This is a genomic window from Rhodococcus sp. AC861 (assembly GCF_979256035.1).
The window spans coordinates 512859-570350 of the sequence record NZ_CEEDMW010000002.1 but is presented as its reverse complement, the minus strand read 5'-3'; the positions used below and the strand labels follow the sequence as shown (position 1 = coordinate 570350).

The window sequence follows — 57492 nt, the reverse complement described above, 5'->3', positions numbered from 1 at the left end:
CGCTGGAACCCCTGTTGGACCTGTGGAACACGTTGCCCGGAGGGGAACTCAACTTCCCGCCCGACTACCCGAAGATGCCGGGCGAACCACCGCGCGTCCAACCGTCCAAGAAGGTTGCGGCGCACTGGGACGAGGACGGGAACAAGGCCGAGCAGTAGGTCCGCTCAGTCGCGAACGGACGCGGCGCGCATCGATTCGAGCGTTCGGATGATGGTCGCCGCGTCGTGCTGGCCGGTGTGCCGCTGGGGAGCGCTGCCCTGCACGCCCAGGTAGAAGGTGGGGGTGCCCGGCAGTTCGCTGGTCAGCGCATCGATCTCGTCGTCTTCGACGCGGGTGACGAAGTCGCCGGTGCGCAGGTCGTCCTCGAACTTGTCCAGGTCGAGTCCGAGCTCCGCCGCGTAGACGTCGATGTCGTCGCGCTCGAGCGCATCACTGTGCAGGAACAGCGTGTCGTGCATCTCCCAGAACTTGCCCTGCGCCGCAGCAGCTTCCGATGCCTCGGACGCGTACCGCGCGTGGGGGTGATAGTCGTCGAGGGGGTAGTGGCGGAAGATGTAGCGCACGTCGTCGCCGAAGTGCGCACGGACCTCCCGCGTACTTCCGGTGGCCTTGCTGCAGAACGGGCACTCGAAATCGCCGTACTCGACGATCGTCAGGGGAGCGTCGACCGGTCCGCGAATGTGATCGCGCTTGGCGGTGACCGGGCGCAGCAGGTCGAGCGACGGCTCGGCCGGCGGCGGCGCGAACCGGTTGCCCAGCGAGAAGACCAGCCACCCGAGAAGGGCGGCGATGACGGACGCACTGAGCACACCCACTCGTGCCTGGTCGGCCAGCGCCTGATCGTCCAGAGCCAGATCGACGATGAACAGGGAGATAGTGAAGCCGACGCCGGATAGCGCTGCGCCACCGGCGATCTGAGGGAACGTGAGGCCGGGGGTCATCGATCCGGGGCGCAGTTTCGCGAACAGCGCGCTCGCGCCGGTGATGCCCACGAACTTGCCGCCGACGAGTCCGAGGACGATGCCCCACGTCAACGACGACGTGGCCGCGGCCTTCAGCGTCTCCGAACTCAGGACGACACCCGCGTTGGCCAACGCGAAGATCGGCACGATGATGAACGCCGTGTACGGCTGATACAACCGCATCAACCGCTCGTTCACCGAGACGGCCCGCTCGAGGCCCAGACGCGCCGCGCGGGCGTACTCGGGATTGGGTGATTGGCGGAACGCGCGCGTGAGGGCTGCCGCGTGCTCGACCTCGCTGCGTCGCGGCGGATAGACGGGCAGGATCAACGCGATCATGACGCCTGCCAGCGTGGGGTGGACCCCCGACTCGTACATGGCGACCCACGTGACCACCGAGACGACGAGGTAACCGGCACCACGCCACACCCTCAGTCGTCGCAGGGACGCGATCAACGCCAGGCCCACGAGGGAGACGATCAGCGGGCCGATCTTCAACTCGTCGGTGTAGAAGACGGCGATGATGGCCAGGGCGCCCACGTCGTCGGCGACCGCGAGGGTCAACAGGAAGATGCGGAGCCGGACGGCGCGGGCCGGGCCGACGACGGCGAGCAGACCGACGACGAACGCGGTGTCCGTCGAGATGACGACGCCCCAGGCGGCCGCCTCCGGACCGGACGGATTGAGCGCCAGGAACAGCAGGGCAGGGAGTGCGAGACCGGCTATCGCGGCGACGATGGGGACCGCGGCGCGAGAACGGTCGCGCAGCTCACCCATCGCGAACTCTCGCTTGACCTCCAGGCCGACGACGAAGAAGAACAGCGCCATCAGACCGTCGTTGACCCAGTGCTGCAGGTCTAGTTCGATGCCGTGGTCGCCGAGTGTGATGGACAGAGGGGTGTGCCAGAAACTCTGGTACGTCTCACCCCACGGCGAGTTCGCCCAGATCAGAGCCGCCACGGTTGCGACGAGGAGGAATGCTGCAGCGATGGTCTCGCTGCTGTCGCCGCGCCGCGCTTCGGCGATCTTGTCGATCAGGCTCTGCATACGCGTCGGGCGCGCGGTGATCGAATCTGACACGTCGATGAAACTACAACAGCGCCGCACCCGTGACCGGGTGCGGCGCTGTGAGATGTGACGGGTGACTAGCCCGCGTCGCGTGCTGCTTGCTTCTCCGAAGTTGCATCCGCGGTGGAGAGCTGTCCGCCGGAGTTCTCGAGGTGCGCGCGCACGAACCAGTGGAACAGCTCGAGCTGGCCGCTGTGCCCGATGAGCAGATCCTCGGTGACGGGATCGACCTTGCCGACCTCTTCGATCGCGGCGCGGTAGTCCGAGATCACGCCGGTGTAGACCAGGTCCAGAGCGCCGAGGTGCTCGATGGCCAGTGCGCGACCGATGCTGTAGTCGTCCCACTTGCGCTGGGAAACGATCGTTCCGGGCGTTCCCAGAGCGGACGAGCCGAGCGTCGCGATGCGCTCCGCGACGTCATCGGCGAAGCCGCGAACGGCCTCGACCTGGGGGTCCAGCATCTCGTGGACAGAGATGAAGTTGGGTCCGACGACGTTCCAATGAACGTGCTTGAGCGTCAGGTGCAGGTCGTTGAGCGCATTCAATCGATCCTGGAGAACCGCGGCGACGTTTGCGCCGTCCGAGGTGCTCATGCCGGGAACGGTGTACGAGGCCGCCTTCTGCGTCGTGTCAGTCATGTCGGACTGATTGCCCATCGGCCCCGCCGTTCAAACACTGGTGAGAGGTGTCACCCGGGCTGCGTAGGCTTCGGTTCGAAGGGTTTGTCCGAGAAGGGTGTTCTGACTAGTCATGCGTGTTTTCTTCTGCCGTAAGTGCGGCCAACAGCTGTCGTTCGAGAATTCGATCTGCCTCAGTTGCGACAGCCGACTCGGATTCCACCTCCCCAGTCGCAGCATGATGGTCCTGGACGAGGACCTGTCCGTCACCGTCGACGGTGACGTCTGGCGGCGCTGCGCCAACATCAAGCGAGCGCAGTGCAACTGGCTCGTCGACTCCAGCGACGGCGCGACACTGTGTCTGTCGTGCTCGTTGACGCGCACGCGCCCGGCGGACACCGACATCGAGGCCATCGCGGAGTTCGCCTCCGCCGAGACCGCCAAGCGTCGGGTGGTCCTCGAGCTGGACGAGCTGCACCTGCCCATCATCGGCCGGGACGAGAATCCGGAGGGCGGTCTGGCCTTCGATCTGCTCTCCAGCGCGAACCGGAACGTCATCACCGGTCATGCGAACGGGCTCATCACGCTCGACCTCGCCGAGAGCGACGACGTCCATCGCGAGCAGCTCCGTGTGTCGATGGACGAGCCGTACCGCACCCTCGTCGGACACTTCCGCCACGAGATCGGTCACTTCTATCAGATGGTGCTGATCGGTGACGGCGAGCACCGCGCCCGCTTCGAGGAGCTGTTCGGCAACCCGGACGACGACTACAAAGCCGCGCTCGACCGTCACTACAGCGAGGGTGCGCCGGAGGGCTGGAAGAAGAACTACGTCTCCTCCTACGCCACGATGCACCCCGCGGAGGACTGGGCGGAGACGTTCGCGCACTACCTGCACATCCGCGACACGCTCGACACGGCCGCGGCCTACGCATTCGCTCCCGCGGGATCGACCTTCGACGCACCGCTGGCCGGCGACGTCGGATTCGCGCGCATCATCGACTGGTGGCTGCCGCTCACCTGGTCGCTGAACCAGTTGAACCGGTCGATGGGGCATCAGGATCTGTACCCCTTCGTCCTGCCCGCCAAGGTCCTGGAGAAGATGCGCTTCGTCCACAACGTGATCGTTCCGGACGAGGTATAGAGGTCAGGCACGTTGTGGACGGTGCGGCGATCCCACGCTGACGCCTGACAGTTCCGGGTCGGAGCCTGCCGGTAGGCGCTCCCGCTGACACTCCAGGTTCCCGGAGGAGTTGCAGCATCAGCGGGAACGTGGAACGTCCGCGAGAAGCTGGGCGCCGTCGGTTCGAACGTGCGTTCGAGTTTCTGTCGGTGGTGTGGGTTACTGTGTGGTCAGGTCGTCGGGGGGCGGCTTGATCGGGCATCACCGGGGGGTGAATTCGTGTACGACGCAACAGTTTCCGTCGATGTGCTGGTGTCGGCGAAGGTCGACGCCCAGGCTTCGTTCGCCCGCACCGTGGCCGCGTCGTGCTCCTACGTTCACGAGGAATCGCGTCGTCCCGCGGTGCTCGGTCCGGGTGGGGTGTTCGACGCCGATGCCGCCGAAGCGTGTGCGGTGGCGGAGGTCGCGTCAGCATTGTCGGTGTCCACGGGCACGGTCACCGAGTGGCTGTTCTTGATTCGTACGGCCCGGCCGGCGGTGCGGGAAGCGTTCGCTGCGGGCCGGTTGGCGTATGCGGCGTTCCGCACGGTGTGCCGATCCCTTGCCGGGGTTCCGAATGCAACCGAAGCGTTGCTGCAGCGGGTGATTGCTGCCGCATCGAGGTGCACCCCGGGTGCGGTCGCGGCGGCGATCGACCGGATCCTCGCCGACTTCGACGCGGAGTGGCACAGGGTCGTCCGGGAGCGTGCGGCGCTAAAGCGTGCCGCGACCGTGCGGAAACTGCCGCGCGTCAAGCGGAGCTGAAGATTCGTGGCCCGGCGGAGCAGATCGCCGAAATTGTGGCGGAACATCGTTGCCGCCGCGCGTGGGGTGACCGATCCGACGTCACTGTCGGCGCGACTGTTCGACGCCGCGCACGCACTCCTGACCGGGGCCGTGTCGAATGAACCGGCCAACCATGCGGTGATCGTTCTCGATGCTGCCACCGCAGCGGGGTTGGCGGGGGAACCCGGTCACCTCGTCGGCTGGGGACCGGTCCCGGCGGATGTGGCCCGCACGATCGCCGAGGATGCGACGTGGCAAGCACTCATCACCGCAGCCCGCGGCGCGGAATCCGAACACCACCCACCCGACCCGGAACCCGATCCACCGGTTCCGGTCGACGGGCGGGAAGTTCGCCGCACCCGCCGTATGCCACCGGGCTGGACGCCTACTTCCGGGGACGTCCGCAGCGCGAGAGCCAGAAAAGTCAGGGAGCAGGTCGAGTACCTCCGCACGCTCCCACCGTCCGCGTTGGACCGTGCCGTCGAGAATCCCGACGGCCACGGCGGTTTCGTCGTGCCTCCGGACGGGGCACTGACCTACCGCCCATCCGAGGCGGTCGCGGCGCTGGTGACAGCGCTGTATCCGACGTGCGTCCATCCGGGGTGCGCGGTGCCGAGTGAGGACTGCGACCTCGACCACGTAGTCCCGTTCGATCACACCGACCCCCGGAGGGGCGGCTGGACCGTCACCGGCAACCTCGAACCGCTGTGTCGCCGGCACCATGGACTGAAGACCCGCCGGCAGTGGCACTACCGCATGCTCCGGGACGGCATCGTCCACATCCGCGACTCCCACGGCAACGACTACCTCACCGCACCCGGCGAATGACGGGCGTCAGTTTCCTGAACGCTCCGGGGGCAGGCGAGCGATGAGGGAACGGGCGCACTCGACGGTCAACGTCGTGTCATGTGACAGGACGTAGTCGTAGCGACGCTCCATGTCCGGTCCGGTGTCGCCGAGGTCCCGTGCTGCCAGGACGGCCGAGAAGTGTGGCGTCAGCACCACCACGTCCCATTCCTCCCGCAGCGCATCCGACGCGGCCAGGTTCGCCCCGCGGATCTTGGGTGCGGGTTCCGTGCCGATGTTCTCGGCGAGGGCGCCGACGAGAGTGGCGTTCATGGCCATCAACTCCCAGCGCCGACCGGTGATCGGCGTGAAGTGATCCACGTGCTGGAACGCGCCGAGCATGAGTGCGGTCTGCTGGCTGTCCGTGGCCATGGCCTCGAGGTTCTTGCTGATCTCGATCAGCAGACGCTTGCTCGCGCGCCGCACATCGCGTCCGCCTGCTGCGAGGTTGTACGGCGTCGACATGGGCGTGAATCCGCGATCACGAGCGATCTGGAACTCGAGCGGCGAGCCGACGGGTGCGTCGATGGTGAGGTCGGTGGTCGATCCGTACAGCGAGCCTTCCCCGACCCGCGCACCCATGGCCTGCGCAGTGAGCGCAGCGCGGGGGGTGTCGATGCCTTCGGCCATCACGACCGCGCCCGTACGTTCCACCTGGGCTGCCACGGCGTTGACCACACGAGCACTGAAACGATTGGGACGCGTCGAGAGGAGAGTCCGGTCCAGCTTGATGACGTCCGGCTCGAGCAGGGGAAGCAATGCGAGGGATTCCGGGCGGACGCCGACATGATCGACGGCGATGGCCCAGCCGAGACGCCGGACCTCGGCGACGACGCGCATGAGGTGGGCGGGCCTGCGGATGAGAGCAGTCTCGTCGAACTGCAGTACTGCGCCGCCCATGTCGTGATCGCGCAGGTTGGGCAAATCGACGAGAGAATCGGGATCGACGGCGATGAAGAGGGGAAGTCCGCGAGGGAGGTCGGCGCGTGCGGCTTCGCTGAGTGCACCGTTCCAGCGAGCAGCATCGAGGTCGGGTGTCATTCCCATGGACTTCGCCGTCGCGGCGAGGGTCGCGGGGTCCTGGAACGACGAACCCTCGGGGCCGCATACGACCGCCTCGTAGCCGACGATGGCGTCGGTCTGCAGGTCGATGATGCGTTGGAACGACGTGTGCAGGCTGCCGGGGCCGAGCAGATCGCTCAGGGCTCCACCGTCGCGGCCGTCGGAGAACAACACAGGGCTTGCGCGGCGGGAATTCACATCGCCGGTCCGATTTTCGACCACCACGGCATCGATCCTTTCGTCACGTCGCACGCGTCGTCCGTACGCACATGCCACTCGACCGCCGCCGTGGTTTGACAGGAGTCCTGCTTCGTCCGGCCACAATACCCGATTAGCCATGTCAACCGCTGGTGTGTGTTAATTGCGGTGCGATCAGGTTCAGCGACTCCGCTAGGGATGGTTCACAAGCATGGGTGCTCGACGTTCGACTCGTTTCCTCACTCGTTCCGCAGCAGGCGCTGTGTTGGCTGCAGCCGTCGCACTCGGCGTCGCTGCGCCGGCAGGAGCTGCACCGCTGTGGCCCGGCGGCCCGGACATCTCTCTCCCGCCCATCCCCGGTGTGACCGCTCCGGCGCCGGGTGTGCCCACCGCGCCGATCGAAGCGCCCCGGGCGCCCGCCAACTTCTCGGCTCCCGCCCTGAACCCGTCGGCAGGCGAGGTCGTGGGTGTCGCGCAGCCGATCATCATCCGGTTCGACTCGGCGATCGGTGATCGCGCCGTCGCCGAGCGCGCCATCGACGTGACCACGTCCGCCGGTGACGTCCCCGGCCGCTTCTACTGGTTCTCCGACAGCCAGGTCCGCTGGCGTCCGGACGCGTTCTGGCCGTCGAACACGACCGTGACCGTGAACGCAGGCGATGCCTCGTCGACCTTCACCGTCGGCGACGCGATCATCACCACGGCCGACGACAACACCAAGACGATCACCGTCACCCGCAACGGTGCAGTCGTGAAGACGATGCCCACCTCGATGGGCAAGGTCGGGCACGAGACGCCGAACGGCACCTACATCGTCGGTGAGCGCTTCCGCGACATGTACATGGACTCGTCCACGTACGGAGTCCCGGTGGATGCGCCCGAGGGTTACCGCACCTACGTCGAGTACGCGACCAGGATGTCCAACAGCGGCATCTTCGTGCACGCGGCGCCGTGGTCGGTGGACAGTCAGGGCGTCGAGAACGTCAGCCACGGCTGCCTCAACGTCAGCACGGAGGACGCCAAGTGGTTCTTCGAGACGGCGCAGAAGGGTGATCCCGTGATCGTGCAGAACACGAACGGCGGCATTCTGAACGGCCGCGACGGTCTGGGCGACTGGCAACTCTGAACCATCACATCTCGGACCGATTCTGATCGGTCCATGTTCACCATTCGTTCGCTTTACCTAGGCTAATGTCCCATCGGTGAGAGCAAGTCGGCCTGTAGTTCAACGCACGTTGCCGGAACTGCCACCGGCGCAACGGTCTTTCCTCCGTCGGCCGTGGCGTGACTATGCACTGTTCCTGGTGCTGGTCGGTCCCAATCTGATCCTGCTGGGCGTCTTCACCTACCGCCCGCTGCTGGACAACATCAGGCTGTCGTTCTTCGACTGGAACATCTCCTCGCCGACGTCGACGTTCATCGGAACCGCCAATTATCGGGAATGGTGGGGCCGCAGCGACACGTGGCAGATCGTGTCGAACACCGTCATCTTCACCATCGCCGCGGTGGCCGGCAGCATGCTGCTGGGGCTGGTCCTGGCGATGCTCCTGGACCGGAAGCTACGCGGTCGCAACATCGTCCGGTCGGCGGTGTTCGCTCCGTTCGTCATCTCCGGCGCGGCCATCGGCGTCGCGTTCCAGTTCGTCTTCGACCCGAACTTCGGCCTGATCCAGGACATCATGCGTCGGATCGGCTTCGGCGAGGTCCCGGATTTCTACCAGAGCCCCGGCTGGGCCCTGTTCATGATCACGGTGACGTATCTGTGGAAGAACCTCGGCTACGCCTTCGTCATCTATCTGGCTGCTCTGCAGGGGCTTCGCCAGGATCTGACCGAGGCAGCGCAGATCGACGGTGCGAGCAGATGGACGACGTTCCGCAAGGTGACGCTTCCCCAGCTGCGTCCGACCACGTTCTTCCTGTCCATCACCGTCATGCTGAACTCGCTGCAGGTCTTCGACATCATCAACGTGATGACACGAGGCGGACCGCTGGGCACCGGCACGACGACGATGGTCTACCAGGTCTACGAAGAATCGTTCCGCAACTTCCGCGCCGGGTACGGCGCAACGGTCGCCACCATCATGTTCCTTGTTCTGCTCGTCATCACCGTGCTTCAGGTGCGGGTCATGGATAGAGGTGACGCGCGATGAGCGTGATCGACAGGATGCCCGACACCGCCACCGACGACGCTCGTCCCGCCCGGGATGCCGCCCGTCGCCGAAGGCTGTCGACGCTGTTCGGCTATGCCGCGATGGTGGTCGTCATCATCATCATCGGGCTCCCGCTTTTCTGGATTCTGATCACCTCGTTCAAGGAGCGCGGCGAGATCTACGTCCAGCCGTCCGTGTGGTGGCCGTCGGTGTTCCGACCGGAGAACTATGACGACGCGACGTCGACGGTCCCGTTCTTCACGTTCCTGAAGAACTCGCTGATCATCACGAGCATCCTCGCCGTCGTGAAGTTCACGCTCGGGGTCCTGAGCGCCTACGGCCTGGTCTTCCTCCGTTTCCCCGGCAAGACCATCGTCTTCCTGGTCATCATCGCCGCACTGATGGTGCCGAACCAGATCACCGTCATCTCGAACTACGCGTTGGTGGCACAGCTGGGGTGGCGCAACACCTTTCAGGGCATCATCGTGCCGCTTGCGGGCGTCGCGTTCGGCACCTTCCTGATGCGCAACCACTTCCTGTCGATACCGCAGGAAATCATCGAGGCCGCCCGGATGGACGCCGCCGGTCCGGTGCGACTGCTGTTCCGTGTCGTTCTTCCTCTGTCCGGCCCGACGATGGTCGCCTTCGCCACCATCACCGTGGTCAACGAGTGGAACGAGTACCTGTGGCCGTTCCTGATGTCGGACGACTCGTCCGTGGCGCCGCTGCCGGTGGGTCTCACCCAGTTGCAGAACAACGACGGTGTGACCAACTGGGGTCCCGTCATGGCCGGCACCGTCCTGACGATGCTCCCCATTCTGATCGTCTTCCTGGCCCTCCAGCGTCACATGATCAAGGGCCTCACTTCCGGCGCCGTCAAGGGCTGACCAACCTATGAACAAGGAGCACATGATGCAGCCATTCTCTCGCCGCGGATTCCTCGGACTGTCCGGTGCCGTCGCCGCGGGCGCCGCTCTCACCGCCTGCGCCGGTACGAGTTCGACCAGCGGATCGTCGTCCTCCGGTGGAGGCGACGCCAACACCATCACGTTCTGGTCGTCGCATCCCGGCAGCTCGAAGGACGTCGAGAACGAACTCATCTCGCGGTTCCAGGCAGCCAATCCGGACCTGACCGTGCAGATGATCGACGGCGGAAAGAACTACGAGGAGATCGCGCAGAAGTTCAACGCGGCACTGTCCGGCGGTTCGCTGCCCGACGTCGTGCTGCTGTCGGACGTCTGGTGGTTCAACTTCGCTCTGCTGGGCGCGATCTCGCCGCTCGACGATCTGTTCTCCCAGGCAGGTGTCTCCACCACCGACTATGTCGATTCCCTGGTGGCGGACTACAACTGGAACGACAAGACGTGGGCGCTCCCGTACGCCCGTTCGACGCCGCTGTTCTACTACAACCGCGAGGTCTGGACGGCCGCAGGACTGCCCGACCGCGGGCCCGCCACCTGGCAGGAGTTCGACCAGTGGGGTCCGGAGATCCAGCGCGCCATCGGATCCGGCAAGCTCGCCCACGGATGGGGCAACGCCGAGGACTACCTCGGGTGGACCTTCGAGGGGCCGATCTGGACGTTCGGCGGAAGCTACTCGGACCAGTTCGACCTGAAGTTCACCGACGAGCGCACCATCGCCGCCGGCAACTTCCTCAAGGACATGATCCACACCAAGAAGTACGCGGCCGTCTCGAACGACATCGCCAACGACTTCTCGGCGGGCCTGCTGGGGTCGACCATCGCCTCCACCGGCGACCTCTCGGGTATCACGCAGGACTCCAAGTTCGACTTCGGCACCGCCTTCCTCCCCGCCGAGGCGGGTACCCCCGGCTGCCCGACCGGTGGAGCCGGTCTGGCTATCCCGGCCAACATCCCGGACGAGCGGAAGATCAACGCGCTCAAGTTCATCGAGTTCGTCACCAACGCGGAGAACACGGCGTACTTCTCGCAGAACGTCGGCTACATGCCTGTGCGTAAGTCCGCTGCGACCGATCCCAGTGAGGTCGCGTTCCTGGAGAAGAACCCGCGGTCGCGCACCGCCGTCGACCAGCTCGCTCGGACGCGCTCGCAGGATTACGCCCGCGTCTTCGTTCCCGGCGGGGACCAGATCATCGGTGCGGGTCTCGAGCAGATCGCCCTGCAGAATGCCGACGTCGCCACGACGTTCGCCGGAGTGCAGGACCAGTTGCAGCAGATCATCGACCGGCAGATCACCCCCAAGCTGCCCAAGTAGAAGTGGATCACCTCACGCCATGGCTTCGGTAAATTTCGCTCGGACCACTCACCGCTACCCGGGTGCCCCGACACCCTCGGTGGACGCGCTCGATCTCGAGATCGCGGACGGCGAGTTCCTCGTGCTCGTCGGTCCGTCGGGGTGCGGGAAGTCGACCAGCCTGCGCATGCTGGCCGGGCTCGAGGCGATCGAGAGCGGTCGCATCGAGATCGGTGGCAAGGACGTCAGCGGCCTTGCCCCGAAGGAGCGCGACGTGGCGATGGTGTTCCAGAACTACGCGCTGTATCCCAACATGACGGTGGCCGAGAACATGGGCTTCGCACTGCGCAACGCGGGAATGTCGAAGTCGGACACCGCGGTCCGCGTCGAGGAGGCGGCTCGGATGCTCGAGCTCGAGCCGCTCCTCGGCCGGCGCCCCGGCAAGTTGTCGGGTGGTCAGCGCCAGCGTGTGGCCATGGGACGCGCCATCGTGCGTCGTCCCGAAGTGTTCTGCATGGACGAGCCGCTGTCGAACCTGGACGCGAAGCTGCGTGTCAGCACCCGGTCGCAGATCGCCTCGCTGCAGCGGCGTCTGGGTACCACCACCGTCTACGTCACCCACGATCAGGTCGAGGCCATGACGATGGGAGACCGGGTCGCTGTCCTGAAAGGCGGACTGCTGCAACAGGTCGCGAGTCCGCGTGAGCTGTACGCGAATCCGGTCAACGACTTCGTCGCCTCGTTCATCGGCTCGCCGGCGATGAATCTGATCGAGGCCGACGTCGTGGACGGCAATGCCGTCCTGGGCGGAGCCCGCGTGCCGGTGCCGTCCGCGCACACGGGGAAGATCGTCGTCGGTGTCCGTCCGGAGTCCTGGGAACTGGTGGGCGAGTCCGACACCGGTGCCCTGGAGTTGACGACCGAGCTGGTCGAGGAGCTCGGCGCGGAGTCCTTCGCCTACTCGGTAGGACCGGCCGACGCCGGATGGACGGCGCGCGGCGGACGCGTGGTGGTGCGGGTGGATCGACGTGTCGTGGTCGGTGCGGGCGAACGCCTGCGGGTGAGGCCGGACTCGGGCGAGCTGTTCTTCTTCGATCCCGAGTCCGGCCTACGCCTGCGCTAGATCACCAGATACTCACGCGCGCATCCGGATCGAGGTACAGAGCGTCGTTCTCCGTCACCTCGAACGCCTCGTGAAAACTGTCCAGGTTCCGCACGACACCGTTGCACCGGAACTCGGGCGGGGAGTGCGGGTCGATCGACAGACGGCGCAGCGCCTCGGCGTCGCGCGCCTTCGTACGCCACACCTGCGCCCAGCCGAAGAAGACCCGTTGCAAGCCGGTGAGGCCGTCGATCTCGGGAGCGTCCGCTCCGCCGCGCGAGATCTTGTAGGCCTCGACGGCGATGGACAGTCCGCCGAGGTCGCCGATGTTCTCGCCGATGGTGAACTTGCCGTTGACGTGATGGCCGGGGAGAGCTTTCGGCTCGAACTCGTCGTACTGCTCGATCAACGCGGTGGTGCGCTTGCCGAATTCGGTACGGTCGCTGTCGGTCCACCAGTCGACCAGGTTGCCGTCGCCGTCGTACTTGGCGCCCTGATCGTCGAATCCGTGGCCGATCTCGTGACCGATGACCGCGCCGATACCGCCGTAGTTGGCTGCATCGTCCGCCTCGGGATCGAAGAACGGCGGTTGCAGAATCGCTGCCGGGAAGACGATCTCGTTCATGCCGGGGTTGTAGTAGGCGTTGACGGTCTGCGGCGTCATGAACCACTCGCCGCGGTCGACCGGGCCGCCGAGTTTGTCCAGGTCACGCTGGTACTCGGCCTCGTATCCGCGGCGGTAGTTGCCCACCACGTCGGCGGCGTCGATCTCGAGCGTCGAGTAGTCGCGCCACGTGTCCGGGTAGCCGATCTTGGGCGTGAACTTGTCAAGCTTAGTCAACGCGGCGGTACGCGTCTGGGGACTCATCCATTCGAGGTCGGTGATGTTGCGGCGGTAGGCCTCCACCAGATTGGCAACCAGTTCCTGCATCCGTGCCCGTGAGTCGGCCGGGAAGTGCTGGTCCACGTACAGCTTTCCGACGGCCTCGCCCATGAGGTCCTGGACGAGGGAGACGCCGCGCTTCCACCGCTCGCGGTTGCTCTCGGTGCCGGTGAGGGTGCGGCCGTAGAAGTCGAAGTTCTCGTCGACGATGTCGGATGTCAGGTAGGGCGCCCGTGAATGGAGGATCCGCCAGGTCGCCCAGGCCTTCCACTCGTCGAGGCTGCGCTCCGACCACAGGCCGGCGAACGTTGTCAGGAAGTCCGGTTGCCGCACCACGATCTCGTCGAAGTGTCCTTCTGCGCCGAGGCCGTCGATCCAGGATTCCCAGTCGAAGCCCGCAGCGTCGGACGTCAGTGCAGGCAACGTCGTCAGGTTGTACGTCAGGTCGGCGTCGCGTCGCTTGACCACGTCCCAGTGGCCGGCCGCGATCGCGGTCTCGAGATCCAGCACGGTGGCCGCGGAGAAGCCGACGCCGGCGAGGCTGAACATCTTCTCGATGTGCGCGAGGTACTTCGTGCGGATCTCCGCGTGCTCGTCCTCGCGATAGTACGACTCGTCCGGCAGTCCCAGACCTGACTGCGAGACGTGCATGACGTAGCGGTCCGACTGCTTGGAATCGGTGTCGACGTAGTGCGCGACGGCGCCGCCGACGCCCGTCCGCTGCAACGATCCGAGAACCCGCGCCAGTGCTGCGGAGTCGGCAGCGTCGGCGACCGCGGACAGTTCGTCCGCGATGGGTGTCGTTCCCGCCGCCTCGATGACGTCGGCGTTCATGAAGCTGCTGTAGAGGTCACCGATCTTGGCGGCGTCGGTGCCGGCGGCCGGGTCGGATTCGGCAGCGACCTGGATGATGTCGCGCACGTGCTCCTCGGCGCGGTCGTACAGGGTGCGGAAGGCACCGTCGACGGCGCGGTCGGCGGGAATGTCGTACTCGGCGAGCCACCGTCCGTTGACGTGCTCGAAGAGGTCGTCCTGTGCGCGGGTCGAGGCATCGACGAACGAGAGGTCGAGCCCGGATCGGGGGGACCGGTCTGCGGCGGTTGTCATGTCTCCATCCTTACACCGGGGCACATAGGGTGGGTTCCGGCCGCGAGAAGTTGTCGACGAGAGAATTCGGGGTATCCGGTACTCATGTCCACCGAAGAGCACAGCATCGACGAGCCCGTCGCCCCGCCGCCTCTCGACGACGACGCGTTGACCAGCGCTCTCGTCGCCTGGCTGCCGGACCAGCGGTGGTTCTCGGCCAAGGGGCACACCGTCACCGCCGTCCGTGTGCTCACACGCGAAACGCTCGCCACCACCGCGGAGCTGACCGTCGAGCATCTTCTCGCGAAGGTGGACCTCGACGGCGCGGAGTCGCAGATCTTCCAGATCCCTCTCGGAATCCGCTCGTCCGTGTCCGAGGACCTCGACCCGTGGGTGATCACGCGCGCCCCGGGCGCGATCGTGTTCGACGCACTGCGTGATCCCGATGCCATCTCGGTCTACTCGGATCTGTTGGCCACCGGCGGCACGGGCGACGTCCGGTTCCTCGCGATGCCGGGAAGTGATCTGCAGACAGGTCTGCGCGGTCGCGTGCTCGGAGCGGAACAGTCGAACACGTCGGTCATCCTGGGCGACCACTACTTGCTCAAGATCTTCCGCCGGGTGACCGTCGGCATCAATCCGGATGTGGAGCTCCACCGGGCCCTGGGGCAGGCGGGTTGCGAGAACGTCGCGCCGCTACGCGGATGGATGGAAGCGGACATCGAACACTCCGAGACGACGTTGGCGATGGCGCAGGACTTCGTCGCAGGGTCGACCGAGGGCTGGACGACCGCGCAGGCCACCGTGCAGGACGTTCTCGCCACCGGCGACGTCGCCGCGTCCGACTTCACGGCGGAAGCGCGCGAGCTGGGCAAGGCCGTCGCGTCGGTGCACGCCGATCTGGCCAGGGTGCTCGGCACGTCCCTCGCACCCGCTCCGGACACCACCGCCGACATCTCCGCCCGCGTGCAGTCCGCTCTTCCGGTGGTGGCCGAACTCGAGGACCACCTGCCACGCATCCAGGCCCTGATCGAGGAGGCGGCCGGCGCGGGCGGGATCGATACCCAACGCATTCACGGCGACCTGCACCTCGGTCAAGTTCTGCGGACACCGGAACGCTGGGTCCTGATCGACTTCGAGGGCGAGCCGTCGAAGTCGTTCGAGGAGCGTCGGACACCCGACAGTCCACTCCGCGACGTCGCGGGCATGATCCGCTCGTTCGACTACGCCGCGATGAGTCGCATCGTGGAGCTAGAGGATGCGCAGGAGCGGGAGCGTCTCGAACCGGTGGCGCGAGAATGGGTGGAGCGCAACGTGTCCGCGTTCTGCGACGGCTACACCGAGGTGTCGGGGAACGACCCGCGGTCCTCGTGGGCGTTGCTGCGGGCGTACGAACTGGACAAGGCCGTGTACGAAGCGGTGTACGAAGCCCGGAACCGCCCGACCTGGCTGTCGATCCCGATGCACGCCGTCGCGCGGCTCGTCTCCGAGTGACGCTGTCCCGGACGGTCGCCGTACTGCGGTCGGCCGGGTGCGTGTTCGCCGAGGACGAGGCGCGATTGTTGACCGACGAGGCGCCGGACGAGGAGACGTTGTCGGCATGGATCACACGGCGTGTCGACGGTGAACCGCTCGAGTACATCGTGGGGTGGGCCGAGTTCCACGGATTGAGGATCCGGGTCAGCCGCGGAATCTTCGTGCCCCGCAGACGAACCGAGGCCATGGTCGACGCTGCACTCGACAGGGTGGGCGACGACGGCGTCCTGCTCGACCTCTGCTGCGGATCGGGCGCGGTCGCGGCCGCCGTCGTCCACGAGAGGCCCTCGGTGACGGTGTTCGCCTCCGACATCGACCCGGCCGCCGTGGAGTGTGCGCGACGGAACCTGCCGGGACGCACGGTGTCCGAGGGCGACGGCTTCTCAGGAGTGCCCGGTCATCTCCGCGGTGCAGTCACCGTCGTCACGGCGAACACGCCCTACGTACCGACGGCCGCCATCGACACGATGCCGCCGGAGGCGCGCGATCATGAGCCCCGCGGGACGCTGGACGGCGGCGCCGACGGGCTCGACATCCAACGTCGACTCGCGGCGGAGGCTCCCGACTGGCTGGCGCCCGGGGGCTCATTGATCGTGGAAACATCTGTCGCGCAGGCGGATACCGCCTCGGCAATCATGCTCGCCGCCGGTCTGACCCCTCGGGTCCGACACGACGACGAGCGTGACGCCACGATCGTGATCGGGACAGCCGGTCAGGGCTGACCGAAGCGACCGGACTGGTAGTCGTCGAAGGCCTGCATCACTTCGGCTTTCGTGTTCATGACGAACGGGCCGGCCATCGCGACGGGCTCGCGGATGGGTTCGCCGCCGAGGACGAACATCTCCAACGGCTCGGACCCGTCGGCGGACGAGAACGTCAGCGAATCTCCCGATCCGTACACGGTCATCTGGCCCTTGCGCACGGGACGCCGTTCGGCCCCGACCGTGCCTGCTCCCGCCAGGACGTAGGCCATCGCGTTGTACGCGGGATTCCACGGCACCGTGACCGAGGCGCCCGGTGCCACCGTGACGTGGGAGAGCGTGATGGGGGTGTACGTCGACCCCGGACCCTGGTGCCCGGCGATCTCACCGGCGATGATCCGCACGAGTGCGCCACCGTCGGGGCTCGACAGCAGAGCGACCTGCCCTCCCGTGATGTCCTGGTAGCGAGGCGCTGCCATCTTGTTGCTGCGCGGGAGATTGACCCACAGTTGGACTCCGTGGAACATCCCGCCCGACACCACGAGATGCTCCGGCGGCGCCTCGATGTGCAGGATGCCTGCTCCGGCCGTCATCCACTGGGTGTCGCCGCCGGTGATGGAGCCGCCGCCGCCGTGCGAGTCCTGGTGGTCCATGATCCCGTCGATCATGTAGGTGACGGTCTCGAAGCCGCGGTGGGGATGCCACGGCGTTCCCTTGGGCTCGCCGGGCGCGTAGTTCACCTCGCCCATCTGATCCATGTGGATGAACGGGTCCAGGTACTTCATGTCGATGCCTGCGAAGGCGCGCCGCACCGGGAAGCCCTCACCCTCGTATCCCGTGGGAGCGGTGGTGACGGACCGGACCGACCTGTCCACCGATCCCGGTTCGGACGACGGGATGCGGGGGAGAGCGAGAACGTTGTCGACGGTCACTGCGGGCATCGGAACCTCCAGGGGAGAAAGTTGACGGATCAACTACTTGGTCCGCTCAACCTGCCTCCCCCCTCGTTCATTCCCTACACGGCCTCGACATGCTCGTCGAACCAGTCGAGGGTCCGCGACCAGGCGTCGTGGGCGGCGCGCTCGTTGTAGACGGCGGGGCGGTCGTTGCAGTGGAAACCGTGCTCCGCATCGGGGTATCGCGCGATCCGGGTGTCCACCGGTGCATCGGCGATCGCGGCGTTCAGCGCGTCGACGTCGTCCACCGGGATGCCGGTGTCGAGATCGCCGAAGAAGCCGTGCCACGGCGTACGGAGCGAAGTTGCTCCGTCGAGGAGAGCCGGATATCCGAAGCGGCCTTCACGGATTCCGCCGCCGTAGAACGTCGCCGCGCCGCCGAGGGGCCTGCGCACCGCCGTCTCGTACGCGACGGTCCCGCCCATACAGAATCCGACGATCGCGCACCCGCTCGGACCGAACCCGTAGCCGGCGAGCTCGTCGATCGCCGCGTCGACGTCCTGATCGATCTCCTCGGCCTTCAGCTGTCCGATCAGGTTCATCGCCGTCGGCATGTCGTCGTACGCCAGGACGGCGTCACCGGTGCGGTGGAAGAGGTGGGGAGCGACCGCGACCCACCCTGCCGAGGCGAAACGACCGCACACCTCGGCGATGTGGTCGGTGACCCCGAACGCTTCCTGGATGACGACGACGCCGCCACGGATCGGACCTTCGGGGACGCGAGTGGTGAAAGTGATTGCCATGGTTCCACTACATCACGACTGCATGAGGGAGAGATGTGTGAAACATGCGTGACGGGGAATACCGGGCTGCCGGGGGATCACGCGCAGGAGGCGGTCATGACATCGACACTGAAGAAGACGGAGACGTCGGAGATCTCGGTGGGATCGAGGGTGCGGACACGGCATTCCGTGGACCGCTCGGGAGATCGTGAGACCTGGCCTCTCGAGGGCGGGGTGATCGTCGAGGACTTCGCGGCCTACGTGGAGCCGGCATCGGTGAACCGCGACTGGGCCGTCGCGCACCGGTGGGCCGTCGCTCTGGACAACGGATGCCTGGTCTTCCGCGACACGGCGGAACTGGAGACCGAGAACTCCGAGAAATCAACGGGGAAGCAGTAGCACCAACACGTCCACGCCGGCGATCATGATCGCCGCGCGGAACGGGGTGCGGCCGTGCCCCGTCGTCGCCACGGCGGCCAGACCCAGGACGAGAATCAGCGCGACCGTTCCGATCGCCGCATGGGCGCCTCCTCGTGCGAAGATCCCGCTTCCCCAAAGCCCGACGACCGACGCCACCAGCAGAACCGCAGCGGCGAGGGGTGCGACCGCGCGCTCGGGCAACCGATGAGCCAGCCCGCGGACACCCGTGGCGGTGTCGTCGGCGATGTCGGGAAGAACGTTCACCAGATGGGCGCCGAAACCCAGCAGCGCGCCGACCGCCACCATCCAGGCCGGCGGCATCGCGTCGGACACCGCCAGCCCGACGACGACGGGAACCGAGCCGAACGCCACCGTGTACGGCAGCCACGACACCGGAGTCGACTTGAGACCCATGTTGTAGGCGATCGCCGACCCCACGCCCACCACCAGGTGGACGATGCCGGGGACCACCCCGAGCAGCAGTGAGAACGCAACACAGACGATTCCGGAAACGGCCACGCATCGGCGGACGGCGGTCGTCGCCACGACGCCCTGCGCCACCGGCTTGTCGACGCGACCCGACGCCGAGTCCCGCGGTGCGTCGATGAGGTCGTTGGTCCACCCGACGATCAACTGTCCGCTGAGAACGGCGACGAGTATCGCGAGGAACAGACCCGGCGACGGCGGCCCGAGGCTCAGTGCCAGGAGGCCGACGAACACCGTCACCGAAGCACCGGGACCCGGATGCGAGGCGACGATCAGTGCAGAGAGACGACCCATCTCCGGCTTGTACCCGTTTCGGGCACTCAACTTGCGCGGGCGTCCTCGAGCTCGGCGGTGCGGTGTCGTCGAGCGTCCTCCAGCACGGTCAGCCGACCGAACGCGGTGCGTGCCTGCATCTGCTGGTGTGTGACGGTCAGCTGGGTGCGCGCACGTCCCAAAAACGTCCACGCCCAGTTGAACACCGTGGTCAGACGGCTCTTGAAGCCGACGATGTAGACGAGGTGTACGGCCAGCCACATCACCCACGCCAGGAAGCCGGTGATCTTCACGGGACCGACCTGGGCGACGGCCGAGAACCGCGTCACGGTGGCCATGCTGCCCTTGTCGCGGTACCGGAACGCCGAACGCTCGGGGCGCGGCGCCCCCTTCGCGTCTGCCTTCACCTCGGCGGTGATGGTCCGAGCCGCATACCGTCCGCCCTGGATGGCCACCTGGGCGACGCCGGGGAGCTTGTCGCGCGCCATCATGTCGCCCACGACGAAGACTTCGGGATGTCCGGGCAGAGTCAGGTCGGCCTCCACGAGCACGCGGCCGGCACGATCGACCTCGGCGCCCGACTTCTGCGCCAGCATCGCGGCGAGGGGGCTGGCCGAGACGCCCGCGGACCACACCTTGCACGTGGCTTCGATGCGGCGCTCGGTGCCGTCGCTGTCGCGGACGGACAGTCCGTCGGCATCCACATCCGTCACGGAGGCGCCCAGCTGGACGTCGACGCCGACCTTCTCGAGCCGTCGTCGAGCGTTCTCGCCCAACGAATCGGCGAAGGGCGGCAACACCTTCGGGGCAGCGTCGAGGAGAATGACGCGTGCGTCGCGGCTGTCGATCGTGCGGAACGTGCCGGCGAGGGTGCGACGGGAGAGTTCGGCGATCTGTCCCGCCATCTCGACGCCGGTAGGTCCGGCTCCGACGACCACGAACGTCAGCAGACGTGCGCGCTCCTCGGGATCGCTGGTCAGCTCGGCGGCGTCGAACGCGCTCATGATGCGACTGCGGAGCTCGAGAGCATCGTCCAACGTCTTCATGCCGGGAGCGAACTCCGCGAAGTGGTCGTTGCCGAAGTAGGACTGCCCGGCACCCGCGGCGACGACGAGACTGTCGTACGGGGTCACGGTGACGCGGCCCCGGTGGACGGAGACGAGCGTGCGAGCTTCCAGATCGACGTCGGTGACGTCGCCGAGGACGACTGCCGCGTTGCTCTGGTCCTTGAGGATCAACCGGGTCGACGGGGCGATCTCGCCCTCGGAGAGGATGCCGGTGGCCACCTGGTAGAGCAGCGGCTGGAACAGATGGTGATCCGTCCGCGCCACGAGTGTGACGTCGACATCGGAACGTCGAAGGGCCTTCGCCGCGAACAGCCCACCGAATCCGGAGCCGACGACGACGACGCGGTGCGGGGCAGTGTTGGTGGTCACCAGTACCCGTTCCTCTCGCTACAAGTGGCCGACCTGCGGGTCCGCCGACGACGGGGTTTGTCGCCTGTGACCCAGACCATACACGCCGCGCTCGATTTGTCAGAACAAACTGGTGGAACAGCACGAACGCCTACGATTCGAGCATGGATCGACCCGTGGTCACTCTCGAGAACGCCGACGCCGTCTACGACTACTACCGCGACCATCAGCAGAATCGACGGGTGGCGAGACTGGCCTACGGTGCGCTGGCCGGACGCTTCCGTCCGCGGGTGCGATACGGCGACGGAGCGCGGGAGCGACTGCGAAGCCTGATCTACGACGACACGCGGCTGATCATCGCCGTCAACCACGTGAGCGAGACCGACCCGTACACCGTGGCGGCCGCAGCGTGGTCCAGTGCACTGCGGCCCGTGATCGGTCGCACGCGGGTACTGGCGAAGGACGAGTTGTTCGTCGAGACGGAGCCGACGGGACGTAAACGCGTCATTGCCGAGCGGACGTCGCAGCGTCGCCGGATCGAGATGATGGGCGGCATCCCGGTGTTCCGCAGCCGCGATCACGGACTGCGGGCCGTATCCCGGGCCGGTAGCCAGATGATGGATCTGTGCGCCGAGAGGCTCAGCCGTGGTGACGATCTCGCGATCTTCCCCGAAGGCACGTGCAACGACGGTGACCCTGCCGTACTGCAGCACGTCGGCAGCGGAGTCGGGCACATCATCGCCAGGGCCAGAGCCCGTGGTGTCGAGCCGAAGCTGGTCGTGATGGGTCTGCACTACGGCCCTCCGCCCGGCAAGTACCGCTCGGCGAGCGTGCACATCGACGTCCCGGAGATCGACCTGCCGGACAAGCCGGTGTCCATCTCACGGACCGTCGCCGAGTACCTCCAGGTCGCCGTGGAGCTGTCCGTTCGTCAATACTGATCGGTGTCCGACTCGACCGGATTGTTCTGTACTGCAACGTTGTTCACCGACGGTCAATCCGGTGTCCATTCGTCGTGTTCCTGACGTCGAGGTGACGGGAGCAGCGTCGATGACATGGTGGAGAGCGCACGCAACCCGGCCGGGGAGATCGTCGACACGGGGGTTCCCGCCCACATCGCGGCACAGGCATCGATGGCCGAGCAGCACGACTGGCACCTGAGCAATCTCCGTCGCCATCGGGTGTCCCGACGCAACTTCCTCGTGGGCGCTGCCGCCGTCGCTGCAGCCGCCGGGGTGGGAAACCCCGGATGGAACCGCGTCGCCTACGCGCAGGACGCGCCGCTGACCGTGGGCGGACGGCACCTCTCCTTCGGCTCCGACGCCGCGACGCAGCTGCGATTCTCGGCGCAGCTCTCCCGCAATCCCGGACTCACCGGGGTGTTCCTGGACCACGGTCCGACCCCGGCGCTCGGCGCGACGACGTCGGCCGAGGTGCGCAACCTGGTGAGCCAGGTGCCGCGATCCGACGGCGGCATCCTGGCAGCCGAGCAGTTCTACGTGCACGTTCCGGTGGACGGCCTCACACCTCGTCTTCCGCACTACTACCGGTGGCGCACCGCAGACGGCTACGTCAGCGACGTCCGCAGTGCCGCACCGGCTCTGCCGCCCGGACGGCTCGCACCGTTCCGATTCACGATGATGGGAGATCAAGGCGTCGACGAGACGCCGACGCAGCCTCCCGGCCTGAAGCCCGGCGACTACGACGATCTGTACTACAAGCCCGACAACGAGCCGTCGGCCAAGCACGCCGCGAACATCGTGCGCCAGATCGCGGCATCGCGGCCCGACTTCCACATCCTCGCGGGCGACATCGCCTACGCGGACCCGTCGGGACAGGGCCGCACTCCCCGCTTCGTACCCAGCGGCGGCACCGTCGACAAGGTCTTCGACAAGTTCAACCCGTACGTCTGGGACGGCTACCTCGCGGCGATCGAGCCGAGCGCGGCGTCCACGCCCTGGCTCTTCGCGACCGGAAACCACGACATGGAGGCGCTGTACGGGTCGAACGGATACGGCGGGCACGCAGCACGATTGGATCAACCCGACAACGGTCCCGCCGGCTGCCCGTCGGTCTACTCGTTCGTCCACGGCAACGTCGCCGTGCTGTCGCTCGACGCCAACGACGTGTCGAACGAGATCCGCGCGAACACCGGGTACAGCGGCGGACGTCAGACGGGCTGGGTGGAGTCGACCCTGGCGCGCTACCGAGCCGATCCGGCCGTCGACTTCATCGTGTGCTTCTTCCACCACTGCGCGTACTCGACGACCAAGGACCACGCGAGCGACGGCGGTGTCCGTAACGCCTGGGCGGGGCTCTTCGACCGCTATCACGTCGATGTGGTGCTGCAGGCGCACAACCACGTGTTCGAGCGGTCCGACCCGATCCGCGGCGGGTCGCCCACGCGGGTCGCGGGCGACCGCTCCGAGGTCAGCTCCGTCTCCGACGGCACCGTGTACTACACCGTGGGCGGCGGCGGCCGTCCGCGCTACGGATTCCAGGACGGTGAGCCGGAGAGCTACCGCGGGCACGAGGTCGCGGACACGTCGGTGCCCAACAGCTATGTCGTCGCTGCCGACGGGACCAAGGTTCCCGAGTCCCTGACGTGGTCACGCGTGCGTTTCCGCAACTACTCGTTCGTCCGCGCGGACATGACGCCGGGCGTTCCCGGCATCACGCCCAGCCGACTGCGCATCGCCGCCGTCGACGAGTACGGACGGGAGTTCGACGAGGTGACGTTCCGACGGGACCTGCCGCTCGCGTTCGGCAGCTAGCTGCCGGCCATGTCACCTTCGGCAGCTAGCTGCCGGCGATGTTCACCATCCAGGCGATGCCGAACCTGTCGGTGAGCATTCCGAAGTAGTCGCCCCACGGCGCCTTCTCGAGCGGCACGCCGGGGGTACTGCCCTCGGCGAGCGCATCCCAGTAGCCGCGGAGCTCGGCCTCGTCGTCGCCGCTGAGCGACACCGTGCCGTTGACGCTGACCTCCATCGACAATGGGGTGTCCGCACCCATCAGGGTGAAGCCGCTCGGTGTCTCGAGCTGCGAGTGCATGACGTTGTTCTGCTCGGAGTCCTCGACGGGCATGCCGGACTCGCCGAACGTCGAGACGGTGAGCGTGCCGCCGAACACGGTTCGGTAGAACTCCATGGCGTCCTTCGCGGAATCGCGGAACGACAGGTAGGGGTTGAGCCGAGTGGTCATGGTCGAGCCTCTTTCTCGAGCGGGGGTGGTCCGCCGACTCCTGTGACTTGATAGAAAGAGTGGGAGCCGCGGGGTTTCGGGGCCGAGATGAGAAAGAGGGTAGTCGTGAGCGAGCAGGTCAAGACAGCAATCGTCACGGGAAGTGCGCGAGGAATCGGCGCCGCCATCGCCCGCCGTCTCGCGTCGGACGGATTCGGTGTCGCCGTCGTCGATCTCGACGAGGCGGCCTGTGCCGGAACGGTCGACGCCATCACCGCCGCGGGCGGTCAGGCCATCGGCATCGGCGCGAACGTCGCGGACGAGGAGTCGGTGAAGTCCGCCGTCGAGCGCATCGCCACGGACTTCGGCGCCCCCACCGTGCTGGTGAACAACGCCGGCATCCTGCGCGACAACCTTCTGTTCAAGATGTCGGTCGACGACTGGGACGCCGTCCTCGGCGTGCACCTGCGCGGCTCGTTCCTGATGTCCCGCGAGGTGCAGAAGCACCAGGTCGAGGCCAAGTGGGGACGCATCGTCAACCTGTCGTCGACATCCGCTCTGGGTAACCGCGGACAGGCCAACTACGCGGCGGCGAAGGCCGGCATGCAGGGCTTCACCAAGACACTCGCCATCGAACTGGGTCGCTACAACGTCACCGTCAACGCCATCGCGCCCGGGTTCATCGAGACCGAGATGACCGCGGCCACCGCGGAGCGCGTCGGCGTGCCGTTCGAGGACTTCAAGAAGGGTGCCGCGTCGCAGATCCCGGTCAACCGGATCGGTCAGCCCGAGGACATCGCTCACACCGCGTCGTTCTTCTGCAGCGAGGGTGCCGGGTTCGTCTCCGGCCAGGTCGTCTACGTCGCCGGCGGTCCCAAGGACTGACGATGCGGCTGCTCCTGCTGTCCGACACCCACGTCCCCACCCGCGCACGGGATCTCCCCGTCGCGGTGTGGGAGGCGGTCGACGCCGCCGATCTGGTGGTGCACGCAGGCGACTGGATGGAACCGTCGTTGCTGGAGGCCCTCCTGGAGCGGTCTCGCGACCTTCTCGCATGCTGGGGCAACAACGACGGCGACGACGTCAGGTCCCGGTTGCCGGAGATCGCTCGGCGCACGGTGGAGGGGGTCCGGATCGCCGTGACTCACGAGACCGGGGCGAAGACGGGACGGGAGAGACGAATGGACGCGGCATTCCCGGACACCGACCTCCTGGTGTTCGGGCACAGTCACATTCCGTGGGACACGCTGTCCGACAACGGGATGCGGCTTCTCAACCCCGGATCGCCGACCGACCGGCGTCGGCAACCGCACTGCACCTACATGACCCTGACACTTGCCGACGGTGTGATCGGCGACGTCGACCTGGTGCGGCTGTGACGCGCGTCGACGCGTGGACCTGGTCGGTGCGACTGTTCAAGACGCGGTCCGCGGCAGCCTCGGCGTGCCGGGGTGGGCACGTGAAGATCAACGGGACCGCGGCGAAGCCTGCCCAGCACGTAGTGCCGGGTGACGAGGTACGTATCCGCGCGGGCGGCTTCGAGAAGATCATCGAGGTCACCCAGTTGGTGAACAAGCGGGTGGGCGCCCCGGCCGCGGTGGCCTGCTACATCGACCGCAGCCCGCCCCCGCCGCCGCGAGAGGTGCTTGCCGCCCTACCCGTGCGTGATCGTGGGGCAGGGCGGCCGACCAAACGCGACCGGCGGGAAATCGACAAACTGCGGGGGTGACTCGGGTGATCAGCGCAGCAGTGCCCGCGACATGACGACGCGCTGGATCTGGTTGGTGCCCTCGTAGATCTGCGTGATCTTCGCGTCGCGCATCATGCGCTCGACGGGGAAGTCGCGGGTGTAGCCGGCGCCGCCGAAGAGCTGGACCGCGTCGGTGGTCACCTTCATGGCGACATCGGACGCGAAGCACTTGGACGCAGCGGAGATGAAACCGAGGTTCTTCTCGCCGCGTTCGGCGCGAGCGGCTGCCGAGTACACCATGAGGCGGGCCGCTTCGATCTCCATCGCCATGTCGGCGAGCATGAACTCGACGCCCTGGAACGTACTGATGGCCTTGCCGAACTGCTTGCGGTCCTTGGTGTACGCGATGGCTGCGTCGAGAGCGCCCTGCGCGATGCCGACGGCCTGAGCGCCGATGGTGGGGCGCGTGTGGTCGAGCGTCGCGAGTGCCGTCTTGAAGCCGGTGCCGGGCTCACCGATGATGCGGTCTCCGGGGATGCGGCAGTTCTCGAAGTACAGCTCGCGGGTGGGGCTGCCCTTGATGCCGAGCTTGCGCTCCTTCGCGCCGACGGAGAAGCCTTCGTCGTCCTTGTGCACCATGAACGCCGAGATGCCGTTGGCCTTCTTCTCGGGATCGGTCACCGCCATGACGGTGTACCAGGACGATGCGCCGGCGTTCGTGATCCACGCCTTCGAGCCGTTGAGGATCCAGTCGTCGCCGTCCGCCTTGGCGCGGGTCTTCATACCGGCGGCATCGGATCCGGCTTCACGCTCGGACAGTCCGTAGGACGCCATCTCACCCTCGGCGATGGACGGCAGCACCTTCTGCTTGAGCTCCTCGCCGCCGCTGAGGATCAGGCCCATGGTGCCGAGCTTGTTCACGGCAGGGATCAGCGAGGAGGAACCGCATACGCGCGCGACTTCCTCGATCACCATGCAGGCTGCGACCGAGTCGGCTCCCTGGCCGCCGTACTCCTCGGGGATGTGCACTGCGTTGAAGCCGGAGGCGTTGAGAGCCTTCAGGGCCTCGTCGGGGAAACGCTCCTGCTCGTCGACCTCGGTGGCGTACGGCGCGATCTCCTTCTCGGAGAGTGCGCGGATGGCCTCGCGGAGCTCGTTGTGCTCGTCGGAGAGCTGGAACAGGTCGAAGCTGGGGTTCCCGGCCATGAAGAGTCCGTTCGTTGTGGGGAAGGGATCGTGGCACGCAGTGTCACGGAATGTGGCCAGCGTACCGGACCCGAGTGCCGATGACTATGGCCGATTGGCACTTGGTGTCACTAGTCACGTGTGGGTGCTCCGGACCCGTACCGTCCGTCCCTTATTCTGGTGGTCGTGCACCACCAGGCGACGACCCGTGCGCCGGGTGCCCGGGCAGTCGGCGCGCGCAGGCCGGGCCACCGCGTCGATCTGGACGGTCTCCGCGGGCTGGCGATCGCCCTCGTGGTCGTCTTCCACATCTGGTTCGGCAGGGTCTCGGGCGGTGTCGACGTCTTCCTCGTCCTGTCCGGCTTCTTCTTCACGTCGATGGTGCTGCGCCGCGTCGAGCGAGCCGACGGTCCGGTCCTGCGGCCCCTCGTCGTCCGCACCGCCCGACGCCTGTACCCCGCGGCGGTGGTGGTGTTCGGCGCGGTGGCCCTCTGGACCCTGTGGGACCGACCCTTCACGATGTGGGACGCGACGACGCGGCAGCTCCTCGCGTCGCTGGCGTACGTCCAGAACTGGGAGCTCGCGCGGACCGCGTCCGACTACGCGGCGGCCGATCTGTCGGTCAGTCCGCTCCAGCACCTGTGGTCGATGTCCGTGCAGGTGCAGTTCTACGTCGGTGTCACGGCCGTGGTGTTCCTCGTCGCCGCGGCGTGCCGACGGTGTGGTCGTCGGGATCTGACCACACCGGTGCTGGTGTCGGTGCTCGCGGTCGCCGCCGCGGTGTCGTTCGCCTATGCGGCCGACATCGGCCGCACCCACCAGGGGTGGGCCTACTACGACACCGGGGCGCGGACGTGGGAACTCGCGGTCGGTGCGATCGGCGGGCTGGTGATCGGTCGAGTGGTGCTGCCGGCCGCGCTACGTGCCGCGGCCGCCGTCGTCGGACTCGCCGCACTGGTGGGCTGTGGGTTCCTCGTCGACGGTGCGGCGCAGTTCCCCGGACCTGCCGCGCTGGTGCCCGTCGGGTCCGCGATGCTGCTGGTGGTCGCCGGTGCGGGTGCTCCCGAGTCCCGAGCACCGGCCGTGACCCGCGCTCTCGAATCCCGCCCACTGCAGTTCCTCGGCTCCATCGCCTACCCGCTGTACCTGTGGCACTGGCCGATCCTCATCGCGGTGCTCGGTACCGGGCACTCGGTGACCGTGGTGACGGGATCCGCCGTGGTGGTCGTCTCGATCGCCCTGGCCGTCGCCACGCGCTCGTGGGTGGAGGAGCCGGTGCACCGTCGGGGCGCGGGCCGCGGCGTCCTCACCGCCCTGGTGACCGTCGGAGCGATCGGCCTCGCCGCCGCGAGCGCGACCTGGCAGGGCTACCTCGATCGAGCGACGGCCCAGCCGACCGCCGACGTGAGCTCCGACGATCGCTACCCGGGGGCGCTCGCACTCGTCGACGGTGTGCCCGTGCCGGACGCACCGATGCGACCCGCCGTGCTCGATGCGGACCTGGACCTGCCGCAGTCGACGCTGGACGGCTGCATCGCGGACATGACGCAGCGCGAGGTGACCTCGTGCGTGTACGGAGATCCCGACGCGACGCGCACCCTTGCCCTGGCCGGCGGATCGCACGCCGAGCACTGGCTCCCCGCCCTCGACCGGATCGGCCGGGACCGCGGGTTCGCCGTGGTGACCTACCTCAAGATGGGGTGCCCGCTCGACATCGGCGAGCCGCTCCTGGTGGATCTGCCCTACCCGGACTGCCGGGACTGGTCCTCGGACGTGCTCGACATCCTCGCGTCGGACCGCCCCGACTGGGTGTTCACCACCTCGACGCGGCCGAGCCCCACGGAGTTCGGCGACGTCACGCCCGACGCGTACCTCGACGTCTGGGCACGCTTCTCCGCGCTCGCTCTTCCCGTCGTGGCCGTGCGGGACACTCCGTGGCTCAGCAGGGAGGGCGTCCCGTATCGCGCTGCGGACTGCCTTGCCGACGGCGGCGACAGCGAGTCCTGCGGACTGCCGCGCAGTGAGGTCCTGTCCGAGATCGATCCGGCCCGCGCCGCGTCGCTGCCGTTCCCCTCGGTGGTTCCCGTCGACTTCTCCGATGCGGTCTGCGGTCCCGACGTGTGTCGCGTCGTCGAGGGAAACGTGCTGGTCTACCACGATTCCCACCACCTGTCGGCGACGTACGTCCGGTCGCTCGTGCCGGTGATCGACAGCACGCTCGGCGAGGTCACGGGGTGGTGGTGAGACCGTCCCCGAAGTGCTGTGCGAGCAGGGTCGTGACGTCGGCGACCGACGTCCCCGGCGGCAACACGAGTGCGGTGGGCCGGTCACCCGCGGTGTCGGTGACGAACCGCCGCTTCACCGCCCCGAGGGCGCGCCGCACGTCCTCGACCTCGAGTCGTGCCCCGTCGCGCAGCCATGTGCGCAGCAGGTAGTTGTGCGTCGCGGTGACCGCTGCGGCGAACTGCACCAGGGAGAGCGGATCCTCCCCGGGTGCCCCGCGGCGCAGTGTGTCGACGAAGACGCGTTCGTACCGCAGCACCATGACCAGTTCGCGCTCGCGCAGCGCGGGCACCGTCTGCAGGACGCGATAGCGCCGGCGAGTGGTGTCGGGTGTGCCCGCGAACCGGGCGAACACGCGCGCGGCGGCCTCGCACACGGCGTCGTGCGGGTCGAGGTCGGTCGTCCCCAGGAAGTCCTGCACGTGGGCGAGGGTTGCGTCGTGGTCGACGAAGACCACGTCCTCCTTCGACCGGAACTGGCGGAAGAACGTGCGCCGCGACAAGCCGGCGCTCTCCGCGATCTGGTCGACGGTGGTCGCCTCGTACCCCTTGCTCTCGAACAGGTCGAGCGCTGCACGCATCACGTCGAGGCGGAACTGCGCATCGTCCGATTCGCGCGGTTCCTCGTGGGCGGCCATGGCCTCACGGTAGCGTGAACGTTCCCTACCGTGAAGGACGGCGACAGTGGCGTTGGTGATGGGTGTCGATTCGTCCACCCAGTCGTGCAAGATCGTTGTTCGAGATGCCGATTCGGGCGAGCTGGTGCGCCAGGGGCGCGCTGCCCACCCCGACGGGACGGAGATCGATCCGCAGCGATGGTCCGACGCGCTGGACGCGGCGCTCGCGGATGCCGGCGGGATGGACGGGGTCGACGCGGTCTCCGTCGGAGCCCAACAGCACGGCATGATCTGCCTGGACGAGGACGGCGGTGTGGTCCGACCGGCTTTGCTGTGGAACGACACTCGGTCCGCACGGTCCGCTCGCGACCTGGTCGACGAGCTGGGTGGCGGCCAGGCGTGGGCAGATGCCGTCGGCGTCGTCCCGGTCGCGGCAATCACCGCATCGAAACTGCGCTGGTTGGCCGACCACGAGCCGGACAATGCGAATCGCACTGCAGCCGTCTGCCTTCCGCACGACTGGTTGTCGTGGCGCCTCGGTGGAGCTCGCGGCCTCGACGCTCTCGCGACCGACCGGGGCGACGCCAGCGGCACCGGCTACTTCTCGGCCGCGACCGACGAGTACCGCGTCGACCTGCTCGGCCTGGCGCTGCGCGGGCGTGACCCCCACGTGCCGACGGTGATGCAACCGTCCGCCCGGATCGGGACCACGTCGTCCGGCGCGGCGATCGGGCCCGGAACGGGCGACAACGCCGCTGCCGCACTGGCTCTGGGTGCCGGCGAAGGCGATCTGGTGGTGTCCGTGGGGACGTCCGGGGTGGTGTCCGCCGTCTCCACGGTGGCCCCACGCGACCCGTCGGGACTGGTCGCGGGCTTCGCCGACGCCACCGGGCGCCAACTGCCGTTGGTCTGCACACTGAATGCGGCGCGCGTGTTGGACGCCGCCGCGCGTCTGCTCGGCGTCGACCACGACGAACTGTCGCGGCTCGCGTTGTCCACGGAGAGCGACGGCCTCGTCATGGTGCCGTACCTGGAAGGGGAACGGACACCGAACCGGCCGGACGCGAGCGGCGCGATCCACGGACTGCGACTGCACAATTCGACGCCCGGGCATCTCGCCCGCGCTGCGGTCGAGGGACTCCTGTGCAGCCTGGCCGACGGTATCGATCACCTGATCGAGCAGGGGGCGTCGGTCTCGAGAGTGTTGCTCGTCGGGGGAGGTGCCAAGTCCGAGGCGGTGCGCGTTCTCGCTCCGGCGATCTTCGGAATGCCTGTCGACGTTCCGCCGGCCGGCGAGTACGTGGCGGACGGTGCCGCGCGGCAGGCCGCGTGGGTGCTCTCGGGTGCTGCCGAGCCGCCGCTCTGGGCTGCGTCGGACATCCCTCGGTTCGAGGCCGATCCGACACCGTCGGTCAGGTCGCGCTACGCCGAGGTGCGTGACCTGACCGAGGGCGTCAGGTAAGTCATCGACCCGACGCCGACGCTCCCTCCTGTGCGTGCGTCATGGCGGCCAGGTGCATCTCGTCGACGGTCGCCGAGTCGGGTGTGTAGTCGACGCGGTCCGACTTCGCCAGGACGCCCTCCATGTGAGCGATGTAGGCCATCTGCATGATCTTCGTCGGCTCGTCCGCGAACAATTGGGCGTAGGCGTCCTGACGAGCGTCGCCGGTGCGCTGGTTCGCCGCGGCGATCTCGGCATCGAACTCCGGTGTCCCGTAGGCACTTTGGAATCCGTCGCTGGTGAAGTACTGGTCGACGGTGAACGCGGAGTCACCTGCCTGGTTGCCGTGCTGGATCACCAGCAGGTACGGACCGGAGTCGGCAGGGAAGGGCCGCTCCTGGTACTGCGACGTGCCTGCCGAGTCCATCATCTCGATCGAGATGTTCATGCCCAGTTCGGACAGCGCATTCTGCACGACCTCGAGTGTCTCGTTCACCTTGGGGAACTGGCCGGTGCGACCGATCAACCGAATCTTCGCATCCACCGGTACACCGTCCGCCCGGGCCTCGTCGAGCAACGCGCGCGCCTTGTCGGTGTCGTACGGCCATGCTTCGAGTTCGTCGTTGTAGCCGACGACTCCCGGTGAGACCAACTGTGCGGCAGGCCGGCCCAGATCGCGGAAGAGCGCATGCACGATTCCGTTGCGATTGATCGAGTAGTTGATCGCCTGCCGAACCCGGATGTCGTCGAGCGGCGGTTCCTCGACCTGGATCCGAACCGCCGTGGTCTCGTTGTTCGGGTAGGCCACTCCCAGGTCGCCTGCCCCGTCCTCGGGCCCGATACCGGTGGCGATGTCGGCCTCGTCGCCGGACACCATCGACGCTCGGATGCTTCCTTCGCTGCGCCACTGGTAGACGGCTCTCGCGAAGTCCGGACGCGGTCCCCAGTACCGATCGTTGCGCACCAGGGTCAGTCGCTGGCCGTACTCCCAGGTGTCCAGCGCGAAGGGGCCGGTGCCGACGGGCTCACGCTCGCGCTCGGTGAAGCTCGCCGTCCGCGGAACCATCTCGACGAAGGAGATGCGTAGCGGAAGAATCGGATCGGGAGCCGGTGCCGCCACCGTGAGAGTGAGGGGATCGATGACGGTCACGGTCAGATCGGCGTCTCCGAAGACGTATCCCTCGACGTTGCAGCCGATGTCGGAGTTCACGGTGCGCTCGATCGAGTGAGCGGCATCCGCGGCTTCGAAGGGTCGGCCGTCACTGAACGTCACGCCGGGATGCAACCGGAAGGTCCACTCGCGGTCGGAGTTCTGCTCCCACGTGTCGGCGAGTTTGGGTTCGAGTCCACCGGTGGTGGGGTTGCGCTCCATCAACGGCTCGGTGATGTTCGAGCGGGTGACCACACCGATCGACGTCTGGGAGACATCGCACGCCTCGAGCGTGGGGGGCTCCTGACTCAGGACGATGCGCAGGGTGTCGGGGTCGGTCGACGAGCTGCGGTCGGTGTTCGCGACGGAGCAGCCCGACGCGGCGAGGGCGAGGGTGAGCGCGCCGGCGACCACCGCCGAGGTTCGGTTCCGTGGTGCAGGGCTCATGTCGACCTCCGGAGATGTTGTGACGGTGGACACAACGTAGGAGCGGCGATGCGCATCGTCAACGGCGTACCGAGACCGTTATGGAGCCGTTCTCGACCCCTGGCGTCGGATGCGCACGTCGCCCACCTGCGCCGATGTCGAGTCGTCGCCTTCCGATGACCGGACTATCACGGGCGCATGCTGTTTCGGCATCGACCGATACCGATTCGGTGCGATACCGGCCCCCCGAGACCGATACCTCGAGGGCATCGAAGGATGCATGAAAGGACCTGGACGTGCATCGGCCATAGGCTTACCGTGTGAGCGCGACCACACACTCGACGGAGGAGCCCACAGTGACCGATACGCGAGAGATCTCCGACCGCACTCCCACCAGGCCGACCAGCGGACTCACCGCGCCCGATGCGGCACTGCGTGCTCTCGCGGCCGGTGCGGCGACGATCGATCGCATCGAGGACGTGACTCTGCGCTCGATCGTGCTTCCGCTGTCCGCGCCGATCAGTGACGCCAAAGTCCTGACGGGCCGACAGAAGCCGATGACGGAGGTGGTGTTCCTCTTCGTCGAGATCCGAACGGAGCAGGGACACTCAGGAATCGGGTTCAGCTACTCCAAGCGCGCCGGTGGTCCGGCGCAGTTCGCGCACGCGAAGGAGATCGCGCCCGTCCTGATCGGACAGGACCCCAGTGACATCGGCAAGATCTGGACGTCGCTGGTGTGGGCTGGCGCCTCCGTGGGCCGCAGTGGTGTTGCGACACAGGCGATCGCCGCCATCGATATCGCGCTGTGGGACCTCAAGGCCAAGCGTGCGGGGCTCCCGTTGGCCAAGCTGATCGGGTCCACCCGTGATTCCGTCCAGACATACAACACGTCCGGCGGATTTCTCCACACTCCGATCGGTGAGGTGCTCGACAACGCCACGGCGTCACTCGCGGCCGGGATCGGAGGCATCAAACTCAAGGTGGGTCAGCCGGATTGGCGCCAGGACATCGCCCGCGTGACGGCGGTGCGCGAACATCTCGGCGACGACGTGCCGCTGATGGTCGACGCGAACCAGCAGTGGGATCGTCCGACCGCGACTCGCATGTGCCGCATCCTCGAGCAGTTCGATCTGGTGTGGATCGAGGAGCCGCTCGACGCCTACGACGCCGAGGGACACGCGATGCTGGCGCGCACCTTCGACACGTCCATCGCCACCGGTGAGATGCTGGCCAGTGTCGGCGAGCACGTCCGCCTGATCGAGGCCGGGTCCGTCGACATCATCCAACCCGATGCTCCGCGCATCGGCGGCATCACCCAGTTCCTGAAGCTCGCGGGTCTGGCGGAGCACCACGGATTGCAGATGGCTCCCCATTTCGCGATGGAGATTCACCTGCATCTGGCGGCGGTCTACCCGCTGCAGACCTGGGTGGAGCACTTCGACTGGTTGGATCCGCTGTTCGAGGAGCACCTCGAGACTCGCGACGGCCGGATGCACCTGTCCGATCGACCGGGGCTGGGCTTCACCCTGAGCGAGCGGGCACATGCCTGGACCGTCGGGACGGCCTCGTTCCGCTGATGCCAGGCCGTCAGGCGAGCAGGTCCTGCACCGTCGCCCGCGCGCCCCGAGTGTGCAGAGAGTCCAGCGCCGACACGTAGGCCTCGACGAAGCGCTCGTCGTCCACGAGGTCGCCGAACAGCTCGCGATTCTGCACGAACGCGGTGCGGTCCTCGCCCTGCCGGCGAGCCAGCGGGGTCAGAGTGTCCTTCAACCTGTCGACGATCTCGATGGGCTCGCCCTGCTCGTCGACACCCTCGGCGTACCGTGCCCAACTCGCGACGACCGCCGCCGACAGGGCAACGGGGCCGCCGGATTCGAGATTGATCCGGATCACCGGCACCAGCCACTTCGGAATGCGGTCCGACGATTCCGCGCACAGTCGGGCGACGGTGTCGCGGATCTCGGGGTTGGAGAACCTCTCGATCAGCGTCTTCTTGTAGTCGGCGAGGTCGATGCCGGGAACCGGCTGCAGCGTGGGCGTTGCTTCCTCGTCCATGTAGCGCAGCAGGAAGTCGGCGAAGAGAGGGTCCTGCGCCACGTCGTGGACCAAGCGGTATCCGCTGAGATAGCCGACGTAGCAGAGCGCTTGGTGGCTGGCGTTGAGCAACCGGAGCTTCATCAGCTCGTACGGGGTGACGTCGTCGACCACCTGGACGCCGACATCCTCGAATCGGGGTCGACCCAGCGTGAACCGATCTTCCAGCGCCCACTGCGTGAACGGCTCCGCCGCGACGGGCCACTGATCGTCGATGCCGTAGCGCGACGCCAACTGCTCCACGACGTCGGGCGTCGTCACGGGCGTGATGCGGTCGACCATCGAGTTGGGAAACTGCGCGTTCTCGGTGATCCAGTGCGCCAGGTCGGGGTCCTTCAGTGCGGCGAACGCGGTGAACGTCGAGCGGGCGATGTGCCCGTTGCCCTCGATGTTGTCGCACGACATGATCGTGAACGGTGCGAGACCACGGTCCTTGCGCCGCGAGAGCGCCTCGCACACCAGCCCGAACGTCGTCGTCGGTACGGACCCGGGTTCCAGATCTGCTCTCACAGCGGGGTTCTCGGCGTCGAACTCGCCCGTGGTCGCCGAGAAGTTGTAACCCCCCTCGGTGACGGTGAGCGAGACGATGCGGGTGTCCTCGTGGGCGAGCTTCTCGATCACGGCCTCGGGATCGTCCGGCGCGAACAGGTACTCGGTGATGGATCCGATGACGGAGGTGTCCCACGAGCCGTCGGAATGTCGCAGCGCCAGCGTGTACAGGCAGTCCTGGGCGTCCATGACGTCCTTCATCCGACGATCGCCGGGGAGCACGCCGACTCCGCAGATCCCCCACCGCGCGGCCGACTCGAAGTCGGTGCGCAGCAAGCGGTCCACGTACATCGCCTGATGCGCCCGATGGAACCCGCCGACCCCGACATGCACGATGCCGGTGGTGATCGCGGAACGGTCGTAGGACGGCGCATCGACGTCGCTCGGGAGCTGGTCGAGCGTGGCGGTGGACAACTTCACGACAGTGTCTCCTGACTGGGGGTCACGGTGACGACAGCCTTGATGCTGCCGTCGGTGCGGTCGTGGTTCAGAGCATCCTCGACGTGCGCGAGGTCGAAGTGCGCGGTGACCATGCTGTCCAGGTCGACGCGCCCTGTGCGCACGAGTTCCAGTGCGGTGGGCCAGGTATCGGCGTATCGGAAGACGCCGGTGACCCAGAGTTCTCGATTCTGGATCACCGAGACGGGTATCGGATACTCGTCGCCGCCCATCCCCACGAGGACCACTCTGCCCGCGGGACGCACGGCGCGCATGCCGTCCTGCACGGCCCGAGGCGCACCGGAGGCGTCGATGAACGCGTCCAGGTCGAGGTCGTGCACCGATTCGGTGGTGGGGTCCAGGACCCGCGTCGCACCGTAGCGCGCGGCACTCTCGCGTCGGCTCGGCGAGATGTCGGACACGATGATGTCGGTCGCTCCGAACGCTCGCGAGACCTGGGCGGTGAGAAGTCCGACGGGACCCGCGCCGGCGATCAGCACGCGCGATCCCCCGGTGATGCCGGCCTTCCGTGCCGTCGCTATCGCCACGGACAGCGGCTCGAACAGAGCGGCGGCGTCGTCGGAGACCGAGTCCGGTACATCGTGGGCGAAGGTGCTGCCGATGCTCACGTACTCGCTCAGCGCGCCGTCGACGGGCGGTGTCGCGTAGAACTCCATGTGGGGACACAGGTTGTAGTGGCCTGATCTGCTCTCGCGACTGTCCGGATCCGGACGCTGCGGCTCGACGGACACCCGTGAACCGATCCTCTTCTCGGACACACCCTCACCCACCGCGACGATCACGCCCGACGCCTCGTGGCCGAGCACCAGCGGCGAGGACACGACGAAGTCGCCGATGCGTCCCTCGCGGTAGTAGTGAGTGTCCGATCCGCAGACTCCGACCGCGGACACGCGGACCAGGACGTCGCCGGATCGGGGCGTCGGAACGGGCCGATTCTCGGTGACGATGCGTCCCGGCTCGGTGAGAACTGCGGCACTCATGGAACTGACTGTTGTGTGGATCACACCTGAATGTTAGCTTATGTGAGCAGATGAACAACAGGTGAGCAAATGCTCACCCTCACCGGGGAGACGACGACGTGACTACGCCGAATGCCAGCGACGAGCTCCGGCTCGCCCTGCGCGCGGCAACGATGTACCACCTCGACGGTGCTACCCAGGCGCAGATCGCGGCCAAGCTCGGAGTCTCGCGCCCCACGGCGGGTCGCCTGGTCGCCAAGGCTCGCGCCAACGGGTTGGTCCGCATCGAGATCCACGTACCCGAGGAGATCAGCGGGTCCGTGCACACCGACCTCGAGCGCCGGCTCGAGGAGAAGTACGGGCTGGACGAGGCGCTGGTGGTCACGTCGAACATCGACGACGGCGGCGGACGGTACGACGCGGTGGGTCGCGCAGCCGCCGGCGTGCTCACCCGACGGGTGCAGCCCGACCACACCGTCGGGTTCACCTGGGGCCCGGAAACCGTGGCGGTGGCTCAGGCGCTGTCCTCGCGGGGAAGCCGGTGCTCGCTGGTGGTCCAACTCGACGGATCGATGAGCGCCGCGGAATACCAGACCGGTGTGGACTTCGTTCTCGGTCGATGCGCGGAGCAGCTCCAGGCTGCCACGATGCGTCTCAACGCCCCGCTCTACGCAGATCCGGCGACAGTGGTTGCCCTGCAGAACGACTCGATCATGTCCCGCGCCCTCGAGGCGGGGCGTTCGGCAGATCTGATGTTCTTCGGACTGGGGCCGGTGTCCACGTCGACCACTCTGTTCGAGGGCAGTTTTCTCGAGCAGGCCGAGTTGACCGAACTCGATCACCTCGGGGCCGTCGGCGAGATCGGCGGACGATTCTTCGACGAGAACGGCGCGGACATCGAGGGCAGCCTCGGTGCACGCACCATGTCGGTTCCGCTCGACGACATCCGGCGGTGCGCCAACACCCTTCTGATCTCCGGCGGAGCACGCAAACACGCCGCCGTCCGGGCCGCTCTGCGCGGCCGTCTCGCCACCGTGCTGGTGACCGACATCGCGTGCGCCGCCTACCTACTCGGCTAGCACGCACACTCCACAGGAATCGAGGTAGTACCGACGTGACGTCACGATTGACACCACTCGTCGCGCTTGTCGCCACCACCGCACTGGTGGCGACGGGATGCGCAGGGGCGGGCTCGTTCGGGGGCGACGGTGGGGGAAAGACGATCACCGTCGCCATCGTGTCCAACTCGCAGATGTCCGACGCCATCTCTCTGGCGCCGGAATTCGAAGCGGACAACCCCGGCATCGACCTGAAGTTCGTCTCCCTGTCGGAGAACGAGGCGCGCGCCAAGATCACGGCCTCGGTGGCCACCGGCGGCGGTGAGTTCGACGTGGTCATGATCAGCAACTACGAGACCCCGCAATGGGCCGAGAACGGCTGGTTGACCAACCTCTCCGAGTACGCGCAGGACACACCGGGATACGACGAGGCCGACTTCATCCCGTCCCTGAAGGAGTCCCTTTCCTACGAGGGCAGCATGTATTCGGTGCCGTTCTACGGTGAGTCGTCGTTCCTGATGTACCGCAAGGATCTGATGGAGGCGGCCGGCATCACGATGCCGGAGGAGCCCACCTGGCAGCAGGTCGCCGACGCCGCCGCGAAGCTCGACACGCCCGGTGTCTCCGGTATCTGCCTCCGCGGCAAGCCCGGCTGGGGCGAGGTCCTGGCCCCTCTGGACACCGTCATCAACGCTTTCGGTGGCCGCTGGTACGACGAGAACTGGAACGCGCAGCTGACCAGTCCGCAGGTCGAGGAAGCGGTGCAGTTCTACGTCGACCTGGTCCGCACCCACGGGCAGGCAGGCGCGGCGACCAGTGGGTTCAGTGAGTGCGGAACGCAACTGGCGCAGGGCAACACGGCAATGTGGTACGACGCCACCTCGGCAGTGTCCGTGCTCGAGGATCCCACGTCGAGCACCGTCGTCGGCAAGATCGGGTACGCCAAGGCGCCGTCCGCGGCCAAGGGTGACAACGGATGGCTCTACTCGTGGGCGCTCGGTATCCCGAAGACCTCCGAGAATCCCGACGACGCCTGGAAGTTCGTGTCCTGGATGACGAACAAGGAGTACCTGAACAAGGTCGGCAACGAACTCGGATGGGAGCGCGTCCCGCCGGGAAGTCGGTTGTCCACCTACGAGATCCCCGAGTACGAGAAGGCGTCGGCCGCGTTCGGTCAGGTGACGCTCGACTCGATCAACGGCGCCGACCCGAACAAGCCCACGGTCGACCCCGTGCCGTACACCGGGGTGCAGTTCCTCACCATTCCCGAGTTCCAGGACCTGGGAACCCGTGTCAGTCAACAGATCAGCGCCGCGATCGCCGGACAGATCAGTGTCCAGGACGCACTCGCCCAGGCGCAGCAGTACGCCGAAGTGGTCGGTAAGACCTACCAGGAGGACGAGTGATGACCGCTACCGATGTCGGTTCGCCCCGGACGGAGTCCACGCCGGTCGTCCGGCGTGAACGGACGATCAGCAAGGCGGAGGGATGGCGCCGCCGTGGACCACTGCTCCCGGCCATGGTGTTCGCCATCGTCGTCACGCAGATTCCGTTCCTCTTCACGCTGTACTACTCGACGCAGTCGTGGAACCTGGTGCGACCGGGCTCCCGAGAGTTCAACTGGCTGAACAACTACGTCGACGTGTTCCGCGACAGCCAGTTCCGTCAGGTCGCCCTCAACACGGTGATCATGATCGTCGGCACGGTCATCATCTCGGTGGTGCTGGGTCTGCTGCTGGCACTGCTGCTCGACCGGAAGTTCATCGGCCGCAGCCTGGTCCGCACCCTGCTGATCACGCCGTTCCTCATCACCCCGGTCGCCGGCGCGCTGATCTGGAAGACCACGATGTTCGATCCCGTCTTCGGCCTCATCAACTTCGCCCTGAGTCCGTTCGGGGTGGACCAGATCGACTGGGTCTCCCGCTTCCCCCTGGCGGCCGTCATGACGAACCTGGTGTGGCAGTGGACCCCGTTCATGATGCTGCTGATACTCGCCGGCCTGCAGTCGATGCCGAAGGACATCGCCGAGGCTGCCCGTGTCGACGGCGCCGGCCCGTTCGCACTCTTCCGCGAGCTGACGTTGCCACACCTGCGTCGATTCATCGAACTGGGTGCCGTCCTGGGCGCGATCTACCTGATCAACACCTTCGACGCGGTCTACATGATGACCTCCGGCGGACCCGGCGTGGCGTCGTCGAACCTGCCCTTCTACATCTACCAACGAGCCTTCCTCGGCTTCGACATCGGCCAGGCCGCGGCCATGGGCGTCGTCACCGTGGTGGCCACCATCATCGTCAGCACCCTGGCGCTGCGACTGATCTTCAAGAGCTTCAGTGGGAACGAGGAGGCGGCGTGATGACTACCGGAACCGTGGAGAAAGCGCCCGTCACCCGGAAGGCTCGGTGGGGCACGGGCTCGATCTGGTCCTTCGTCGCCTGGGTCGCCGGTATCGCATTCTTCTTCCCTGTCCTGTGGATGGTGATCACCGGGTTCAAGCAGGAGGCCGACGCCTACACCGCCACACCGAAGATCTTCTTCACCCCGACGCTCGACCAGTACCGCGGAGTTCTCGACAGCGGCATCGGCACCACGTTGCTCAACTCGGCCTTCGCCACCATCGTCTCGACGGCTCTCGTTCTGCTGCTGGGAGTTCCGGCCGCGTTCGCGTTGTCGCTGCGGCCGGTGAAGAAGACGCAGGACGTGCTGTTCTTCTTCATCTCCACCAAGATGCTCCCCGTCGTCGCGGCCATCGTTCCGCTCTACGTGATTGTCGGCGACATCGGTCTGCTGGACAACATCTGGGCCCTGATCATCCTGTACACGGCGATGAACCTCCCGATCGCGGTGTGGATGATGCGCTCGTTCTTCCTCGAGGTGCCGAGCGAACTGCTCGAGGCCGCGAGCATGGACGGTGCCTCGCTGTGGACGTCGGTGCGGGAGGTCATCCTGCCCCTGGTCTCTCCCGGAATCGCAGCGACGTCGCTCATCTGCGTGATCTTCTCGTGGAACGAGTTCTTCTTCGCCGTCAACCTCACCGCCGTCCAGGCACAGACCATCCCGGTCTACCTCGTCGGCTTCATCACCGGCCAGGGCCTGTACTGGGCCCAGCTGTCCGCCGCTGCGACGTTCGCAGCCCTCCCCGTCGTCCTCGCCGGATGGTTCGCGCAGAACAAGCTTGTGCGCGGATTGTCCTTCGGCGCAATCAAGTAGGAGAAGAACCATGGCTGCAATCTCGTACAAGCAAGCATCGTGCATCTACGACGGCGCCGACAAGTTGGCGGTGGACTCCCTCGACCTCGACATCCAGGACGGTGAGTTCATCGTCCTGGTCGGACCGTCCGGCTCCGGCAAGTCGACCGCGCTGCGGATGCTGGCCGGCCTCGAGGAGATCGACGGTGGCGCCATCGAGATCGGGGGGAAGAACATGGTCGGGGTGCCGTCCAAGGACCGCGACATCGCGATGGTGTTCCAGAACTACGCGCTCTACCCCAACAAGACCGTCGGCGAGAACATGGGCTTCGCCCTCAAGATGCGCGGCGTGAGCCTCGAGGAGCGCACGAAGCGCGTCAAGGACGCTGCCGATCTGCTCGACCTCACCGAATACCTGGACCGCAAGCCCGGCAAGCTCTCCGGTGGTCAACGCCAGCGCGTGGCCATGGGACGCGCCATCGTGCGCGAGCCGCAGGTGTTCTGCATGGACGAGCCGCTGTCCAACCTCGACGCCAAGCTGCGCGTGCAGACGCGCACCCAGATCGCGGCACTCCAGCGTCGACTCGGCACCACCACCGTCTACGTCACCCACGACCAGGTGGAGGCGATGACGATGGGTGACCGGGTGGCGATTCTCAAAGACGGGAAGCTGCAGCAGTTCGCCTCGCCCACGGAGCTGTACGACCACCCGATCAACGCCTTCGTCGCCGGCTTCATCGGCTCGCCTGCGATGAATCTGTTCACGGTGCCCGTCGCGACAGGCGGACTGAAGGTCGGGGACCGCACCATCGCCCTCGAACGCGACCAGCTCACGGCCATCGCGGCGGCCGGCCTCGACGAGGTCACGCTGGGTCTGCGCCCCGAGCAGCTCGCCATCGGATCAGCGGACGACGACGGACTGGTGGTCACGGTGGATCTGGTCGAGGAACTGGGCAACGAGAGTTACCTGTACGCCAGCTTCGGCGACACACGAATTCGCTCCTCGGACGGCACTCCGGCCACGATCGTGGCACGCTCACCTCGGAGGGCTCCTGCGAAGATCGGCGAGACGATCACGCTGACCAAGCAGGAGGGCACGGCGTACCTGTTCCATCCGGAAACAGGGTTGCGCCTGACTGCCTGACCGACCAGGGGGATAGACCCGGGTGTGGGAACGTGCCGGGAAGACCGTTCCCACACCCGCCTACGTCAGACGCGCTGCGCGTGGTCGAGCAGCACGTCGGCAGCATCGGACGCGTGCGTCCACGGCCACCAGTGCTTCGCGTCGACCTCGAGGACGGTGAGGTCCGGGATCCACCGATCGACGTCCTCGACCAGATCGGCGGACAGGAATCGGTCCTTCAGCGGCACGACCACGAGTGTGGGAACCTCGCATCTCGCTGGTGGTCCGGAGAGCATGCGCCGAATGATGTTGGCGCGGTACAGCTCCACTCCACGTTGCATGTCGATCGGATCCGCCGGGGGTGCCGGATCCGCGGGTCCGGCCTCCACGAACAGATCGGGCACGTACTTTCCGACGACGGGAATGTGGAAGCCCCAGATGTACCAGGACCGCCCGAGCTGCCCGAGCACGGACGGCCATTGCGTCGGACGCAGCCCTCGCCGCCTCGAGGTCTCCCGCAGGTGGTCGATGCTCGGGCCCGACACCGAGGTGAACGAGCCGAAGATATCGGTGGCACGAGGATCCCGCAGCGGCTCCCACATCTGAACCGAACCCCAGTCGTGCGCGAACGCATGGATCGGCCCACGCAGGTCGGGGATCGAGTCGATCACCGCGTACGTGTCGTCCGCGAGACGCTCGATTGCGAACGACGACGACTTCTCGGGGTGCTCGACGACGGTGTGCCCGCCGCCGCGCGTGTCGTACGAGATGACCCTGGCGCGATCACCGATCGCGTCGATCATGGCGTCGAACATCGTGTGGTTGTTCGGGTAGCCGTGGACCAGGAGCACGGTCGTGTCCGCGTCGGGATTCCCGTACTCGTACACCGCGAGGGCGGCCCCGTCGGATCGAGCTGTCCACCTGCTGTGCGGTTCGGTCATCCTGCCTCGCTTCTGCTGTAGAGAGACTCTCCGCGGAGAAGTCGAGCGACGAGATGCAGGCGCATCTCCTCCTGCTCCGGCTGCGGATGGACCACGGCCGAGAGCGCTTCTCCGTCCAGGAGGTGTACCACCGTGAAGAGGACTGTATCGAGTTCGGCGGCGGGAATCGTCCCGGCGATCGGCAACGTCCGGCCGAGCGCAGTGATCTCCCGGTGGTAGCGGATCGTGAACGGGACGAGTCTCGCCCGCAGCTCCTCGTCGCTGCGAGCGGCGATGAGGAGCTCGTACCAGGCGCCGTTGATCGGGGCGCGGCACGCCGCGCGCAGCAACGTCAGGCAGTGCTCCACCGACGCCGAACCGAAGCTCGCGAGACCTCCGCGGAACTCCTCGAACTGGCGCCTCCGCACCTCGTCCGCGGCGGCGACCACCAGGTCGAGCCTGGTCGGGAAATGCCGGAACAGAGCACCGGACGACACACCCGCACGGGTGACGACTTCGTTCACCGTCGTTGCGGCATAACCTCTCTCGGCCAGCGAGGAGATGGTGGCGTCGAGAAGTTTCGCGATGGTGTCGGTCCGGCGCTGCTCCTGCGTTCGTCTCACACGGACACGGTAGTGGCCGCAGGTGTCCTCACGCCCGCTCGCAGGAATCGGCCGGCGCGCTCGGACACCCCGAACCACGATGCGAAGCGACCCTCGCGGTAGACCACTCGGCCTCCGATGAGCGTCGCCGTGACGGCGTCGTCGTTGCGGTTGACCATCCGGCTCAGCCCACCGAACTCGGGCATCGACTCCTCGTTGTAGGCGTCGACCTCGTCCGTCAGTCCCGCCGGGTTCACCACGACGATGTCCGCACGGTCACCGAGGCGCAGGTGCCCGGTGTCGACGCCGTAGAAATCGGCCAGTTCGCCGCTCAGCTTGTGCGCCGCCTGGCCGACGGTCAGGAACGACTCGTGTGCGTCGTGCACCCGACGGAGCAGGCGGATCCCGAAGTTGTAGAACGCCATGTTGCGCAGGTGTGCCCCGGCATCGGAGAACCCCACCGTCACACCGGGCTTCGTGATGAGCTTGTCCATCTGCTTACGGCGGTGGTTGGCGATCGTGGTGTGCCAGCGCAGCGTCCGGCCGTGCTCGACGACCAGGTCGAGGAACGCGTCGACTACGTGGATTCCCTGCTCCCGCGCCAACTCCGCGACGTTCTTCCCGATCACGGACGCGTCGGGGCACTCGGTGATGATGACGTCGCCGAAGTCCCGGTGCCACACACGGGAGGAGAACTTCTTCTCGAAATCGGCGCGGAACCAGCGTCGATACGCCTCGTCCTTCAGCAGCTCGTTACGGCCCAGTTCCTCACGCAGGTGCAGAGCTGCTCTGCCGGAACCGAATTCCTCGAAGACGACCAGGTCGATTCCGTCGGAGTAGACGTCGAACGTCGTGGGCAGGTGCTGCCACCGGAATTGACCCTTGCCGGGGCCGTTCACTATCGCGGCGAGGGGACCGAAGATGTGGTGGATCCAGGGTGAGGCCTTGGCGTCGGCCGCGGCGAGCAGCGACACCTTCAGCGCGCGACGTCCGATCCCGGTGGCCGCACCGAGGAAGAAGACCATGTCGTACTTCGTGTTCAGATTCGGAATGCTCTGCAGCAGCCGGCCGCGCCGCCGCAGGATCTTGTGCAGGCGCCGGAACTCCGACCAGGATGCGTAGGACGACGGCAGGGAACGTGACCGGTAGCGGTCGCCGTCCAGTTTGTCCCACGGATTGGTCATCGTGGACATACCGAGCATTCCGGCGTCGAGCGCCTTCTCGAGAGCGTCGGACATCTGCGCGGTCTCTTCGCGCGTCGGCTTCTGGGAGCGGTCGGTCGACCGATCCAGCCCCATGACGTGGGCGCGGAGATCCGAATGTCCCACCAGCGACGCGATGTTCGGACCGAGTGGGAGCCGCTCGAGCGCGGCGATGTACTCCTCGGGACCGTCCCACGTCTTGTGCGTGTCCACAGCTTTGAGCACGTGATCGCGCGGCAGTGCTTCGACGCGGCTGAACAGGTCCGCGATGTCCACCGGCGTCGAGTACAGCGTGGACAGCGAGCAGTTCCCCAGCAGAACCGTCGTCACGCCGTGGCGGACCGATTCCACCAGTCCGGGGCCCACCAGCACCTCGGCGTCGTAGTGGGTGTGCACGTCGACGAAGCCAGGCATGACCCACTGGCCGGTGGCGTCGATGACCTCGGTGTCCGGCCCGACGGCCAGCGCGTCCGAGGAGACGGCGCGGACCACGCCGTCGACGATGCCGACATCGCGGCGGACACCGGGACCGCCGTCACCGTCGAAGACGGTCCCGCCGCTGATCACCACATCGAAGTGCGACTCGTTCATGTGACCTCCATCACTGTGCGATGGGCTCACCGTAACTTAGAGAGTGATCACTCGCAATGGTCCGTCAGAACGCGAGGGGGCGGTGAGATTCCCGCACGTACGTCCAGGTCGACGACGGGCGAACCAGTCCGGCGGATTCGAGGTCGATGCCGTCCTCGGTGATCTCCGAGGTCAGGAACGTGCGATCCGACTCCTCCAGTGCACGTGACTGCACCTCGGCGAACGCGTCGATCGCGATGCGGTGGTACTCGTCGAGTGGATTCTCGCGTCCGAGGGCCCGGAGGTGGATGCTCTCGCGGACATCACCGAGGTGAGCGAGGTAGTCCGACCAGGCGCGGTCCAGGTGGTGCAGCACGATGCGTCGGGCCGCACTGGTAAGTGCCGTGGCGTCTACGGTCTCCTCGAGTTCCGCGGCACGGTCCGGGTTGCGATCGGCCAGCAGGGTCCACGCCTCGTCGGTGGACAGCAGCGTCGCGCGTCGGGCATCGAGGATGTCCCGGTGCTGCGCGGTCAGCTGGTTGTACCGCCACGTGGACGCGTGGGTGTCGAGCATCGCGCCTTCGGCGACACGCTGTGCGTGATCGATGCGCTTGGCCGCGACCTCGGACTCGATGAAGCCCGTGTCGTCGGGGTGTCCGGGACGATCGCTCTTCTCCAGATAGCGAGTCACCAGGGAGTCGTCCCAACTGGCGAAGAACACCGAACGGCCCGGATCACCCTGGCGCCCGGCGCGTCCGCGAAGTTGGTTGTCGAGGCGCTCGGTGACGTACCTCCCGGTTCCGACGACAAGCAGACCGCCGAGATCGGTCACGCCGTCTCCGAGTCTGATGTCGGTGCCGCGGCCGGCGATCTGGGTCGAGACGGTCACAGCGCCGCGAAGTCCTGCGCGAGCGATGATCTCGGCTTCCTCAGCGTCGTTCTTCGCGTTGAGGGCGACCACCGGGACACCCTCGTCCTCGAGTCGCGCAGCGAGATCCTCCGACTCCTCGACATCGTGAGTGCCGACCAGGACCGGCTGACCGGTGGCATGGGCCTCGACCACCGCGGCCACGACTGCGGCCGTCTTCTCCGGCGCCGTGGCGTAGACGCGATCGACCTCGTCGACACGCACCAGCGGCTCGTTCGGCTCCACCACCGACACACCCAGGCCGTAGAACGTCCGAAGTTGTTCTCCCGCAGCGAGAGCCGTGCCGGTCATGCCGCACACACGTTTGTACCGACCCATCAGCGCCTGCACCGTGACGGTGTCGAGTACCTGGCCAGTCTGTGTGCGCTCCAGGCCTTCCTTGGCCTCGACGGCAGCCTGCAGGCCGTCGGGCCAGCGCTGCAGCTCGGCGACGCGGCCACGCGACGCGTTGACCAGCTGCACCCGCCCGTCGCGGACGATGTAGTCGACATCCCTGCGCACCAACACTTCTGCGTGCAGTGTGAGATTGACGCGCACCAACGTGGTGCCGACGTGCTCCTCGCTGTAGAGGTCGATGTCGCCGAGCGCGGCCTCCATCTTCTCCGCCCCGGTCTCGGTGAGGAACACGTTGCGCCGCTCGGCATCGACCTCCCAGTCGGTCTCCGCATCGAGGGATCGCACGGCGTCCAGCACGTCGTCCGCCGACACGTCCTGATCGATCGAGCCGGCCAGAACCAAGGGCACCAGCGCCTCGTCCACCAGCACAGAATCCGCCTCGTCGACCACGGCAACGTCCGCGGTGGGGGAGACCAGCAGGTCGGCGTCGTCGACGAGGTGGTCCCGCAGAACGTCGAACCCGACCTCGTTCACCGACGCGTACGTGACGTCGCAGGCATAGGCGGCCCGCCGCTCGTCCGCCGCCGACTCCGCCGTGATCCACCCGACGGTGACACCGAGAGCGTCGTACAGCGGGCCCATCCACTCCGCATCGCGTCGGGCGAGGAAGTCGTTGACCGACACCACGTGCACGTCCCGGCCCTGCAGGACATAGGCGGCTGCGGCGATAGCGCCGGACAGGGTCTTACCCTCGCCCGTCGCCATCTCGACCACGTCACCCTCCAGCAGCCGAACGGCTCCGTAGAGCTGGGTATCGAAGGGCCGCTGGGACAATGCGCTATCGGATGCCTTGCGGGCGAGAGCGAGGAACGCGGGAACGTCGAGCGTTCCGGCACGGCGTAGGTCATCGGCGGCTGCACGCAGGCCGTCCGCGTCGAGGTCGCGGTGGCGGTCCTCGAGCGCCCTGGCTGCCTCCACGGCACCTTGCGACCGCGCATGCCCCTTCGCGACCGAACGACCGAGCAGGGACCAGAACCGTGACGCCATGTTCGCCAGGCTACCGACGGGGCCGAACGTGCGGTCGCCGCGAGCCGTGTGCACACCCCCAGCGGTGAGCGCAGTGCAGCGCGTCGGCTGCTGCAGCCTGTGTGCACACCCTCAGCGTCGAGCGCACACCCTCTGCCGCCGGCGGGTGGGGGTGTGCGGTTACCGGAAGGGGTGCACACACCCGGTGCTGCAGAATTGGGCGCAGTGTCGCTGCGTGTCCGATAGTGGCGCGGCAACCGGTGTGCACACCCTCAGCGTCGAGCGCGCACCCTCTGCTGCCGGCGGGTGGGGGTGTGCGGTTACCGGAAGGGGTGCACACACCCACTACAGCGCGGCCACGGACCCCTTCGCCGAACTCGAGAGCGTTCTCCAGGGAAACACCGCAACTCGCTCACAGCTCAGCACGAGACGACCCGCCACCGATCAACTGTTGCATCTTCTCGCGGGTGTCGGTGCCGTCGGCAGGAAGGTAGACGACGATGTTCAGCTCCTTGTGGTCCGCCGGTGCCAGCTGGTGATGCTCGAAGCGCAGTTCTCCGACGACGGGGTGCTGGAAGATCCGCGCACGCGAGGCGAATCCCTCGATGTCGCGGCTGTCCCACCCGGCAGCGAAAGACTCGCTCGTGATGCGTAGTCGATCGACCAGTTCGATGAAGGCAGGTGTCCCGAGCGCCGCGCCTCCATCCGCCCGGAATTCTGCGAGGAAGCGCCTGCTGTCGGACTCCCAGTGCGGGAGCAGGTCACGCACGTACGGGTCGGTGAAGACCAGCCACAGCAGATTGCGGTCAGCTGCGTCCACTGTCTCGATGCGTGGGAACAGTGCTCGGTACGCGCGGTTCCACCCGACGATGGTCCACTCGGGACGGAGGGCGAATGCCGGGAACTCGGTGAGTGCATCGAGCAGGCGTTGTATGGGCGGTGGCGTCGTTTCCGCGCTCGACGGAGTGGGTGTGGGCGGGTGGCCGGCAAGGTCGAGCAGGTAGTCGTGCTCGGCGGGCGTGAGCTGCAGCGTCGTGGCGATGGCATCGAGAACCTGGCGTGACGGGTGGATGTCGCGCCCCTGTTCGAGCCAGGTGTACCAGGTGACGCTGACGTGGGACAGCGCCGAGACGTCCTCTCTGCGTAGTCCTGTCGATCGACCCCGCGGTATCGGCGGCAAGCCGAGCCGCGAGCGCGGCAGTGCCGAGCGGCGTGCACGCAGGAATGCTCCGAGCTCACGGCGAGCGGCGGAGTCCTGGTCGGTGGTCACACGGCAACTCTACGAGCGTCCGACTCGGGAAGGTGGTGGTGGCGATACCAGTACCGAAGCTGTCTTCCTGCCGACGTCCTCGACCGGCATTGTCGTCCACATGCCTGCACTTCGATCGAGAACCGTCACGCACGGACGCAACATGGCTGGGGCCCGTGCGCTGCTGCGAGCAGCGGGGGTGAACGGCGACGATTTCGGTAAGCCGATCGTCGCCGTCGCGAACAGCTTCACCGAGTTCGTTCCCGGCCACACCCATCTCCAGCCCGTCGGCCGAATCGTCTCCGACGCGATCACCGCGGCCGGCGGAATACCGCGCGAGTTCAACACGATCGCGGTCGACGACGGCATCGCTATGGGACATGGCGGGATGCTCTACTCGCTGCCCTCCCGCGACCTCATCGCCGACTCCGTCGAGTACATGGTGAATGCGCACTGCGCGGACGCTCTCGTGTGCATCTCGAATTGCGACAAGATCACGCCCGGAATGCTCATGGCCGCACTGCGACTGAATATTCCGGTGGTGTTCGTCTCGGGTGGGCCGATGGAAGGCGGTACCGCCGTGCTTGTCGACGGCACCGTACGTACCCGACTCACCCTGGTGTCCGCGATGTCGGATTCTGCCGCCGGTGACGTCTCGGACGAGGATCTCGCGCGTGTGGAAGAGGCGGCGTGCCCGACGTGCGGGAGCTGCTCGGGCATGTTCACGGCCAACTCGATGAATTGCCTGACCGAAGCGCTGGGGCTCGCCCTGCCGGGCAACGGAACCACGCTCGCCACGCACACGGCGCGTCGGGACCTCTACGAAAACGCCGGGCGCACAGTGGTCGATCTGTGCCGTCGGTGGTACGACCACGACGACGAGTCGGTTCTTCCTCGGCAGATCGCCTCACGCGCTGCATTCGACAACGCCATGGCGCTCGACATCGCGATGGGTGGATCGACGAACACGATCCTGCATCTCCTGGCCGCGGCCCGTGAGGCCGAACTCGACTACACCCTCGACGACATCGAGAAGCGGTCACGCATGGTGCCGTGCCTGTGCAAGGTCGCGCCGAACGGGCACTATCTCGTCGAGGACGTACACCGCGCCGGGGGCGTGCCCGCCATTCTGGGGGAGCTCCGGCGAGGGGGTCATCTGCACGACCACGTGCACACGGTGCACTCGGCATCTCTCGTCGACTGGCTCGACCGATGGGACGTACGGTCCGGACGTGCCGATGACACCGCGATCGAATTGTTCCACGCCGCACCGGGATGCGTGCGTTCCGCCACCGCCTTCTCGCAGTCCGAACGTTGGGACACACTGGATCTCGACTCCGTCGCCGGATGTGTCCGCGATGTGGAGCACAGGTACTCGGCCGACGGCGGCTTGGCGGTTCTGCGCGGCAACCTGTCCGCCGACGGGTGTGTGGTGAAGACCGCCGGCGTCGACGACTCCATCCTCACCTTCTCCGGCCCCGCCGTGGTCGTGGAGTCGCAGGAGGATGCCTGTGACGCCATCCTGTCCGGTCGGATCTCCGCCGGTGACGTGCTGGTGGTGCGATACGAAGGTCCACGCGGAGGTCCCGGCATGCAGGAGATGCTCTATCCGACAGCGTTTCTCAAAGGCCGAGGTCTCGGAGCGTCGTGCGCGCTGATCACCGACGGCCGCTTTTCCGGCGGAACGTCCGGTCTGTCGATCGGTCACGTGTCTCCGGAAGCGGCCGCGGGTGGCGTGATCGCCCTGGTCCAGGACGGAGACAGCATCACCATCGACATCCCGCGACGCTCGATCACACTGGACGTTGCCGACGACGAGCTCGCTCGCCGGCGTTCCGCCCTGGACGGGTTCCGGCCCCTCGACAGGCAGCGCGAGGTGAGCGTCGCTCTCCGTGCCTACGCCGCGCTCGCACTGTCCGCGGACAAAGGTGCTGTCCGCGACATCGATGCGCTCTCTCGCTCCTAGGCTCACGCCAGGCCGTTTCGCGATGTCAGCGCGAACTACAGCGAAGTGGGCAGCGTCCACCGCCTCGGGGATCCTGTCGCGGTCACTGACCTTGCACCCATGCGCGTTTGCCCACTCCCGAGTGTGCCCTCCTCTTCTCCAGCGTTCTTACGCAGTAGTCGAGACGACGGCCGCAGGAATTACTCCCGTACTGACGATGAAACGTTGCGCTAGCTTTTTTCCCGAATGGTTCCGGAACTCTCGCGGATTGCTAACGTGGGAGCTAATCGAACGGACTCGATGTCGACGCCGTTCAATCTGTCGATGAGAAGTGCCATAGCTGTGGAGCCCATCTCCCACATGGGTGATCTCACGGACGAGAGCGGTATCGGCAATTCCCCTGCGAGCGGGGTGTCGTTGTAGCCGATGACAGCGACATCGATGCCCACGCGGAGTCCTGCTGTACGAATGGCGCCGAGCGCGCCGATCGCGGCGAAGTCGTTGACGGCGAACACCGCACTTGCCGGGTTCGACTCGGCGAGTAGAGCTTCGGTAGCAGACCGCCCGCCCGCCACATCGAACGAGCTGCTCACCACTCGCGCGTCGGGGATCGGGTGGCCGGCTTCTCGGTACTCGTCGCGAAACCCATGGGTTCTGTCGACCGAGGTGCTCGAGTATGGCCGGCCGGACACGATGCCGACGTCGACGTGCCCCAACTCGAGGAGATGCCGAGCGGCCAGACGACCACCTTCGACATCGTCGCACGTCACGCTCGGGTAGTTGCCGGAGCGTCGACTCACCAGTACGAACGGCACATCTCGGGTTACCAGCGACGAGAGCACATCGTCGTCCTCGACGACGGCATCGCCGATCACCACTCCGTCGACACGTCGCGCAAGAAGCATGTCGGTGGCTTCGGCCCTCAGTTTCGGGTCGTCGTAACTGTTGGTGACGAAGGTCTGATAGCCGGCGTCGCGCGCGGAGTCGCTGACGCCTTCGTAGATCGTGGCGAGCACGATGTCGGTCAGATGAGGCACGAGCACACCCACCAGATTGCTCCGGCTCGTACGCAAACCGGCAGCATGCGGGTTCCTCGCGAACCCGACCTCACGAGCGATCTTCCTGATCTTCTCGATGGTTGCCGTCGAAGCAGATCGAACGCCCGGACCGAGCGAAGGTGACAACACCCGCGAAACCGTAGACACATGCACACCCGCGAGATCGGCGATGGTGCGCAAGGTCGGGCGCCCGGAGTCGTCCAGATGCGGTAGAGCCGCCTCCATGAGTGTCCTTCCGCGCGAGCCTTGTGCGACAAGTGTGACACCACGCGATACATCTCCGGCAAATGATTGCGGTGACCTGGATCATAAGCTACGTTTGCGCAAACGATTGGCGCAAACGATTGGGCAACATGCGACGAGTAGTAGTGATCACCACCGGTGGAACCATCGCCAGCACCGCGAACAGCCGGGGAGTCAAGACCGCCACGGTGCCGGGTGGCGACCTGATCGCGCGTGCAGCGACCCCACAGGGGGTGGCGCTCACGGTGGTCGACGTCGTATCCGTCAACAGCTACGCGATGACGTTCGCCGACATGGACCAGATCAACTCTGCTGTTCACGACGCTTTGGCAGACCCGACTACGTGCGGAGTCGTCGTCACCCACGGCACCGACACTTTGGAAGAGACAGCGATGGTCGTGGACTTGTTTCATCAGGATCCCCGACCCGTCGTCTTCACCGGTGCCCAACGGAGCGCCGACGACCCCGATGGCGATGGTCCCGGAAACCTGCAGGACGCGATCTCGGTCGCCGCGTCGGCATCGCCCCGCGGCTTAGGAGTACTCGTGTGCTTCGGCGGCGTCATCCACGCTGCCCGCGGAACACGGAAAGTGCACAACAGCGCTCTGCAAGCTTTCTTCGACGTCGACAACGGCCCCATAGGACTCATCGTCGATGGCTGCGTACGAGTACACGAGAAGATCACGCGCCCCGACGCCCACCTGACGTGGCCCGTCGCAATCTCCGGCACACGGGTGGACACCGTCGCGCTGTACCCCGGAGCCGACCGTGCCGCGATCGACGCGAACATAGCCGCAGGAGCGCAGGGAATCATTCTGCAGGCGACCGGATACGGCAATGCCAACAGTGACATCACAGCCGCGGTAGAAGAACACACAGCGGCAGGAATCCCCGTTGTCCTGTCCACACGAGTGTCCGCCGGACCCGTCCGAGCCGTCTACGGCGGTGGCGGTGGCGGCGTCGATCTCGTCGAGGCAGGCGCGATTCCGTCGGGCAACTTGCGGCCCAGCCAAGCACGAATTCTTCTCGCGGCCTTGCTCGCCCGAGGTGACGACCACGTCGCCATCTCCGCAGCCTTCGACACGAGAACCCGGCGGTACACCGACACCGCAGACGACTCCATAGTCTTCGCCGGCCACGACCCGGTGACATCACAGACATCTGTTCCGGGACCGCGCCACCAGAGCTGAACCGTACAGACGAAACGCATCACGAGAAACAGGAAGCAGAACAGATATGAGATCACCGACAAATCCCGCAGTGAGCGAACTCAAGGTCGCAGCCGTGCAATTCGACATGCAGGTCGGCCTGGAGAACAAGGAGAAGAATCTCGCCACCACCATCGAGCACATCGACGAGGCGGCCAGGGCCGGCGCACGCTTGATCGTGCTGCCGGAACTGGCCAACACGGGATACAGCTTCGACACCAGAGACGAGGCTTATGCCCACGCCGAGGCAGTGCCCGACGGCCCGACATGTCGTGCCTGGATCGACGCGGCGCGGCGTAACGACGCGTATGTCGTCGCCGGGATCGCCGAGGTCGAGGGAGTGCACCTGTACGACACCGCGGTGCTCATCGGACCGGACGGATACATCGGCCGCTACCGGAAGACTCATCTCTGGAACCGAGAGAAGCTCATTTTCACGACCGGTGACGACTATCCCGTATTCGACACCAAGATCGGCCGTATCGGGCTCCTCATCTGCTGGGACATCTGGTTCCCCGAGGTCGCCCGAATACTCGCCGCCCAGGGCGCCGACATCATCTGTTCGGTCAACAACTGGGTATGGACGCCACCGCCGCTCTTCGACGACGCCGGGAACTGCATGGCGTCCTATCTGACTATGTCGGCATCGCACGTCAACAACATTCCTATCGTTGCCGCAGATCGAGTCGGCGAGGAGCGCGGCGGGAAATTCCTGGGATGCTCGTTGATCACCGGAACGAACGGCTGGCCAATCGGCGAGATCGCAGATGCCGAAGCACCCGCAGTTCTGTATGCCGACATCGACATCGTGGCGTCCCGGTCCGCGCTCATCTGGAACGACCTGAACGATCTCGCACGCGATAGACGAACCGATCTCTACGACCCCCTGCTGGGATACACCTCCGGTCGACGGCTCGCTCGGTGAGCCGCGACGACAGCGTCTGCCGGGTGCGCCCATGACCACACCGGAACGTCCGCCCACCGCATCCGCCGACACCGTCGAGCGTTCACGTCCAGCCTCGAACGGATCCTTCGACAAGACCTCCGGTGAACTACGGCTCCCCGGCCTGTTGCTCGGCGCCGCCGTCGTAGTGGGTGTCTTCGGACTCCTGTCGAGCGGACTGGTAGCACTGTCCGGTCACCTGTCCGGGGTCGGACCCAGCTACACCGAATGGCTCGGTGCGGCCGCATCGAACGACGTCCTTGCTCGCGCGCAGTGGGCCCTCGGCGACGTCACCGAACCACAGTTCTACAAGTCGTGGCCGGCATCGATCGGCCTGCTGCTCGGCGCCGCCCTCGCCTGGTGGGCCGGAACACGAAACAAGAGATGGTCGGGCCTGCCCATCTCCTACGGAAGTGGCCTGTGGCCATGGATACTCGGCTCGTCCACTCTGAGCCTCGCGTTGTCCAACCTCGCATTCGGTTGGAGGTTGAACGAAGGTTGGCAGCCCACCTTCATACCGTTCGTGTGTGTCGCGACGTCGCTGGTACTGGTCTACGGATCGGGATGGGCCGTTCTGCTCACCGGCGCCGTCATGGGAGCACTCACCACCACCCCCGTCGCCACTATCCTCATCGCCTACGTCACCGGCCCACTCGAACTGCCCACAGTCGTGGCCAATACCACCGCCATGACAGTCGGCACCGCTGTCACATTCGCCGCCTGCAGATACATGCCATGGATGACACTTCCCAGCCCCGCCGCACAACCACCGGGCCCGGAACCTGGCCAAGCCCCACCCATGACGATCACAGGAGCCACCAGCACCAGGAAGGACGCCATCTGGACGGTGCGGCGCATCATCGCCGACTTCACCGAGACGCAGTTCTACGCCAACGAACTGGCGAGCATCGGAGTGATCATCGGAGTGGTGATCGCATTCCTGGCCAATCCGCTGTTCCCGTCGTACGGAACTGCACTGCTACCGCACATTCTGTTCGCTCAGGCATTGACGTCGGCGATCGGTGTCGTCGTGTGGCGGCGGCTCTATCGTGGCGGCGGCTGGGCACCCACCTACATCTCGGTGGTGTCCGTCGCTCCCGCAACTGTCCTCGCATTCGGCGGCAGCGCAGTCTCGATCATCGTGGGATCCATCGCCGGGGCATTGATCTGCCCGATCATCGCCCGTCCGATATCGGCACGGTTGCCGCGAGACTTCCATCCGTTCATCGGAAACACCACCTCGATGGCCATCGCCACTGCCTTGGTGGTCACTCTCGTCGGGCTCCTGCCCGTCACCTGAGAACGACATGGACGCTTCGGGATACTTCAATTACCCCGAAGCGTCCATGTCTGTAGCTTACCGATGCGTGCAGTGCGGCCGACCGGGGAACTCGCGTAACGGCGGATGTTCGCCTCCGGCTCGATCTGCTGGTGCAGTCCTTGTCGACGGGCGAACGAGAACAGGCCGTCACGCAGGAGTGATGCGACGACTCGGAAGGGGGCTCGAGTACACGACGTTGGTGGTGATGGAGCCGAGGGTGGCGAGCCGGCCGGTGACGCGTTCGAGATCCCGCATCGAGCGGGCGAGGACTTTGATGATGAAGCAGTCGTCACCCGTGACGTGATGCGCCTCGATGATTTCCGGAGTGGATGCCACCAGCGCGTCGAACGGACCGTAGTTGCCCGACGGGTACGCCAGGCGGACGAATGCGGTGACGGTGTAGCCGAGCGCCTCGGTGTCGACAGTGACGGAGTAGCCGGTGATCACGCCGATGTCGGTCAGACGGCGGACACGGTCCGCCGTCGCACTCGACGACAAATTCACCACTCGGGCCAGATGTGCGACGCTGGCGCGCCCGTCGTTCTGCAGCTCGTCCAGGAGTCTCCTGTCGATCTCGTCGACGTCTGGGTGTGGATTGCGCGGCACAACGAGAACGGTACCGGCCGATCGACGCCGAATCGTTCGATCAGCCGGTGATCACCACTTCTCCCAGTCGCCCGAACAGGATTGGCTGAGGTCATGGAACAGACACCGTCCGCCGCCGCCGACTTCTTCGCCGCGAAACTGAGGTTCGAGACCGATCCTGCCGATCTCGCTGCCGATCGATCCCGCGGTGCCGGGCCGCTGGTCATCGACGTTCGCTCGGACGCGTCCTGGAGTGCGGGACGCATTTCCGGAGCGGTGCACATCGTCGGGGCCGATCTTGGCACGCGCATCGCCGAGGTGGAGCCGGATCGCGACGCCGACATCGTCGTCTACTGCTGGGGACCGGGATGCAACGGCAGCACCCGAGCGGCGCTGACGCTCAGTCGCCTCGGTTACTCCCGCGTGCGTGAGCTGATCGGGGGGTTCGAGTACTGGGCACGGGAGGGTTTCGCCGTCGTGTCCGACACCGGACGTACACGGCGAGCGCCCGATCCGCTCACCGCTCCGACGACGTGACCGTGCCCAGCCACCCGGACACCAGCTCGACGGCCTCCGGGGCGGCGACGGCCGTCGCGTGGTCGTACCCGCGGAGCTCTTCGTACTCGGAGCCGGCGATCAGCGATGCGGTGCGACGGGTGTCGTCGATACGCTGGATGTCGCGGGAGCCGACGTAGAACAGTGTCGGCGCCGTGATGGCGTGGACGGCGTCGTCGGCGATGCCGGGGTCGTCGTCCGATGCCCGGAAGTACGCGGCCAGTGCCTCGGAGTCGTTGCGCAGGAACGCGGCTCGGGTGCCGGAGTCCACCGGGAAGCCGCGGCGGTTCGCCCACTCGTCGACGAAACCGTCCATCCCCCGCTGGGCGAGGACGTCGGCGCTGCCGTCGAAGAACAGACTGTCGAGTGCTCCTCGCTGCGGCCCCGATCCAGCGCCGCCGACCACCAAGGAGGCGACCCGCTCGGGAGTGCGGGTGACCAGGTTCAAACCGGACCGCCCGCCGAACGAGTAGCCGACGTAATGCACCGCGTCGACGTCGACCGCATCGAGGACAGCGACGAGATCCTCGCTGATGCGGTCCATCGAATAGCTGTCGACGGTTCGGGGAGCGTCGCTTCGTCCGTGTCCACGCTGGTCCACGAGGATCAGGCGGTACCGGTCGCGCAGTGCGCGCACATAGCCGAACGTGCGCCAGATCTGGTGCGACAACAGGCTGCCGTGCACCAACATCACCGGCGGGCCGGTGGGGGCACCCGTCACCGAGTAGGCGATGCGGGTGCCGTCCACCGG

Annotated in this window: 52 protein-coding genes and 1 pseudogene (2 of these 53 running past the window's edge); 30 read left to right on the top strand and 23 right to left on the bottom strand. The window is 66.6% G+C overall.

The window, feature by feature from the left end:
* A protein-coding gene (locus AC0IX4_RS08090; RefSeq protein WP_042576230.1) for a DNA polymerase domain-containing protein crosses the window boundary here: on the top strand, positions 1-158 show its end. It extends 928 nt beyond the left edge of the window; the window shows 158 of its 1086 coding nt (coding positions 929-1086); the start codon falls outside the window, past its left edge; its stop codon occupies positions 156-158.
* A gap of 6 nt (positions 159-164) precedes the next feature.
* Here the strand turns inward: AC0IX4_RS08090 and nhaA are convergent, their stop codons facing one another.
* Together nhaA and AC0IX4_RS08080 are read right to left on the bottom strand one after the other, a co-directional pair.
* Complete coding sequence (gene nhaA, locus AC0IX4_RS08085; RefSeq protein ID WP_042576229.1) at positions 165-2009, bottom strand: Na+/H+ antiporter NhaA; 1845 nt, start codon at positions 2007-2009, stop codon at positions 165-167.
* A gap of 98 nt (positions 2010-2107) precedes the next feature.
* Positions 2108-2668 (bottom strand): Dps family protein, encoded by a 561-nt coding sequence (locus AC0IX4_RS08080; RefSeq protein WP_042576367.1) that lies wholly within the window; start codon positions 2666-2668, stop codon positions 2108-2110.
* Positions 2669-2780: 112 nt separating this feature from the next.
* On the opposite strand from AC0IX4_RS08080, the gene AC0IX4_RS08075 reads away from it, so the two are divergent.
* From AC0IX4_RS08075 to AC0IX4_RS08065, 3 genes are all read left to right on the top strand, one after another.
* A complete protein-coding gene (locus tag AC0IX4_RS08075; RefSeq protein ID WP_042576228.1) occupies positions 2781-3791 on the top strand; it encodes a zinc-binding metallopeptidase family protein in 1011 nt (336 codons plus the stop codon).
* Between the two features lie 258 nt (positions 3792-4049).
* On the top strand, positions 4050-4574 hold the full coding sequence (locus AC0IX4_RS08070; protein WP_471828639.1) for a hypothetical protein: 525 nt from the start codon (positions 4050-4052) through the stop codon (positions 4572-4574).
* 66 nt (positions 4575-4640) lie between these two features.
* Positions 4641-5423: an HNH endonuclease signature motif containing protein gene (locus tag AC0IX4_RS08065; RefSeq protein ID WP_042576226.1), complete on the top strand. Its 783-nt coding sequence runs from the start codon at positions 4641-4643 to the stop codon at positions 5421-5423.
* Positions 5424-5429: 6 nt separating this feature from the next.
* Here AC0IX4_RS08065 and AC0IX4_RS08060 read toward each other — a convergent pair whose 3' ends face one another.
* Complete coding sequence (locus AC0IX4_RS08060; RefSeq protein ID WP_235579592.1) at positions 5430-6755, bottom strand: EAL domain-containing protein; 1326 nt, start codon at positions 6753-6755, stop codon at positions 5430-5432.
* Between the two features lie 157 nt (positions 6756-6912).
* Between AC0IX4_RS08060 and AC0IX4_RS08055 the strand changes: the two genes are divergently transcribed.
* From AC0IX4_RS08055 to AC0IX4_RS08035, 5 genes are all read left to right on the top strand, one after another.
* On the top strand, positions 6913-7827 hold the full coding sequence (locus tag AC0IX4_RS08055; RefSeq protein WP_471828638.1) for a L,D-transpeptidase: 915 nt from the start codon (positions 6913-6915) through the stop codon (positions 7825-7827).
* A 76-nt stretch (positions 7828-7903) separates the two neighbouring features.
* Positions 7904-8851: a carbohydrate ABC transporter permease gene (locus tag AC0IX4_RS08050; RefSeq protein WP_042576224.1), complete on the top strand. Its 948-nt coding sequence runs from the start codon at positions 7904-7906 to the stop codon at positions 8849-8851.
* Between the two features lie 14 nt (positions 8852-8865).
* Positions 8866-9738, top strand: coding sequence for a carbohydrate ABC transporter permease (locus tag AC0IX4_RS08045; RefSeq protein WP_442970572.1), 873 nt, complete (start codon positions 8866-8868; stop codon positions 9736-9738).
* Positions 9739-9763: 25 nt separating this feature from the next.
* Positions 9764-11086: an ABC transporter substrate-binding protein gene (locus tag AC0IX4_RS08040; RefSeq protein WP_042576365.1), complete on the top strand. Its 1323-nt coding sequence runs from the start codon at positions 9764-9766 to the stop codon at positions 11084-11086.
* Positions 11087-11105: 19 nt separating this feature from the next.
* On the top strand, positions 11106-12188 hold the full coding sequence (locus AC0IX4_RS08035) for an ABC transporter ATP-binding protein (protein ID WP_471828637.1): 1083 nt from the start codon (positions 11106-11108) through the stop codon (positions 12186-12188).
* Position 12189: 1 nt separating this feature from the next.
* Here the strand turns inward: AC0IX4_RS08035 and AC0IX4_RS08030 are convergent, their stop codons facing one another.
* Entirely contained in the window at positions 12190-14157 is a 1968-nt protein-coding gene (locus AC0IX4_RS08030; protein WP_471828636.1) for a M13 family metallopeptidase, read from the bottom strand.
* A gap of 84 nt (positions 14158-14241) precedes the next feature.
* On the opposite strand from AC0IX4_RS08030, the gene AC0IX4_RS08025 reads away from it, so the two are divergent.
* Together AC0IX4_RS08025 and AC0IX4_RS08020 are read left to right on the top strand one after the other, a co-directional pair.
* Positions 14242-15630: a maltokinase N-terminal cap-like domain-containing protein gene (locus AC0IX4_RS08025; protein WP_471828635.1), complete on the top strand. Its 1389-nt coding sequence runs from the start codon at positions 14242-14244 to the stop codon at positions 15628-15630.
* The gene (locus AC0IX4_RS08020) at positions 15627-16394 is read left to right on the top strand and encodes a putative protein N(5)-glutamine methyltransferase (RefSeq protein ID WP_471828634.1); all 768 of its coding nucleotides are present in this window, start codon (positions 15627-15629) and stop codon (positions 16392-16394) included. Before AC0IX4_RS08025 ends, AC0IX4_RS08020 begins: the two co-directional genes overlap by 4 nt.
* Here the strand turns inward: AC0IX4_RS08020 and AC0IX4_RS08015 are convergent.
* Complete coding sequence (locus AC0IX4_RS08015; protein WP_471828633.1) at positions 16385-17314, bottom strand: pirin family protein; 930 nt, start codon at positions 17312-17314, stop codon at positions 16385-16387. The two genes, AC0IX4_RS08020 and AC0IX4_RS08015, sit on opposite strands and share 10 nt — an antisense overlap.
* Before the next feature lie 74 nt (positions 17315-17388).
* Entirely contained in the window at positions 17389-18072 is a 684-nt protein-coding gene (locus AC0IX4_RS08010) for a dienelactone hydrolase family protein (protein WP_042576218.1), read from the bottom strand.
* A gap of 96 nt (positions 18073-18168) precedes the next feature.
* Between AC0IX4_RS08010 and AC0IX4_RS08005 the strand changes: the two genes are divergently transcribed.
* Positions 18169-18450, top strand: coding sequence for a hypothetical protein (locus AC0IX4_RS08005; RefSeq protein ID WP_042576363.1), 282 nt, complete (start codon positions 18169-18171; stop codon positions 18448-18450).
* On the opposite strand, the gene AC0IX4_RS08000 is transcribed toward AC0IX4_RS08005, so the two are convergent.
* Together AC0IX4_RS08000 and AC0IX4_RS07995 are read right to left on the bottom strand one after the other, a co-directional pair.
* On the bottom strand, positions 18433-19251 hold the full coding sequence (locus tag AC0IX4_RS08000; RefSeq protein ID WP_056074063.1) for a UbiA family prenyltransferase: 819 nt from the start codon (positions 19249-19251) through the stop codon (positions 18433-18435). The two genes, AC0IX4_RS08005 and AC0IX4_RS08000, sit on opposite strands and share 18 nt — an antisense overlap.
* Positions 19252-19277: 26 nt before the next feature.
* Complete coding sequence (locus AC0IX4_RS07995) at positions 19278-20666, bottom strand: NAD(P)/FAD-dependent oxidoreductase (protein ID WP_056074062.1); 1389 nt, start codon at positions 20664-20666, stop codon at positions 19278-19280.
* Positions 20667-20809: 143 nt separating this feature from the next.
* On the opposite strand from AC0IX4_RS07995, the gene AC0IX4_RS07990 reads away from it, so the two are divergent.
* Both AC0IX4_RS07990 and AC0IX4_RS07985 read left to right on the top strand, forming a co-directional pair.
* Entirely contained in the window at positions 20810-21586 is a 777-nt protein-coding gene (locus tag AC0IX4_RS07990; protein ID WP_056074061.1) for a lysophospholipid acyltransferase family protein, read from the top strand.
* Between the two features lie 114 nt (positions 21587-21700).
* Positions 21701-23419 carry a metallophosphoesterase family protein gene (locus AC0IX4_RS07985; RefSeq protein WP_042576214.1) on the top strand — a complete coding sequence of 573 codons (1719 nt, stop codon included), beginning with the start codon at positions 21701-21703 and terminating at the stop codon, positions 23417-23419.
* Positions 23420-23444: 25 nt separating this feature from the next.
* On the opposite strand, the gene AC0IX4_RS07980 is transcribed toward AC0IX4_RS07985, so the two are convergent.
* On the bottom strand, positions 23445-23849 hold the full coding sequence (locus AC0IX4_RS07980) for a VOC family protein (protein ID WP_471828632.1): 405 nt from the start codon (positions 23847-23849) through the stop codon (positions 23445-23447).
* Positions 23850-23936: 87 nt separating this feature from the next.
* On the opposite strand from AC0IX4_RS07980, the gene AC0IX4_RS07975 reads away from it, so the two are divergent.
* The 3 genes from AC0IX4_RS07975 to AC0IX4_RS07965 are packed head-to-tail and all read left to right on the top strand — an operon-like array spanning position 23937 to position 25557.
* The gene (locus tag AC0IX4_RS07975; protein WP_442970563.1) at positions 23937-24713 is read left to right on the top strand and encodes an SDR family oxidoreductase; all 777 of its coding nucleotides are present in this window, start codon (positions 23937-23939) and stop codon (positions 24711-24713) included.
* Between the two features lie 2 nt (positions 24714-24715).
* The gene (locus tag AC0IX4_RS07970; RefSeq protein ID WP_042576211.1) at positions 24716-25207 is read left to right on the top strand and encodes a metallophosphoesterase family protein; all 492 of its coding nucleotides are present in this window, start codon (positions 24716-24718) and stop codon (positions 25205-25207) included.
* Positions 25204-25557, top strand: a complete 354-nt coding sequence (locus AC0IX4_RS07965; RefSeq protein WP_056074058.1) for an RNA-binding S4 domain-containing protein — start codon at positions 25204-25206, stop codon at positions 25555-25557. Before AC0IX4_RS07970 ends, AC0IX4_RS07965 begins: the two co-directional genes overlap by 4 nt.
* Positions 25558-25566: 9 nt before the next feature.
* Here AC0IX4_RS07965 and AC0IX4_RS07960 read toward each other — a convergent pair whose 3' ends face one another.
* A complete protein-coding gene (locus tag AC0IX4_RS07960; protein WP_056074057.1) occupies positions 25567-26724 on the bottom strand; it encodes an acyl-CoA dehydrogenase in 1158 nt (385 codons plus the stop codon).
* 165 nt (positions 26725-26889) lie between these two features.
* Between AC0IX4_RS07960 and AC0IX4_RS07955 the strand changes: the two genes are divergently transcribed.
* A complete protein-coding gene (locus AC0IX4_RS07955) occupies positions 26890-28947 on the top strand; it encodes an acyltransferase family protein (RefSeq protein ID WP_471828631.1) in 2058 nt (685 codons plus the stop codon).
* On the opposite strand, the gene AC0IX4_RS07950 is transcribed toward AC0IX4_RS07955, so the two are convergent.
* On the bottom strand, positions 28931-29623 hold the full coding sequence (locus AC0IX4_RS07950; protein WP_042576208.1) for a TetR family transcriptional regulator: 693 nt from the start codon (positions 29621-29623) through the stop codon (positions 28931-28933). The genes AC0IX4_RS07955 and AC0IX4_RS07950 overlap by 17 nt on opposite strands.
* Positions 29624-29669: 46 nt before the next feature.
* Here AC0IX4_RS07950 and AC0IX4_RS07945 point away from each other — a divergent pair, with 46 nt between their 5' ends.
* A complete protein-coding gene (locus AC0IX4_RS07945) occupies positions 29670-31064 on the top strand; it encodes an FGGY family carbohydrate kinase (RefSeq protein WP_471828630.1) in 1395 nt (464 codons plus the stop codon).
* A 1-nt stretch (position 31065) separates the two neighbouring features.
* Here the strand turns inward: AC0IX4_RS07945 and AC0IX4_RS07940 are convergent, their stop codons facing one another.
* Complete coding sequence (locus AC0IX4_RS07940) at positions 31066-32640, bottom strand: ABC transporter substrate-binding protein (RefSeq protein WP_471828629.1); 1575 nt, start codon at positions 32638-32640, stop codon at positions 31066-31068.
* Positions 32641-33050: 410 nt separating this feature from the next.
* On the opposite strand from AC0IX4_RS07940, the gene AC0IX4_RS07935 reads away from it, so the two are divergent.
* Positions 33051-34196: an L-talarate/galactarate dehydratase gene (locus AC0IX4_RS07935; protein WP_471828814.1), complete on the top strand. Its 1146-nt coding sequence runs from the start codon at positions 33051-33053 to the stop codon at positions 34194-34196.
* A gap of 10 nt (positions 34197-34206) precedes the next feature.
* On the opposite strand, the gene AC0IX4_RS07930 is transcribed toward AC0IX4_RS07935, so the two are convergent.
* Complete coding sequence (locus AC0IX4_RS07930; protein ID WP_471828628.1) at positions 34207-35682, bottom strand: mannitol dehydrogenase family protein; 1476 nt, start codon at positions 35680-35682, stop codon at positions 34207-34209.
* Complete coding sequence (locus AC0IX4_RS07925) at positions 35679-36701, bottom strand: NAD(P)-dependent alcohol dehydrogenase (protein ID WP_471828627.1); 1023 nt, start codon at positions 36699-36701, stop codon at positions 35679-35681. Before AC0IX4_RS07925 ends, AC0IX4_RS07930 begins: the two co-directional genes overlap by 4 nt.
* 98 nt (positions 36702-36799) lie before the next feature.
* Between AC0IX4_RS07925 and AC0IX4_RS07920 the strand changes: the two genes are divergently transcribed.
* The 5 genes from AC0IX4_RS07920 to AC0IX4_RS07900 are packed head-to-tail and all read left to right on the top strand — an operon-like array spanning position 36800 to position 42071.
* Positions 36800-37759 (top strand): sugar-binding transcriptional regulator, encoded by a 960-nt coding sequence (locus AC0IX4_RS07920; RefSeq protein ID WP_056074051.1) that lies wholly within the window; start codon positions 36800-36802, stop codon positions 37757-37759.
* A 35-nt stretch (positions 37760-37794) separates the two neighbouring features.
* Entirely contained in the window at positions 37795-39144 is a 1350-nt protein-coding gene (locus AC0IX4_RS07915; protein ID WP_042576202.1) for an ABC transporter substrate-binding protein, read from the top strand.
* Positions 39144-40094, top strand: a complete 951-nt coding sequence (locus AC0IX4_RS07910) for a carbohydrate ABC transporter permease (protein WP_471828625.1) — start codon at positions 39144-39146, stop codon at positions 40092-40094. Before AC0IX4_RS07915 ends, AC0IX4_RS07910 begins: the two co-directional genes overlap by 1 nt.
* On the top strand, positions 40094-40948 hold the full coding sequence (locus AC0IX4_RS07905; protein ID WP_042576200.1) for a carbohydrate ABC transporter permease: 855 nt from the start codon (positions 40094-40096) through the stop codon (positions 40946-40948). Before AC0IX4_RS07910 ends, AC0IX4_RS07905 begins: the two co-directional genes overlap by 1 nt.
* A gap of 10 nt (positions 40949-40958) precedes the next feature.
* Positions 40959-42071: an ABC transporter ATP-binding protein gene (locus AC0IX4_RS07900; RefSeq protein ID WP_471828624.1), complete on the top strand. Its 1113-nt coding sequence runs from the start codon at positions 40959-40961 to the stop codon at positions 42069-42071.
* A 65-nt stretch (positions 42072-42136) separates the two neighbouring features.
* Here the strand turns inward: AC0IX4_RS07900 and AC0IX4_RS07895 are convergent, their stop codons facing one another.
* The 5 genes from AC0IX4_RS07895 to AC0IX4_RS07875 form a co-directional block, all read right to left on the bottom strand.
* Positions 42137-42991 (bottom strand): alpha/beta fold hydrolase, encoded by an 855-nt coding sequence (locus tag AC0IX4_RS07895; protein ID WP_471828623.1) that lies wholly within the window; start codon positions 42989-42991, stop codon positions 42137-42139.
* The gene (locus tag AC0IX4_RS07890; RefSeq protein ID WP_471828622.1) at positions 42988-43593 is read right to left on the bottom strand and encodes a TetR/AcrR family transcriptional regulator; all 606 of its coding nucleotides are present in this window, start codon (positions 43591-43593) and stop codon (positions 42988-42990) included. Before AC0IX4_RS07890 ends, AC0IX4_RS07895 begins: the two co-directional genes overlap by 4 nt.
* Positions 43590-45365, bottom strand: coding sequence for an N-acyl-D-amino-acid deacylase family protein (locus tag AC0IX4_RS07885; protein ID WP_042576196.1), 1776 nt, complete (start codon positions 45363-45365; stop codon positions 43590-43592). The genes AC0IX4_RS07890 and AC0IX4_RS07885 overlap by 4 nt, the downstream gene beginning before the upstream one ends.
* A 64-nt stretch (positions 45366-45429) precedes the next feature.
* Entirely contained in the window at positions 45430-47655 is a 2226-nt protein-coding gene (gene secA2, locus AC0IX4_RS07880) for an accessory Sec system translocase SecA2 (RefSeq protein WP_471828621.1), read from the bottom strand.
* 391 nt (positions 47656-48046) lie between these two features.
* Positions 48047-48904: a helix-turn-helix transcriptional regulator gene (locus AC0IX4_RS07875; protein WP_471828620.1), complete on the bottom strand. Its 858-nt coding sequence runs from the start codon at positions 48902-48904 to the stop codon at positions 48047-48049.
* Positions 48905-49004: 100 nt separating this feature from the next.
* Between AC0IX4_RS07875 and ilvD the strand changes: the two genes are divergently transcribed.
* On the top strand, positions 49005-50849 hold the full coding sequence (gene ilvD / locus AC0IX4_RS07870; protein ID WP_471828619.1) for a dihydroxy-acid dehydratase: 1845 nt from the start codon (positions 49005-49007) through the stop codon (positions 50847-50849).
* Between the two features lie 209 nt (positions 50850-51058).
* Here ilvD and AC0IX4_RS07865 read toward each other — a convergent pair whose 3' ends face one another.
* Positions 51059-51865: a substrate-binding domain-containing protein gene (locus AC0IX4_RS07865; RefSeq protein WP_471828813.1), complete on the bottom strand. Its 807-nt coding sequence runs from the start codon at positions 51863-51865 to the stop codon at positions 51059-51061.
* Positions 51866-51928: 63 nt separating this feature from the next.
* Positions 51929-52111 (bottom strand): annotated as a pseudogene (locus AC0IX4_RS07860) (LacI family DNA-binding transcriptional regulator); the annotation flags it as partial.
* A 128-nt stretch (positions 52112-52239) separates the two neighbouring features.
* On the opposite strand from AC0IX4_RS07860, the gene AC0IX4_RS07855 reads away from it, so the two are divergent.
* From AC0IX4_RS07855 to AC0IX4_RS07845, 3 genes are all read left to right on the top strand, one after another.
* A complete protein-coding gene (locus AC0IX4_RS07855) occupies positions 52240-53319 on the top strand; it encodes an asparaginase (protein WP_471828618.1) in 1080 nt (359 codons plus the stop codon).
* Positions 53320-53389: 70 nt separating this feature from the next.
* Positions 53390-54262 (top strand): nitrilase family protein, encoded by an 873-nt coding sequence (locus AC0IX4_RS07850; RefSeq protein WP_471828617.1) that lies wholly within the window; start codon positions 53390-53392, stop codon positions 54260-54262.
* A 31-nt stretch (positions 54263-54293) separates the two neighbouring features.
* The gene (locus tag AC0IX4_RS07845) at positions 54294-55580 is read left to right on the top strand and encodes a hypothetical protein (protein WP_471828616.1); all 1287 of its coding nucleotides are present in this window, start codon (positions 54294-54296) and stop codon (positions 55578-55580) included.
* Positions 55581-55748: 168 nt separating this feature from the next.
* On the opposite strand, the gene AC0IX4_RS07840 is transcribed toward AC0IX4_RS07845, so the two are convergent.
* Positions 55749-56207 carry an Lrp/AsnC family transcriptional regulator gene (locus AC0IX4_RS07840; RefSeq protein WP_042576190.1) on the bottom strand — a complete coding sequence of 153 codons (459 nt, stop codon included), beginning with the start codon at positions 56205-56207 and terminating at the stop codon, positions 55749-55751.
* A gap of 93 nt (positions 56208-56300) precedes the next feature.
* On the opposite strand from AC0IX4_RS07840, the gene AC0IX4_RS07835 reads away from it, so the two are divergent.
* Entirely contained in the window at positions 56301-56723 is a 423-nt protein-coding gene (locus AC0IX4_RS07835; RefSeq protein ID WP_471828615.1) for a rhodanese-like domain-containing protein, read from the top strand.
* Here the strand turns inward: AC0IX4_RS07835 and AC0IX4_RS07830 are convergent.
* Positions 56704-57492 carry the 3' portion of an alpha/beta fold hydrolase gene (locus tag AC0IX4_RS07830; protein ID WP_471828614.1) on the bottom strand. Its footprint extends 18 nt past the window's final position, so 789 of the gene's 807 nt are visible here — the last part of the coding sequence; its start codon lies beyond the right edge, outside the window; the stop codon is at positions 56704-56706. The genes AC0IX4_RS07835 and AC0IX4_RS07830 overlap by 20 nt on opposite strands.

What these genes read in the sequence shown, in the direction of transcription:
- nhaA (WP_042576229.1), bottom strand. Translation starts at nt 2,009, where the DNA reads ATGCAGAGCCTGATCGACAAGATCGCCGAAGCGCGGCGCGGCGACAGC.
- AC0IX4_RS08080 (WP_042576367.1), bottom strand. Translation starts at nt 2,668, where the DNA reads ATGACTGACACGACGCAGAAGGCGGCCTCGTACACCGTTCCCGGCATG.
- AC0IX4_RS08075 (WP_042576228.1), top strand. Translation starts at nt 2,781, where the DNA reads ATGCGTGTTTTCTTCTGCCGTAAGTGCGGCCAACAGCTGTCGTTCGAG.
- AC0IX4_RS08055 (WP_471828638.1), top strand. Translation starts at nt 6,913, where the DNA reads ATGGGTGCTCGACGTTCGACTCGTTTCCTCACTCGTTCCGCAGCAGGC.
- AC0IX4_RS08045 (WP_442970572.1), top strand. Translation starts at nt 8,866, where the DNA reads ATGCCCGACACCGCCACCGACGACGCTCGTCCCGCCCGGGATGCCGCC.
- AC0IX4_RS08040 (WP_042576365.1), top strand. Translation starts at nt 9,764, where the DNA reads ATGCAGCCATTCTCTCGCCGCGGATTCCTCGGACTGTCCGGTGCCGTC.
- AC0IX4_RS08035 (WP_471828637.1), top strand. Translation starts at nt 11,106, where the DNA reads ATGGCTTCGGTAAATTTCGCTCGGACCACTCACCGCTACCCGGGTGCC.
- AC0IX4_RS08030 (WP_471828636.1), bottom strand. Translation starts at nt 14,157, where the DNA reads ATGACAACCGCCGCAGACCGGTCCCCCCGATCCGGGCTCGACCTCTCG.
- AC0IX4_RS08025 (WP_471828635.1), top strand. Translation starts at nt 14,242, where the DNA reads ATGTCCACCGAAGAGCACAGCATCGACGAGCCCGTCGCCCCGCCGCCT.
- AC0IX4_RS08015 (WP_471828633.1), bottom strand. Translation starts at nt 17,314, where the DNA reads ATGCCCGCAGTGACCGTCGACAACGTTCTCGCTCTCCCCCGCATCCCG.
- AC0IX4_RS08010 (WP_042576218.1), bottom strand. Translation starts at nt 18,072, where the DNA reads ATGGCAATCACTTTCACCACTCGCGTCCCCGAAGGTCCGATCCGTGGC.
- AC0IX4_RS08005 (WP_042576363.1), top strand. Translation starts at nt 18,169, where the DNA reads ATGACATCGACACTGAAGAAGACGGAGACGTCGGAGATCTCGGTGGGA.
- AC0IX4_RS08000 (WP_056074063.1), bottom strand. Translation starts at nt 19,251, where the DNA reads ATGGGTCGTCTCTCTGCACTGATCGTCGCCTCGCATCCGGGTCCCGGT.
- AC0IX4_RS07990 (WP_056074061.1), top strand. Translation starts at nt 20,810, where the DNA reads ATGGATCGACCCGTGGTCACTCTCGAGAACGCCGACGCCGTCTACGAC.
- AC0IX4_RS07985 (WP_042576214.1), top strand. Translation starts at nt 21,701, where the DNA reads ATGGTGGAGAGCGCACGCAACCCGGCCGGGGAGATCGTCGACACGGGG.
- AC0IX4_RS07980 (WP_471828632.1), bottom strand. Translation starts at nt 23,849, where the DNA reads ATGACCACTCGGCTCAACCCCTACCTGTCGTTCCGCGATTCCGCGAAG.
- AC0IX4_RS07975 (WP_442970563.1), top strand. Translation starts at nt 23,937, where the DNA reads ATGAGAAAGAGGGTAGTCGTGAGCGAGCAGGTCAAGACAGCAATCGTC.
- AC0IX4_RS07970 (WP_042576211.1), top strand. Translation starts at nt 24,716, where the DNA reads ATGCGGCTGCTCCTGCTGTCCGACACCCACGTCCCCACCCGCGCACGG.
- AC0IX4_RS07960 (WP_056074057.1), bottom strand. Translation starts at nt 26,724, where the DNA reads ATGGCCGGGAACCCCAGCTTCGACCTGTTCCAGCTCTCCGACGAGCAC.
- AC0IX4_RS07950 (WP_042576208.1), bottom strand. Translation starts at nt 29,623, where the DNA reads ATGGCCGCCCACGAGGAACCGCGCGAATCGGACGATGCGCAGTTCCGC.
- AC0IX4_RS07940 (WP_471828629.1), bottom strand. Translation starts at nt 32,640, where the DNA reads ATGAGCCCTGCACCACGGAACCGAACCTCGGCGGTGGTCGCCGGCGCG.
- AC0IX4_RS07925 (WP_471828627.1), bottom strand. Translation starts at nt 36,701, where the DNA reads ATGAGTGCCGCAGTTCTCACCGAGCCGGGACGCATCGTCACCGAGAAT.
- AC0IX4_RS07910 (WP_471828625.1), top strand. Translation starts at nt 39,144, where the DNA reads ATGACCGCTACCGATGTCGGTTCGCCCCGGACGGAGTCCACGCCGGTC.
- AC0IX4_RS07905 (WP_042576200.1), top strand. Translation starts at nt 40,094, where the DNA reads ATGACTACCGGAACCGTGGAGAAAGCGCCCGTCACCCGGAAGGCTCGG.
- AC0IX4_RS07900 (WP_471828624.1), top strand. Translation starts at nt 40,959, where the DNA reads ATGGCTGCAATCTCGTACAAGCAAGCATCGTGCATCTACGACGGCGCC.
- AC0IX4_RS07895 (WP_471828623.1), bottom strand. Translation starts at nt 42,991, where the DNA reads ATGACCGAACCGCACAGCAGGTGGACAGCTCGATCCGACGGGGCCGCC.
- AC0IX4_RS07885 (WP_042576196.1), bottom strand. Translation starts at nt 45,365, where the DNA reads ATGAACGAGTCGCACTTCGATGTGGTGATCAGCGGCGGGACCGTCTTC.
- secA2 (WP_471828621.1), bottom strand. Translation starts at nt 47,655, where the DNA reads ATGGCGTCACGGTTCTGGTCCCTGCTCGGTCGTTCGGTCGCGAAGGGG.
- ilvD (WP_471828619.1), top strand. Translation starts at nt 49,005, where the DNA reads ATGCCTGCACTTCGATCGAGAACCGTCACGCACGGACGCAACATGGCT.
- AC0IX4_RS07855 (WP_471828618.1), top strand. Translation starts at nt 52,240, where the DNA reads ATGCGACGAGTAGTAGTGATCACCACCGGTGGAACCATCGCCAGCACC.
- AC0IX4_RS07845 (WP_471828616.1), top strand. Translation starts at nt 54,294, where the DNA reads ATGACCACACCGGAACGTCCGCCCACCGCATCCGCCGACACCGTCGAG.
- AC0IX4_RS07835 (WP_471828615.1), top strand. Translation starts at nt 56,301, where the DNA reads ATGGAACAGACACCGTCCGCCGCCGCCGACTTCTTCGCCGCGAAACTG.